Genomic DNA, 55,824 nt, shown 5'->3' with positions numbered 1-55,824 from the left:
CCGCCACCACCGCCAGGGTCAGCACCACGTCGGGCATCAGCTCCATATCGACGTCGACGCCGCGCAGACCGTCCTTCGGGCCCTCGATCTCGATGCGCTCGGCGTCCATGGTCAGGCGGCAACCCATCGCCTCCATGATGCGGGCAAAGCCGACGTCGCCCTGCTTGGAGCCGGAGCCGATGCCGGGCACGCTGACCTTCGAGCCGGTGATCGCGGCCGCACCCAGGACATACGACATGGCCGAGGCGTCGGGCTCAATCTCGATGCGTGACGGCTTCGGCTCCGCCGGCGTGATCCGCCAGGCCGCCGGGCCGGCCTCCTCCACCGGGATGCCGACCTGGTTCATGATCTGCGCGGTCATCTCGACGTAGGGCCGCGAGACCAGATGGCCCGGAACGCGCACGGTGATCGGCGCGCTGCCGGCGGGCCGGCGCCCGGCCAGCAGCATCAGCGAGCTGACGAACTGCGAGGAGACGCTGCCGTCGATCTCCCATTCGGTGCCGACGGGCTCGCCGCCGTGAATCCGGGCCGGTACGCAGCCCGGCGTCTGCAGGCACTCGGTCGCGATGCCCACACGCTCCAGCGCCTCCAGGATATGGCCCATCGGCCGCTCGCAAAGCCGCGGGATACCCGTCACGACGGTCGCGCCGTCGGCCTCCGCCGCAAAGCTCAGCAGAAAGCGCGCGGGCGTCCCGGCGCCGCCGATAAACAGCTCATGGTCCGGCGCGCCAAGCCGGCCCGCCCGGCGCGACAGACGGAAGCCGTCCGCCGTCTTCTCCGCCGTCAAGCCCTTGAAGCCGTCCAGGCACTTGGCCAGCAGCTCGGTATCCTCGGCGTGCAGCGCGTTGGTGACCTCGGTGGTGTCGGCCCGCTGCGCGGCCAGCAGCAGCGCCCGGTTGGTGAACGACTTGGAACCCGGCAACCGGGCGGAGAAGGCCGCGTCGCGCGTGGCTTTCAGCGGCGACAGCGAATAGACGTCTTCTGCGGGCATTATTCCGCCTTCTAACAATTCTGGTTTCATCGAATTGTAGCCGCCCGCTATTCCTTGGTCAAAGAATTTTCTACTATCACTTGTATACTGGAATGCGCTGAACCTGCCGGTAATCCACCGGATACCCTCGATATCAGGCGTTAAGCGGAAACGGGCGGGAACTGCGCCATGCCGCGCGGCCGCGGAAGCGAGAGCCGCCCTCAACCAGCGCGCTAATCAACCGTTACCGGAATACAAAACCCACGCACCCTCAGCTCGGGTGCGCCGAGAGGCTGTCGGCGTCGCGGTACTGCGCGAAGGTGCCGTGCCGCGCGCTTGCCATCAGCTTGGCGAAATCGGCGCCGGAAACCTCAAGCAGCGTCTCGTGGTCGCCGCCCTCGCAGTAGACGGTCGGCTCGCGCAACAGGCTGTCGTCGACCAGCACGTCCAGGCCGTAGGCCGCACCGAATGGCGGGACGGCGCCCAGATCGCAATCGGGGAACAGCCCCGCGATCTCGGCCTCCTCCGCCAGTCGCGCCGGCCGGTGCGTCTCGCGCCACAGACCGCCGAGGACGATGCTTCGCGAGGCCGGCAGCACGGCAAGGAAAAAGCCGTCATCGTCCTTGAGAACGACCGCCTTGGCGAAAGCGGTTTCCGGGACATGGGCGAAATGCGCCGCCTGGGCCGCGGTAGCACTGCGCGGGTGGCTGCGGGCAGCCGCCGAGACGCCGCTGTCGGAAAGGAAGCGCGCAATGGTTTGAGAGGCAGTCATGGCGGGCCTCACTGAACGCTCGGAGTGACGGCGTCATGGTATTCTTATAATACCACTTTCGCAACGGCGCGATAGCGGCTAACCGCTACTCCGCGCCGGCGATGCCGGGCTGAAGCCCCTTGCCTCGATGCAGGATCACGATGGCGAGCGCGATAGCCGGCAAACCGATGCCGGCGGCCACCAGGAAGAACTCCACATAGCCGTAAGAATCCACCACCACGCCGGAGAAGCCGCCCATGAACTTTCCGGGCAGGGTCATCAACGAGGAGAACAGCGCATACTGCGTAGCCGTGTAGGCGGTGGAGGTCAGCGACGAAAGGTAGGCCACGAACACCGCGCCGGCCAGCCCGCCCGAGAGGTTGTCCGCGCTGATGGTCACTGTCAGCAGCCGCAGGTCGGGTCCGGCATGCGCCATCCACGCGAACAGCAGGTTCGTCCCGGCCACAAGGACAGCGCCCAGGACCAGCGGCTTCAAAACGCCCATGCGCGCGACCAGCAGGCCGCCCAGGAAGGCGCCGGCAATCGACATGAAGAAACCGAAGACCTTGGTGACACTGGCAATCTCGGCCTTGGTGAAGCCGAGATCGATATAGAAGGGGTTCGCCATCACCCCCATGGTGATGTCCGACAGGCGATAGACGCCGACGAAAAGCAGGACCAGCAGCGCCGTACGGCCATAGCGGCGGAAGAAATCCAGGAACGGGCACACGACCGCGCTGTAGAGCCAACCCAGTGTCATCCTCGCCCTCGGAGAAAAGTTCCGGTTGCGTAATGACGCTGGAAGATCTTCCGCCGCAAGCCGCGCTCGATCCCGCGTCGTCTCCGGCTCGCGGATGAGCAGGACGGTCGCCATGCCCACGCCCATCAGCGCGGCCATGGTCGTATAGGCGCTCGACCAGGACACGAACTCGGCGATGTAGAGCGTGCCCGCGCCGCCGGTCAGCAGTGCGACGCGGTAACCCAGAATATAGGCCGCCGCCATCGCGCCCTGCACGCGCCGCTCCACCGCCTCGATGCGGTAGGCGTCGATGGCCACGTCCTGCGTGGCGGAGAAAAACGCGATGGCCACGGCCAGCACGGCGAGGTGGCCGACTTCCGCTGCCGGGTCGCTTGCCGCGATCCCCAGAAGGCCGGCGGCCACCCCGATTTGGCCCAGCAGCATCCACCCCCGCCGCCGGCCCAGCCAGCGGGTCAGGCCAGGAAGCGGCAGGCGGTCGATAACGGGCGCCCACACCACCTTGATGGAGAACATGATGCCGGCCCAGGAGAAGAAGCCAATGGTCGTGGCCGTGACCCCGGCCTCGCGCAGCCAGGCCGACAGTGTCGCAAAAATCAGCAGGAAAGGCAGGCCGGCCGAGAAGCCCAGGAACAGCATCCCGGCCACGCGCGGATGGGCATAAACGGCAAGCGCCTCGCGCCAGGAGCGGCGGGCGGAGATGCCGTTGTCATCCGGCATCGCGCAGCTTCTGCTCGCGCTTGCGGACGTGTGGGTCCAGGGTTTTCTTACGTAAGCGCAACGATTTCGGTGTCACCTCGACCAGCTCGTCGTCGCCGATGTAGCTCAGTGCCTCCTCCAGCGCGTAACGGCGTGGCGGGGTCAGGCGGATGGCGTCGTCCTTGCCGGCGGAACGCACGTTGGAAAGCTGTTTGGCCTTGAGGGCATTGACCTCCAGGTCGGCGGGGCGGTTGTGCTCGCCGATCACCATGCCCTCGTAGACCATGTCGCCCGGGTCGATGAAAAGAACCCCGCGATCCTCCAGGTTCCACAGGGCATAGGCCACCGCTTCGCCCTGGCCCTGGGCGATGATGGCGCCGTTGCGTCGCGCGGGAATCGGGCCCTTGTACGGCTCGTAGCTATCGAAGACGCGATGCATGACACCGGTGCCACGGGTATCCGTCAGGAACTCGCCATGATAGCCGATCAGGCCGCGCGCAGGGGCGCGGAACACGACGCGCTGCTTGTCGCCGCCGGACGGCTTCATGTCCACAAGCTCACCGCGGCGCTGGCTCACCTTCTCGACGACCACGCCGGCATAGTCCTCGTCGACGTCGATCTGCACAAGCTCCACCGGCTCCAGCGTCTGCCCCGTCGCCTCGTCCCGGCGGAACAGAACGCGCGGGCGGGAGATGGACAACTCGAAGCCCTCGCGGCGCATCGTCTCGATCAGGACGCCAAGCTGCAATTCGCCACGGCCGGCGACCTCGAAGGCGTCCTTGTCCTCGGTCTCGCGGATCTCCAGCGCCACGTTGCCCTCCGCCTCGCGCTCCAAGCGCGCGCGGATCAGGCGGCTCGTCACCTTGTCCCCCTCGCGCCCGGCAAGCGGCGAATCGTTGATGGAGAACGTCATGGCCAGGGTTGGCGGGTCGATCGGGCGCGCCGGGATCGGCTCGCTGACCTCGGGCGCGCAAATCGTGTCGGCGACCGTGGCGCCGTCCAGGCCGGCGATGGCGATGATGTCGCCGGCACGCGCCTCTTCCACCGGCACGCGCTGCAATCCGCGATAGGCCAGCAGCTTGGTAAGCCGCGCGGTGCCGCCCGCGCTGCTGCCATCGCGCTTCAACGCCTTCACCGGCATGTTGACCTTTGCGATACCGGAATGAATTCGTCCGGTCAGCACCCGGCCCAGATAGGGATCGGCGTCCAGCACCGTCGCCAGCATGGAGAAAGGCGCCTCCTCGTCCGCCTCGGCGGGCGGCACCTTGTTAAGGATCGCCTCGAATAGCGGCTCCATCGACGCCCGCGGACCGTCGGGGTCCGTATCCGCCCAGCCCTCCTTGGCCGAGGCGAACAGCGTCGGGAAGTCGAGCTGATCGTCGTCCGCATCCAGCGCGGCGAAAAGGTCGAACACCTCGGCCTGCACCTCCCACGGCCGGGCCTCGGGCTTGTCGGCCTTGTTCACGACGACGATGGGCCGCAGACCATGGGCCAGCGCCTTCATCAACACGAACTTGGTCTGGGGCATCGGCCCCTCGGCGGCGTCGACGAGAAGCAGGACGCCATCCACCATCGAGAGGATGCGCTCCACCTCGCCGCCGAAATCGGCGTGGCCGGGCGTGTCGACGATATTCACCCGGCTGTCGCCGCACATGATCGAAGTGCATTTCGCCAGGATGGTGATACCCCGCTCACGCTCGAGGTCGTTGCTGTCCATCGCCCGCTCGGCCACCTGCTGGTTGGCCCGGAACGTGCCGGACTGGCGCAGCAACTGGTCGACCAGCGTGGTCTTGCCATGGTCGACGTGAGCGATAATGGCGAGGTTGCGCGGGGTCACCCCCTGGCGTGCATAAGTCATCGAGCGGCTTCGGCTCCCAGTTTCTCGGCGATCAGTTCCTTCAGCTCCACCTCGGGCCGGGCGCCGACGTGGCTGATCACCTCGGCGGCGCAAAGGGCGCCGAGGCGGCCGCAGTCGTACAGCTTGTAACCCTGGGTGAACCCGAACAGGAAGCCGGCGGCGTAGGAATCGCCGGCCCCGGTCGTGTCCACGACCTTGCTGACGGGCGCGGCGTCGACGACGTGCACCTCGTCATTGGCAACGATGACGGACCCCTTCTCGCTACGGGTCAGCGCCGCGATCTCGCAATGGCCGCGAACTTGTTGCAGGGCCTTATCGAAGTCGTCCGTCTCGTAGAGCGAGGTGATCTCCGCCTCGTTGGCGAAGAGGATATCCACGTGGCCTTCCAGCAGATCCCGGAAGGATTCGCGGTGACGGTCGACGCAGAACGGGTCCGACAGCGACAGCGCCACGCGCTTGCCGGCTGCGTGCGCCGCGCGCGCAGCCTGGACGAACGCCTCCTTCGCCGGCGGTGCGTCCCAGAGGTAGCCTTCCAGATAGGTGACCTTGGCCTCGGCGATCAGACTTTCCTCGATGTCGGCCGGGCCGAATTCGGTCGAGGCGCCCAGGAAGGTCGCCATCGTGCGCTGCGCGTCCGGCGTCACGAAAATCAGGCAGCGCGCCGTCGGCAGTCCGCTTTCCGCCGACGGGCTGTCGAAGCGGGTGCCGACCGCGCGGATATCGTGGCGGAAGATGCCGCCGAGCTGGTCGTTGCGCACCTTGCCCAGGAAGGCGCCGCGGCCGCCCAGCGAGGCGATGCCGGCCATGGTGTTGGCGGCTGAACCGCCCGACATCTCGGTGCCCGGCCCCATCGCCTCGTAGAGGGCGTGTGCCTGCTCGGCGTCGATCAGGGTCATGGACCCCTTCGGAAGGCTGTGCTGATCCAGAAAGCCATCGTCAGCGTGGGCGATCACGTCGACAATGGCATTGCCGATACCCAGCACGTCGATATGCGACTCCGCCATGGCGGGTCTCCCCCTCGTCGTGGTTGGTGGTGATGGAGGTGCGGGCTGGCGCGAGTATACGCAGCTTGTGCGGCGCCGCAACCGGCGGAGCCGTCCGCGGGCTTGTGCGCCGGCGCTTTGGTCGCTAGACACTTGGAATGTTTTCCGCATTGTTCAAGGCATTCGCGCAACTTGGCGACCCGCGCCTGCGTGCCATCGTCTGGCGCGGCGCGGGCGTGGCGCTCGTCGCGTTGATCGCGCTCTGGGCGCTTTGCTGGTGGGGCATCGACCATGCCGGAACGGCGTTGGCCGGCCGGCTGGCCGAGGACGGCTTCTGGAACGACGCCATCGAGGTTCTGGTCGGCCTGGGCGGTTTCGCGGCCGTCATGGTTGCCAGCTTCCTGATGTTCCCGGCCGTGATGGGCCTTGCCCAGTCGTTGTTCCTGGAGGACGCCGCCGGGCGCGTCGAGGACCGCTATTACCGCGACCTGCCGCCGGCCGATGAGCAGCCGATCTGGGAAGGCGTGAAGGACGGGCTGAGCCTTGCGCTGGTGACGATCCTGGCCAACCTGGTCGTCCTGCCGATTTATTTGTTGTTACCGTTTTTTAACCTTGTCGTGTTCTATACTTTGAATGGATACCTTCTGGGGCGGGAGTACTTTGAGCTGGTGGCCGTGCGACGCATGACCCGTCCGGACGTGCAGCGCATTCGCCGCCGCTATGGCGGGCGGATCGCTGTGGCGGGTGTCCCGATCGCCATCTTGATGACAATTCCATTGGTCAATTTGTTCGCACCGGTGGTGGCGACGGCCTTCATGGTGCATGTTTTCGAGCGTGTGCGCCGGCAGGCGGGCGCACCGGCAACCCGGACGGCCTGAGGCGAACGTGGTCAGCGCTGTCCGGGCAAAGCAGAATTCGCAGCGAGGCAAGGGCGCATGACGATGTTTGGCAAACGCAAGCAGCAACAGGGCAAGCCGGAGTGGCAAGAGCCGACGGCCAGCACTCCGCCGCTGAAGGAAACCGCGGCGTCCGGCGATGACAAGCCGGCCAGCGACACGGCCAAAGCCCCATCCGCGCCAGCCAAGCCGACGCCAAGACCCGACCCTTCGGCCGTCCTGAACCGGCAGCCGGCGCCCCCGGTGCGCCCCGACCAGTTCCGCCGCAACGGCGGGCAACGCCAGCCGGGGCACGGCGTCCAGCCAGCCGAGAGCAAGCAACTCACCGTTGGCCGGGACATCGAGGTTTCGGGCGAGATCCGCTCCTGCGACCGCCTTGTCGTCGAGGGCAAGGTCGAAGCGGACCTGAGCGACAGCCGGGTTCTGGAAGTGGCGGCATCCGGTGCGTTCAAAGGCTCCGCCATCATCGACATCGCCGAGATCGCCGGTCGTTTCGACGGCGATCTGATCGTTCGCGAGCGCCTGTATCTCCGTTCCACCGGCCAGGTGAACGGCACGATCCGCTACCGCGGCCTGGAAATCGAGAGCGGCGGGCGCATCGGCGGGACGCTGGTCGAGCTTTCCGAGGAGGAAGCGCAGGGTGCCGGCGGCCGCGGCGAAGATGCACCCTCAACCGCCTCGCCCACCGTCAGCCAGCCAACCCCACTGCACCAGCCGCCAAAGGCCGGGGCCGGCACGTCGAGGGACTGAGTCCCGTTGACCGTCCGTCTTGCCGCCGCGCTCATGGTGTCTACGGTGATCGGGCTACAGGCGTGTTCGCCCAAGGGCCACGAGGGGGTCGAAGCACGCCTGAAAACGGGCAGCGAGCCACAGCGGCAAGCCTTGACCGCAGGTACGCCCGGTGTGGACAGTCAGGCTGGAGCGCCCGGTAAGAGCGATTCAACGGCCAAGCATCCGCGCGCCCCTGATACTCGCGAAGCGCGCCTGCCCAAGGCCCGCGATTCCAAGCCCGAACCCGCGGCACCCGATATCGACGCGGACCCCGACCAGTTCATCGGCGCCTCGCCGAGGGTGGTGGCGGCGCAGCTTGGCAGCCCCGCCCAGATCCGCCGGGAGCCGCCGGCCGAGATCTGGCAGTACCGGATGCCGGGGTGTGTCCTGGACCTGTTCGTCTACCCGGACCAAGACGGCAAGAGCGTAACCTATCTTGAAGCGCGCGACCTGACTGCACGGCCGGTTGCGGCGGAAGGCTGCCTGGAACGCCTGATGCGCGCCCGTCTGGCCAGCAAGACCGGCTGACGCGAAAGTCATCCATAGACAGCGCGAAGCGGCGCCCCGGTTTACTCCGCCGCCTTCCGGTTCGCTGCTCGCGGCGGGGCGGCGTTGGCCGTGGTCTTTTCGGTAAAACGGCAGATGTCCCGCACCACGCAGTTGGGGCAGTCCGGCTTGCGCGCCTTGCAGGTATAGCGTCCGTGCAGGATAAGCCAGTGGTGGGCGTGCAGCTTCCTGTTCTCCGGCACGACGGTTTCCAGCAGATCCTCGACGGCCCGCACGGTCTTCCCCGGGGCGAGCCCGGTGCGGTTGCAAACCCGGAAGATGTGCGTATCCACGGCAATCGTCGGCTCACCGTAAGCGACGTTAAGCACGACGTTGGCCGTCTTGCGGCCGACACCGGGCAGTTGCTCCAGCGCATGCCGGTCGCGCGGAACCTCACCGCCGTGATCGCGGACGAGAATCCGCGAAAGCTCCAGGACGTTCTTCGCCTTGGAATTGAACAAGCCGAGCGTCCGGATATGCTCCTTGATGCCCGCCTCGCCAAGTTCGAGCATCGCCCGGGGTGTGTCGGCGGTCTGGAACAGCGCCCGCGTCGCCTTGTTGACGCCGACATCGGTCGACTGCGCGGAGAGCACGACGGCGACGAGCAGCGTAAAGGGATTCGTGTACTGCAACTCGCTCTTCGGCTCCGGCAGGGCAGCCGCCAGACGGTCGAAGAAGGTTGCGATCTCGGCGGGTTTCAAAAGCGACTCGGCCATGATGCGGCGTAGTTTAGCGGCGCCGTTCGCCGAAGCAATGATTAGGCCGATCGCCTTTACCGGACGCACAACACTCCCATATCATAACGCGCCATGAACCACCCGCGCCATGAAGGCGTCGAGGCGCACGCGCACGACGGCGCCTATGCCATCGACGATCCGGTTCTCTTCGACGCGATCCTGACACCGCATCGCTCGCTGTCAGTGCGCGGCTTCGTCACGCTGATGTCGGCGGTGTGTGCGATCAGCTTCTTCGCGGGCTTCGGGTTTTTCCTGATGGGGGCTTGGCCAGTCGTCGGCTTCATGGGGCTGGACGTCCTGCTGATCTATGCCGCCTTCAAAATCAACTTCAGGGCCGCGCGGATGTACGAAACCGTGCGTCTGACACGCGACGATCTGCTGGTGGAGCGGATCAGCCCGCGCGGCGACAAGCAGCGATGGCAGTTTCAGCCGGCCTGGCTACAGGTGCTGATGGACGATCCGCCCAGGCACGAAAGCCAGATCACGCTGCGCTCGCACGGGCGGTCCATCACCATCGGCTCGTTTCTGACGGCGGAAGAGCGGCTGGATTTCGCGAAGGCCCTGGCACAGGCCCTGGATCGGGCGAAGAGCCCATCTCCCGCATAGCATGGGGGAAGCGTCGAGAGCCGGACTCTCTCAGGCGGCGCAGATGCGCGCGTCGCCGTAGTCGACGGCCGCAAGGTCGCGGATCGTCGGCGTCTCGCCGCACAGCGCGCAGGTGGGATCGCGCGGCGTCTTGATCTTCCGCACCTCGGCGGACAGCGCATCGTAAAGCACAAGCCGTCCGACCAGCCCATCGCCGATGCCAAGCAGCTCCTTGGCAACCTCGGTCGCCTGCAGCGTGCCCATCACCCCCGGCAGCATCGCCAAGACACCGACGTCCGCGCAGGACTGCTTAGGGTCCGCGGCGGGCTGCGGCCCGAAGACACAGCGATAGCACGGCCCCGCTTCATAGGCCTTGTAGGTCGATAGCTGCCCGTCGAAGCGCATGATCGCCGCCGATACCAGCGGCCGCCGGGCCAGATAGCAGGCGTCGTTCAACAGGTAACGCGTCGCGAAGTTGTCGGAACCGTCAGCCACGACATCATAGCGTTGGATCAACTCGATGAGGCCTGCGCGCGTTAACCGCCGGTCGTGCGTTTCGACCGTCACCTCGGGATTGATCGCGGCCATGCGGCGGCGCGCGCTTTCGACCTTGGGAAGTCCGACGGATTCGGTGTCGTGAATCACCTGCCGCTGTAGATTGGACAGGTCCACGCGGTCGTCGTCGATCACGCCGATCCGCCCGACGCCGGCAGCGGCGAGGTATGTCAGCAGCGGCGCGCCCAGCCCACCGGCGCCGACGACCAGCACGGCGGAACCAAGCAGTCGTTCCTGCCCTTCCTCGCCGATTTCCGGCAAGACCAGGTGGCGTGCGTAACGCTCGATCTGTTCGTCGGTAAGATCCATGATTCAGACGTAGGCCCGCTCGGGCCGCCTTTCCACCGCTACATGCCCTCGAACAGCGGCGTCGAGAGGTAGCGCTCCGCGCCGGAAGGCAGGATAGTGACGATCATCTTGCCGGCCATGTCGGCACGCTGGCCAAGCTCGATCGCGGCGGCAATCGCCGCGCCCGAGGAAATGCCGACGGTCAGGCCCTCCATGGCGGCCGCCTCGCGCGCCGTGGTGAAGGCGGTGTCGTTGCCAATGCGGATGACATCGTCGATCAGGGCGGAGTCCAGCGTCTCGGGTACGAAGCCGGCACCGATGCCCTGGATCTTGTGCGGGCCTGGCTGCCCGCCCGAAAGGATCGGGCTGTCCTCCGGCTCCACCGCGATCATCTGGAGCCCCGGCTTGCGCGGCTTCAGGACCGAGCCGACGCCGGTCAAGGTACCGCCGGTGCCAACGCCGGAGATGACGTAATCGACACCGCCGTCGGTGTCCTTCCAGATCTCCTCGGCCGTGGTGCGGCGGTGAATCTCCGGGTTTGCGGGGTTGCGGAACTGCTGCGGCATCACGGCCTTGGGCAGGTCGTTCAGCAACTGTTCGGCCTTGGACACCGCGCCGCGCATCCCGTGCGCGCCGTCGGTCAGCACCAGCTCGGCGCCCATCAAGCGCAGCATCTTGCGCCGTTCCACCGACATCGTTTCCGGCATCGTCAGGATCAGGCGATACCCCTTGGCCGCGCAGACGAAGGCAAGCGCGATGCCGGTGTTGCCCGAGGTCGGTTCCACGATGACGCTGTCCGGCCCCAGCTTGCCCTCGGCCTCCAGCGCCTCGATCATGGCGAGGCCAATGCGGTCCTTCACCGAGGACAGCGGGTTATAGAACTCGCACTTGCCAAGCAGATCCGCCTTGACGCCGTAGCGCTCGGCGAGGCGCGGCATCCGCACCAGCGGGGTCGCCCCAATCGTCTCCAGCACGGACTCGTATATCCGCCCCCGGAACTCGGACGGGCACTCACTGGGGCTCGACCCCTTTGCGCTGGCGGCTTGCGTCATCGCGGTTACTCCCAAGCACAGCTAATTCTACGGCGACGCTTTGGATTTAATCCGGCAAGCCCTTCCCGATCAAAGGAAATATGCCGGGAACGTCCAAAGGGGACTTGCCGCTTCCCTATATGGAGAAGTCCGGCACCTGTGCCGCCTCTGACTTGATCCCCTTGTTCCTTGCGCGCTCGCACAGTTCCTCGACCGTCATGCGGTCGAAGCGCTCCATCATCTCCTGCTGGATTTCCAGCCAGATCGGGCGGACAACCTGCTGGCCGATCTCGCTGCCCCCCGATTCGCTGGCCGGGTCGTTGGCGCCTTCCAGTTGCCGGACGATGCGGATGATCTCCCCGACGGTGATCCGCCGCCGTTCCCGCGCCAGACGATAGCCGCCGCGCGGCCCGCGCTGGCCGGCAAGGATGCCGTGGTGGACAAGCTGTTGCAGCACCTGCTCCAGATAACGGCGGGGGATGCCTTGCCGTCGCGAGATCTCGCTGGAACGCACCGGACCGGGCCCGGCGTTGTAGGCTATGTCGACCACCGCCTCGATGGCGAAGAGAAGCTTTTTTGACAATCGCAGCATCGGACTTCTTTCACTACTCCTTGCGGTTCGTTGCGACGGCCGCGTCCTGGACGCGGCCGTCTTGCGCGATCCCGGTGGAACCGAAGCCGCCGCTGCCGCGCGAACTCTCGTCAAGCCGAGCCGTGGGCCGCCAGTGCGCCCGCGTGTAAGGTGCAACGACAAGCTGTGCGATCCGGTCGCCGCGGCGCACGGTGAAGGTTTCCTCGCCCAGGTTGATGAGGATGACCCCGACTTCGCCGCGATAATCCGCGTCGATCGTGCCCGGCGCATTCAGGACACTGACGCCCGACTTCAGTGCCAGGCCCGAGCGCGGCCGGACCTGCGCCTCGTAGCCTTCGGGCAGTGCCAGGGCGATACCCGTGCCGACCAGCGCGCGGCGGCCCGGCGCCAGTTCAAGCGGCGCATCGACGGCGGCCAGGAGATCCACGCCGGCGCTGTGCGCGGTGGCATAGGCGGGCAGCGGCAAGTCCTCCGCATGGGGCAGCCGCGTTATCGGGACATCGACCTCGCCCGTGCTCATGCCGAGGAGGCCTCTGCCGCTGGCTGTATAAGATGGTCGGCGATCCGGCGGGCCAGGCGCTCGCCTACGTCCGCCTTGCTCATCCGGGGCCAGGTTTCCGGCTCGCTTGCGCCATCCACGATGAGGTGGACGGTATTCTCCGCGCCGCCGAAGGTGCCCGTGGCCGGCGAGACATCGTTCGCCACGATCCAGTCGCAGCCCTTGCGGGCGCGTTTCGCCCGGGCGTGGTCGATGACGTTCTCGGTCTCCGCCGCGAAGCCCACGACGAGTCGGGGGCGCAGGTTACCCACCTCGGACAATGTCGCCAGGATGTCGGGGTTCTGCGTGAACTCCAGCTTGAGGCCGTCGTGCCCCTCCCGCTTCATCTTCTGGTCGGCCGCACTGGCCACGCGCCAGTCGGCGACCGCGGCGGCGCACACCGCGGCATCCACCGGCAGCGCCGCCTGGCAGGCCGCCAGCATGTCGCGAGCGGACTCCACATGCCGGACGGTGACGCCCGGCGGGTCGGGCTGCTGTGTGGGACCGGTGACGAGCGTCGTCGCCGCGCCGAGCCGAGCCAGCGCGGCCGCGATGGCGTGCCCCTGCCGGCCGGACGAGCGGTTGGCGATGTAGCGCACCGGATCGATGGGCTCGTGCGTCGGACCGCTGGTGACAAGCGCCTTGCGTCCCGCCAGGGGCGCGTCGGCGCCGAAATAGCTTCCGATGGCAGCCAGGATTTCCGCCGGCTCCGCCATGCGGCCGAAGCCGTACTCGCCGCAGGCCATCGGCCCCTCGTTCGGCCCCACCACGTGCACGCCCCGGCGGCGCAGCGTGGCCAGGTTTTCCTGTGTCGCCGGATGTTCCCACATGCGCACGTTCATGGCCGGGGCGACCAGCACGTCCTTGTCGGTTGCCAGCAGCGCCGTGGTGGCGAGGTCGTCGGCCATGCCATGCGTTATCTTTGCCAGGATGTCCGCGCTGGCCGGCGCAACCACCAAAAGATCCGCGTCCCGCGAAAGCTGGATGTGCCCCATCTCGGACTCGTCGGTCAGCGAGAACAGCTCGCCGTAAACCTTGTCCTCGCTGAGGGCTTGCAGCGACAGCGGCGTGACGAACTCGGCCCCGGCACGTGTCAGGATGCAGCGTACGGCCGCGCCCTGTTCGCGCAGGCGGCGTATCAGCTCCAGGGCCTTATAGGCGGCAATGCCGCCCGACACGACCAGCAGTATGCGTTTGCCTGCCAGCATTAAACCCAGCGTCGCATTTCACGGTTAGGGACCGTAGATAACGTAAGGGCGCACGCGGAATGAGGCAAGTCTTGTGCACATTTTCACACGATTGCGACGGCAAGTGCCGCCGCGCCAAGCGCAAGCGCCGTGGCGGAGACGCCCAAGGCAAGCTTCAGCCAGCCGTTCGCGCGCCCGCCGCCTAAGGCCCGCGCCGCCCGGGCATCCAGGCGCAGGCCGCCGCTTTGCACATCCTCGACGATGGTCTCGATCCGCTCCAGCGTCTCCGGCAAGCGCCGGGCGATGTGCAGCAGGCTTTCGGCGCCCTCGCGCACCCGCGCCTCGGGGCCGCGATTCTCGCGCATCCACTCGGCGATCAGTGGCTGGGCCAGCGTCCAGGTGTTGAGTTCCGGGCGCAGCGAGCGGCTCACGCCCTCTGCCATCATCATGTTTTTCTGCAGCAGCAGAAGTTGCGGCTGCACCTCCATGTCGAACGATTCGCTGAGCTGGAAAAGCTGGCCCAGTAGCCGGGCGAAGGAGATCTCGTGCAGCGGCTTGCCGAAGATCGGCTCCGATACCGAACGCAAGGCCTGCGCGAACACCGGCAGCGGCGGCGTATCGGCGGTCGGCTTGGGCAGGTAGCCGGCCTCCACGTGAACCTCGGCAAGCTGCTGATAATCACGGTCCAGCAGCGCCAGCAGCATGTCCGCCAGGAAATAGCGCGTCTGCCGGTCCAGCCGCCCCATGATGCCGAAATCCACGGCGACGATGTTGCCCTGCGTGTCGACGAACATGTTGCCGGGGTGCTGGTCGCCGTGGAAGAAACCATCGCGGAACACCTGCTTGAAGAAGATGTTGGCCGCCTTTTCCAGCACCGCGTCGATATCGTGACCGGCCCGGATCAGCGCGTCGCGGTCGTCCATTGGGATGCCGCCGACGCGCCCGGCCGTCAGGACCCGGCGCGAGGTCCGCTGCCAGTCCACCGGCGGTACGTTGTAAGTGGTGTCGCCGGCGAAGTTCTCCGCCAGCTCGTCTGCCGCCGCGGCTTCCATCGAGAGGTTCATCTCGATCTTCACCTGTTCCTCGAACAGGCGGACGAGGGCGACCGGCTTCAAGCGGCGGAACCGCGCGCTGGCCCGTTCCGCCAGCTCGGCCAGCCAGTAGAACAGCGCAAGATCCCGCTCGAAAGCGGCCTCGACGCCGGGGCGCAGCACCTTGACCGCGACCTCCTCGCCCTCGGCGGTGACGGCCAGGTGCACCTGCGCGATGGACGCGGCGGACAGCGGAACTTCGTCGAAGCGGGCGAACAGGACCGCCATCGGCTGCCCCAGTTCGTCCTCCACGATACGCCGCGCTTCGGCGCTTTCGAACGGCGGCAGGTGGTCCTGCAACTCGGCCAGGTCATGCGCCACCTCCTCGCCGATCAGGTCGGCGCGGGTGGACATGAACTGGCCCAGCTTAATGAACGACGGCCCCAGGTCGGTCAGGGCGCGCGCCAGCTTCTGCCCGGGCCGGCCCTCTGCCCGGCGGCGCGACACCAGTCGAGCGAGCTGCACCACCGGCCTGGCGATGCCGGCAAGCTCCAGCGGGGCCAGCGCGTCGTGGCGGGCCAGGGCGCGGGCGATCGCCAGCAGGCGCAGGAAGGACCGGATCGTTCGCCACATCGCGCTAGAGGCGCCAGCCGGAATGCAGGGCGGCGATACCGCCCGAATAGTTGGTGTAGCCAACCTGCCCGAATCCGGCGTCGCGCATCAGCCCGGCCAGGTCCTCCTGCGGCGGGAAGCGGCGGATTGACTCCACGAGATACTGGTAGCTCTCGCGGTCGCGCGCGACCAGTTGACCCAGGCGCGGCAGGACAGCATACGAATAGACGTCGTAAAGCTCGGACAAGGCCGGCAGGACCACCTGGCTGAATTCCAGGCACAGGAAGCGGCCGCCGGGGCGCAGGACGCGGTATGCCTCACCCAGCGCCTTCTCGATATGGGTGACGTTGCGCAGACCGAAGGCGATGGTGAAGGCATCGACACTGCGGCTGGCGACCGGCAGGCTCTGCGCGTCGCCGCAGACCCAGGCCAGGCCGTCCACCAGGCCACGGTCGATGGACCGGTCGCGGCCGACGCGCAGCATGTCCTCGGTGATATCGCAGACGAAGACGTTCGCCCGGTGGTGTGTCCGGTCCAGGATGCGGAAGGCGATGTCCCCCGTGCCGCCGGCGACGTCGAGCACCGACATTCCCGGCCGCGGGCGAAGCGCGGCAATCATCCGATCCTTCCACAGACGATGCACGCCCGCCGACATCAGGTCGTTCATCAGATCATAGTTGCGCGCGACCGAGGTAAAGACCCCGCGCACCATGCCCGCCTTCTCGCCGGCGGGGATGTCGCGCTGCCCGAAGGAGGCGATGTCACCCGCGGAAAAGCGCCGTTGCTGACCGTCCTTGCTTCGCATGGCGGGGACAATAGCGCGGCCGCTTCCGGCAGGCCAGACGCGCGTCGGCCAATATCGCCATCCCCGTTCGACGGAAGAAGAAAATTCGATCCCCGGCCTTGGCAGAGAAGGACGGGACGAAGGGGGCGCACCGTGCGGCAGTCGGTGCGCATGCGGCACCCGAACGGCAGCAGGGTCGGCACGGAAGGCGGTCGTTATCGCACCGGCGTGTGCCGCGTCCGCCCCACCCCGGCGGCGTCGATCAGTTCCGCCTGGACATGCCAGCCTTCGTCGGCGTCGCTGTAGTCCCCGGGCACGGGGATGCGCGCCACGACGGCACGGATGTCGCGTTCCTCGGTCCGGAACCACGACCAGTTCGTCAGCGGCAGCGACAGCGAGATCGAGGGATCGACGCCACTTTCCGAGCCGCCGGTCGCGCCGACGCCGACGGCCGGGCGCTCGCTGGTTGCCGCGATGCCGCGGACGGTGCGGCGGCTCTCTGGCTCGAAGGTGCGTCCATCGGGGGCGACGAGGCGGATGTCGCCGACCTGGGTGCTAGGGGTGAGGTCGCTGACGCGAACCTCGATGGTGGCGTAGTCCACCCGCATCGCGCGCACGCTGGGGTAGGGCGGCGGCTCCGCCCGGCCGCCGCAGCCCGCGAGGGTGCCCGCGACGAGGGTGACGACAAGCATGAGAATGACTGCGCGCATGTGCATCAGATAAGCGTCGCCGCCGCGCCGTGACAGGGTGCGCCTAAATCGAATCGGCATTCGGCGAAGGCGGGCTGTTCAAGTTCCGCCCCGCCGCGTGCCATCATATGCGAAAATCCGGTTGGTAACGGGTTGCACGAAAGCGACAGGACCGCGATCTAACAGCGTCATGGATACAGGCCTCCTCGAACCGCCGACACAGCATCAGTTGCGCACCCCGCACGCGGTGCTCGACAGGGCGGCGCTGCAAGCCGAACTGGCCGGTCTCGACCTGGAGTCGCAGCCGGATCACGCGCGACGGACGGTCGTGCTCGACATCCTGAAACGCCACCTGAAGGCCGGGCGCGCGGAGATCCGCCGGCGCTTCTACGACGAAGGGGTCTCCGGCGCCTCCGTCATGCGCGCCACCTGCTATCTGGTGGACGAGCTGCTGCGCGTGCTGCACGACCATGCGTCGTTCCGGCTGTACCCGCTGGCCAACCCCTCGATGGGAGAGCGGCTGTCCCTTGTCGCCGTCGGCGGCTATGGCCGGGGCGAACTGGCGCCGCATTCCGACATCGACCTGCTGTTCCTGCTGCCCTACAAGATGACGCCCCGCAGCGAGCAGGTGGTGGAGGAGATGCTGTATTTCCTCTGGGACCTGGGCTTCAAGGTGGGCCACGCCACCCGTTCGGTCGACGACTGCCTGCGTCAGGCGAAGGCCGACATCACCATCCGCACCAACCTTCTCGAAGCCCGCTGGATCTGGGGCGACCACGCGCTCTATCAGGAACTGCGCGAACGCTACGAAAGCGAGGTGCAGGCCGACACGGCCGCGCAGTTCATCGAGGCGAAGCTGCACGAACGCGACGAGCGCCACAAGCGCCTGGGCGATTCCCGCTATCAGCTCGAACCGAACATCAAGGAGGGCAAGGGCGGCCTGCGCGACCTCTCCACGCTGTTCTGGATCGCCAAGTACGTCTACCGCGTGGACGACGCCGCGCGGCTGGTCGACCTGGGCGTCTTCGCGCAGGACGAGGCCAAGCGCTTTGAGAAGGCGCAGAACTTCCTGTGGACGCTGCGCTGCCACCTGCATTTCCAGACCGGGAGGTCGGAAGAGCGCCTGACCTTCGACATGCAAAAGCAGATCGCCGGGCTGATGGGCTATCACGACCACGCCGGCAGCTCGGCGGTCGAGCGGTTCATGAAGCACTACTACCTGGTCGCCAAGGACGTCGGCGAGCTGACCCGCATCGTCTGCGCCCAGCTTGAGGCGGAGCACCGGCGGCGCGCCCGCTTCCGCCTGCCGACGCTGAAGCGCCGCCGCTCGGTCGAGGGCTTCAAGGTGGAGGGCGACCGCCTCAGCGTTTCCGGGCCGGAGGTGTTCTGCGAGCAGCCGATCAAGCTGTTGAAGATCTTCGCCACCGCGCAGAAGCACGACCTCGACATCCACCCCCGCGCCCTGCGCTGGATCGCCCAGAGCCTGCGCTGCATCGACCGCAAGCTGCGCGCCGACCCGAAGGCGAACGCGCTTTTCATGGAAATGCTGACCTCGCCCAAGGATCCAGAGACGACGCTGCGCCGGATGAACGAGGCCGGCGTGCTGGGCCGCTTCCTGCCCGACTTCGGGCGGATCGTTGCGCAAATGCAATATAATATGTACCACCACTACACGGTGGACGAGCACACCATCTTCGCCATCGGCGTCCTACACCGGATCGAGCAGGGGCTGATGGCCGAGGAGACGCCGATCTCCTCGGAAGCGATCCATAAGGTCCACTCCCGCCGGGCGCTCTACCTCGCAGTGCTGCTGCACGACATCGGCAAGGGCCGGGCGGGCAACCACAGCGAGGTGGGCGAGCAGATCGCCCTCAAGCTCGGTCCGCGCCTCGGCCTCAGCGACGAGGAGGTGGAGACGACGGCCTGGCTGGTGCGCCACCATCTCGACATGTCCGCTGTTGCCTTCAAGCGCGACCTGGAAGAGCCCAAGACGATCCAGGACTTTGCCGCCAACATGCAGTCGATGGAGCGGCTGCGCCTGCTGTTGTGCCTGACGGTGGCGGACATCCGCGCCGTGGGCCCCGGCACCTGGAACGACTGGAAGGCGGCGCTGCTGCGCGACCTCTACTGGCACACCGAGGAGGAACTGGCCGGCGGCTTCCACGCCGAGGCGCGCGACCTGCGGGTGAAGCGGGCGAAACAGGCGCTGGCGGAACGCCTCGCCGACTGGACGCCGCAGGAGCTGGAAGCGCACATGGCGCGCGGTTACCCCTCCTACTGGCTGGGGTGGGATACCGACACGCACGAGCGCCACGCCCGCATCATCCGCCGGGCGGAATGCGAGGATCGGCCGCTGACGGTGGAAACGCGCGTGGATACCTATCGCGGCGTCGCCGAGATCATCGTCTACACGGCCGACCATGCCGGCCTGTTCAGCCGCATCGCCGGCGCGCTGGCGGTAGCGGGGGCGAGCATCAGCGCGGCGCGTATCTTCACGCTGAAGAACGGCATGGCGCTCGATACCTTCTGGGTCCGCGATGCCCAGGGCGGGCCATTCGACCGGCCCGACCGGCTGGCGCGCGTCAGCTCGGTGATCGAGCGCGTGCTGGCCGGCCGCCTGAACCCGATGCACGAGCTGGCCAAGCGGCGCAGCGGCCTACCCAGCCGCTATACGGTGTTCAAGGTGCCGCCGCGCGTCCTGATCGACAACAAGATCTCCGACCGCCACACGGTGATCGAGGTCAACGGCCGCGACCGCCCCGGCCTACTGTACGAGCTGACGCGCGCGCTGTCGCGGCTCAACGTCATGATCCACGGCGCCAAGATCTCGACCTTCGGGGAGCGTGTCGTCGACGTCTTCTATGTTCAGGCCGTTCTCGGCGGTAAGGTCGAGGGTGAAGCCAAGATCCGCCGCATCCGACAGCGTCTGGCCGAGGTGCTGACGGACCCCGAATGCCGCCCTGCGAAACCGCCCAAGGCAGTCACCGAACCCGTGGCCGAAACCAAGGCGGCGACCGGACGGAAGACCGTGGCAGCCAAGCATGCGAAGGCGGATTCGAAAAACGATACGATATCGGAATGATATAGGCCATGGACGTCACCCTGATCCAGGTTCCCTACGATTCCGGTCACCGCGAGGTGCGCATGGGGCGTGGGCCGGGGCATCTGGTTAGCCTTGGCGCCGCCCAGGCGGTGGAAGCAGCCACCGGCGGCAATGTCGCGATGGAGCGGGTGGAGGCGGATACCGCGTTCACGACCGAAATTGGCACTGCCTTCGAACTCGCCCACAAGCTGACGGGCGAGATCGCGCGGGCGCGGCGTAACGGGACGTTTCCGCTGGTTCTTGCCGGGAATTGCATGTCTTCGGTCGGCACGATCACAGGATTGACGGACGTGCCGCGCCTGGGAATCGTCTGGCTTGACGCGCACGGCGATCTGAACACGCCGGAGACCAGCCCGACCGGCTTCCTGGACGGCATGGCGCTGGCTGTCTGCACCGGGCGCTGCTGGGGCACCTTGGCGGGCAGCCTGCCGGGTTTCGAGGCTGTCCCGGATGAGCGTATCCTACACGTGGGCGCCCGCGCCCTGGACCCGGCCGAAGACACCCTGTTTCGGGAGGGCGACTTCCTGTCGGTTTCCGGCGACGCGCTTCGGAATGGCGGCGCGGGCGTGCTTGAAGATCCGCTGGAGGCATTGGCCGCGCGCGCCGATGCCGTCTATCTGCACCTCGACATGGACGTCCACGACGCCAGGACGGTCCGCGCCAATCCCTTTGCCGAACCGGGCGGGCCCTCACCGCAACAGGTGCGCCGCTTAATCGATGCGATAGCGCAACGAATTCCGGTCGCCGGAGCGGCCGTGACGGCCTATGCCCCTGACTACGACCGCGATGGCGCCGCCGGGCAGGCGGCGTTGGAGTTGCTTCAGACTGTCGCCTCGGCGGTCGCCGTCCGGCACTAGACCGGCTTGTGCCCTGTCTTTCTCACGCAGCGAACACAGGGCCACCGTTCACGAGCACCCGCATAGCCACCACTCTGAATAGCGGCAAACAGCGAAAGTGGTGGATATGCCAAGTTCGAACGGAGGTCCAACGATGACCGACGGTACCTGGATCCGGGCCTGCCTGGCAGGCGCGAGTGTCGGCACGCTTGCCCTTGCCATGGCGGTGACGCCTGTAACCTTCAACGCCGACGACCTGAACCTCACGGCGCAGACCGCCGCGGCCCGCGGCGCGGGCGGAGGCGGCGCTGGTGGGGGTGCTGGCGGCGGAGCCGGAGGTGCTGGCGGTGGCGCCGGGGGTGCTGGCGGTGGCGCCGGAGGTGCTGGCGGCGGCGCCGGGGCTGGAGGTGCTGGTGCCGGGGGCGGCTCCGGCGGAGCAGACGGAGGTCCGGGCGCCAGCGGCGGTCAGGGTCCCGGCGGTGGTCACGGCCCGGATGGAGCGCCAGGCGCTAGCGGAAGCGCAGGCAATGGCGCGGCACCCGGCGCCAGCGGCGATGCGCCGGGCGTGGCGGGAACGGCGTCCGCGCCGGGCCTGAGCGGCACGCCGGGCAACCCCGGCAGTGCACCCGGTGTCGGAGCCGCCGCTGCTCCCGGCAATGCCGCGGCGGCGGGTGTGGCGCTCGGACCGCCCGCGAAAGCCTCGCAGGGTGCCATCGCCTCCCACCTCGGCAGCTTGAATGCGGTAAACGCGGCCGAACCGGCGTTGGAGAATGCCGCGGACGAGTCGGTCGTCGGCCAGATCGCCGATTACCAGACAGCGATCGAGGAAGGCCGGATCGAGGACGCGGCCTTGGCGATCAACGCGGCAGCGAACAAGGACGTGGACCTGACGACCGTCCAAACCGTCAACGAGCGGCTTGGCATCGCCGTATCGCCCGAGGTTGAGGCCGCCGTCGCCGAAACCGCGGCTGCCCAAGCCACCGAAGGCTCCGAGACCGACAGCACGGACAGCGACACGGAGGCGGAGAACGAGGATAGCGAAGCCACGGATACTGACAGCTAAGCTGGTGAAGACCGCCGCCCTGCCAGCGCGGCTCGTCCTCGCGGGCTGGTTGGCGGCGGCCTTTATCGGCGTATGCAGCCCTACCCCGGCGGCGGCCACGGACATCGCCGGGTGGCGCGGCACTCACTGGGGGATGACGGCGGACGGCCTTCGCCGGATGTTCGGGGACGAGTTGACCGAGCTTCCGGCCCGACGGGTTTACAAGAACGCTTACGCCGAATTGGCGCTTTTGCGAACCGATTTCCTTGGCGTCACCTTCGATGTCTACTTCCAGATGAACGCGGAAACCGACCGGCTACAGCAGGTCCTCCTCGAAACGGGCCGCCGGAGGGCCGGACCCCAAGACTTCAGCGACTTGCTGCGGCGTCTCAGAAATAATTACGATAATGAAACAAAATTGTGCCTGGATCGCCTGAGCGATGGTTCGCCTGCCGGCGGCGAGGCTGTCTGGCGGCTGCCCTCGACAACCGTGCATGCGGTCTTCATGGAGTTCTACACGCGGGGCATGGCCTTCGATGACCCGAACCGCGACCGGGACCCGCTGGTGCCCCACTACAAGACCCGGCGCAACAATCCGCGGTTCCTGCCCCGCCGCATCGTCCTGCGCTACCACCCCACCGCGCGCACCGACCTGATGGGCGAACGCTGCCGGCCGGCCGATTAGTTTCTCGCGTACCAGCCGTTTTGCCGTCCGCGCCCACACAACTGAGCCTTTCCAAATCTCGCCGCATTGAGATACACACTGGCGGCCATGGCGCTTGTAAGGGGACTCGCGACGGTCGGCGGCTACACCGGGATCAGCCGGATCCTGGGGTTCCTGCGCGACATCCTGATCGCGGCGACGATCGGCACGGGGCCGATCGCCGACGCGTTCTTCATCGCGTTCCGGTTTCCGAACTTCTTCCGGCGCGTGTTCGGCGAAGGGGCGTTCAACGCCGCCTTCGTCCCGCTGTTCTCGCGGCGGCTGGAGGAAGATGGGGCCGAGGTCGCACGGCGGTTCGCGGAAGAGGTCATGGCCGTCCTGCTGACGGCGCTGCTGGCGCTGACCTTTGCCGCCGTCCTGGCGATGCCCTGGCTGATGCATGTCCTGGCACCCGGCTTCGCCGACGATCCGGAGAAGTTCGAGCTGACGATCCTGCTGACGCGCCTGACGTTCCCCTACCTGCTGTTCATGGCGCTGGTCGCGCTTTTGGGCGGCGTGCTGAACTCGCTGTACCGCTTTGCCGCGGCGGCGGCGGCGCCGATCCTGCTGAACATCTTCTTCATCGCCTCGCTGGCCCTCGTCATCCCGTTCACCAGCGCACCGGGAGAGGTGTTGGCCTGGACCGTGATGTTCGCGGGCATCGCGCAGTCGCTGATGCTGATCTGGGCCTGCCGTCGCAATGGCATCACGCTGCGCTTTCCCCTGCCCCGGCTGACGCCGGGCGTGCGCCGCACGATGCGCCTCATGGGGCCGGGCATCGCTTCCGCCGGCGCGCTCCAGCTCAATCTGGTGGTAGGCACCATCATCGCCTCGTTGCAGGACGGGGCGGTCAGCTACCTCTACTACGCCGACCGGATTTATCAGCTTCCGCTGGGCCTGATCGGTATCGCGCTGGGCGTCGTGCTGTTGCCCGAGCTTTCGCGCAAGCTGCGCGCTGGCCAGGACGCCGCCGCCATGAACAGCCTTAATCGCGGCATCGAGCTGGCCTTCCTGCTGACCCTTCCGGCGGCGGTGGCGCTCATGATCATTCCCTGGCCCATCATCAGCGTGCTGTTCCAGCGCGGCGCGTTCGATGCCGAGGCATCGCTGGCGACGGGCTGGGCGCTTGCGGCCTTCGCGACGGGCCTGCCCGCCTATGTCCTGGTCAAGCTGCTGCAGCCGGCCTTCTTCGCCCGCGAGGACACGGTGAGCCCGCTGAAGTCGGCCGTGGCGGGCGTCGCCGTGAATATCCCCCTGTCGATTGGCCTGTTCTTCGCCATCGGCCATGTCGGCATCGCGTTGGCAACGGCTATCGCGGCCTGGGTCAACGGCGGCCTGCTGGCGATCTGGCTGATCCGCGCCGGCCATCTGGAGTTCGACGCGCGCGCCCGGCAGCGCCTGCCGCGCATACTGGCGGCAAGTGTGCTGATGGGCGTCGCGCTGGCCTTTGGCTACTGGGGGCTTTCCGGATGGCTGGCCGACGGCCCCGTGCGCGCCGCCATTGCCTTGGCGGCCCTGGTCGGCGGCGGCGGCGCGGTATACGGCGCATTGGCCCTTCTCCTGGGCGCGGCGTCCACCGGAGAGGTTCTGGCCGTCCTGCGGCGCCGGAGGGCGGCAGAGACCGGATAGGTCGCCGCGGGTTGCGCAGCCAAAGCCTTGACCGCTTCCGCGCGAGCGGCCATAACCCGGCCCGTCCTGCCCGACGTCCATGCCGTTGCAACGCCCGCGGAGCGAGGGATGAAGCGTATTTTCTCCGGCGTCCAGCCGACCGGACATCTGCACCTTGGCAACTATCTCGGCGCGATCCGGAACTTCGTCGCGCTGCAGCACGATTACGACGCGATCTACTGCGTCGTCGATCTGCACGCCATCACGGTCTGGCAGGATCCCGCGCAGCTTGCCGATCACACGCGGCAGGTGACGGCCGCCTACTTGGCCGCGGGTATCGATCCGAAGAAGTGCATCATCTTCAACCAGTCCCGCGTCTCCGCCCACTCGGAACTGGCGTGGATCTTCAACTGCGTCGCGCGCCTGGGATGGCTGAACCGGATGACGCAGTTCAAGGAGAAGGCGGGCAAGCACCGCGAGCAGGCCTCGGCCGGGCTTTACGTCTATCCGACCCTGATGGCCGCCGACATCCTGGCCTACAAGGCCACGCACGTGCCGGTGGGCGAAGACCAGAAGCAGCACCTGGAGTTCGCCCGCAACGTCGCGCAGAAGTTCAACTTCGACTATCACCGCGAGGTGTTTCCGATCCCCGAGCCGCTGATCCTGGGCGCGGCGGCGCGCGTGATGAGCCTGCGCGACGGCTCAAAGAAGATGAGCAAGTCCGAGCCTTCGGACATGACGCGCATCAATATGACGGACGATGCGGACACGATCGCGAACAAGATCAAGCGCGCCACCACCGACCCGGACACCCTGCCCGGACCGGACGTGCTCGACGACGCGGGCGACCTGCCCGACGAGACGCGCAGGGAACGCCCGGCCTGCTACAACCTTCTGGGCATCTATGCCGCGCTTTCGGACATGTCCTGGCGGGAGGTGCTGCAGCAGTTCGAGGGGCAGGGTTTCGCCACCTTCAAGACGACCCTGACCGAGCTGGCGGTCGAGAAGCTCGCCCCCATCGGCAACGAGATGAACCGCCTGACGGCCGATCCGGCGGAGATCGACTCGATCCTGCGAGAAGGTGCGGACCGTGCGGCGGCGATTGCCGTGCCGGTTCTGGACGAGGCGCTGGACGCGGTCGGCTTTCTCCGCAACTAGGGCGTCCGCGTAATTCACGGCGGACGCCGGGTATTTCCTTTGCTTGCGGGACGACAAGGCATTACAGTCCGGATTTGAGCCGTCACGGACTTGGCGGTTCATGAATTAGCACGTCCGGGCGCGTCTGGCGCCCCGCAACCCAATCCGTCGCGGTCCGAACGACCCGTAATGCAGATTTACCTGCCGATCGCCGAGCTGTCGCTGGATGTTTTCCTGCTGCTCGGACTAGGTGGTCTGATCGGTTTTCTCTCCGGGGTCTTCGGTGTCGGCGGCGGGTTCCTGATGACGCCGCTGCTGATCTTCATCGGCGTACCGCCGCCCGTCGCCGTGGCGACGCAGGCCAACAACGTCGTCGCATCGTCGATCTCAGGCGTCCTGGGGCACTTCCGGCGCGGCAACGTCGACGTGAAAATGGGCATTGTACTGCTGGTTGGCGGCCTCATCGGCTCCACCGCTGGTGTCAGCCTGTTCAAGCTGCTGCGCGACCTGGGCCAGATCGACCTGGTCATCAACTTGTCCTACGTGCTGTTCCTGGGTGTCATCGGCCTTTTGATGACGTGGGAGGGCATTCGCGCCCTGGTGCGCCGACGCCGCCACACGCCGAGGCGGAAGCTGCATCAGCACACCTGGGTGCACGGCTGGCCGCTGAAGATGCGGTTCCGCAAGTCGCGGCTCTATATTTCCGCCCTGCTGCCGCTCGGCCTGGGATTCGCCATCGGCGTGCTCTCGGCGATCATGGGCGTGGGCGGCGGCTTCATCCTGGTGCCGGCGATGATATACCTGCTGGGGATGCCGACGGCCGTGGTGATCGGCACCTCCCTGTTCCAGATCATCTTCGTCGCCGCCAACGTGACGCTGCTGCAGGCGATCCAGAACCAGACGGTCGATATAGTCCTGGCGTTGCTGCTGCTGCTGGGCGGCGTGATCGGCGCGCAGTACGGCAGCCGCGTCGCCTCCCGCCTGCCGGGGGATACGCTGCGTATCCTGCTTGGCGTGATCGTCCTCGTCACCTGCGGACGGTTGCTGTTCGAACTCGTCAGCGTCCCGGTCGATCTCTATTCCATCGGGGTGACGAAATGACGCCGGGCCGCCGACTGTTGCATGCATTCCTGCTTGCCGCGGCTCTCTGCCTTGCGGGCGGGCAGGCGCGCGCCGCGGAGCTTGTCGCCGATCTGTCGAACCATCTGGTGGCGATCACGACGGGGTTCGCCGGCACCGACGTGCTGCTGTTCGGGGCAGTGGAACAACCGGGCGAGGTCGTGGTGATCGTGCGCGGCCCGAACGTGCCGATCCGGATGCACCGGAAGTCGCGGATCGCGGGCATCTGGATGAACACCGCGACGATGTCCTTCGATTCAGCACCCAGTTTCTATGCCGTCAACGCAAGCGCGCCGCTGGACAAAGTTGCCCGCCCGGCCGTGCGCGAGCGTCACGCGATGGGGCTGGAAAACCTCGATATCCCGCTGCCGCGCGCGAAGGCCTCGCCCAACATCGCTCAGGAATGGCGCGATGCTCTCGTTCGGGCGAAGGCTCGCAAGGGTCACTATGCCCGCGCGGTGGGCAGCGTCACCTTCCTCGGCGCCCGGCTTTTCCGCTCGAACGTGTTCTTCCCGGCGAACGTGCCGACCGGAAGCTACACCGTGGAGGTCTACCTGCTGCGCGAGGGGCAAGTCGTCAGTGCCCAAACCACACCGCTGATCGTCAGCAAGGTCGGCGTGGAGGCGGAACTGTTTGATTTCGCGTACGAATACTCTGCAACTTATGGCGCCGTTGCGATTCTCATCGCCCTGGTGGCAGGATGGTTGGCCCATACCCTGTTCCGGAAGGCGTGACCTCCCCTATATGAGCGAAGCCGAACGAGAACCCGCCGACAACGGCGAACCGCCACGAAAGACCAACCGCGTTTTCCTCGTCATCGTCGACGAAACCGAGGAAATGCTGGTCGCCCTGCGTTTCGCCTGCGGGCGGGCTAGGCATACCGGGGGCCGTGTCGCGCTGCTTTACGTGATGGAGCCGAACGACTTCCAGCACTGGATGGGCGTCGGCGACCTGATGCGGGAGGAAGCGCGCACCAACGCTGAGAAGCTGCTGCAGCGCCATGCCGCCCGCGTGCAGGAGTGGTCTGGCGCAATGCCGATCCTCTACCTGCGGGAGGGCTCGCAGCGCGACGCGTTGTTGGACCTGATCGAGGAGGAGCCCGAGATTTCCATCCTCGTCCTCGGTGCGCACCCGGGCCAGGGCGGTCCCGGCCCGCTGGTCTCGGCACTGACCGGCAAGCTGATGGACAAGCTGCGGATTCCGATTACCGTCGTTCCCGGCAATCTCTCGCAAGAGGACGTGGACGCGATTTCGTGAGGATTGCAGCCTAGCCATACGCGGAAATGTTTCGGATTTGAAACAAATTCCGCTGGCAGCCCGACCGCCACCTCTTAACCCGTTGAATAAAAGAAAAAATTTTTGCTGCTCCAGCTTGCCGGCCGTCTCCGCCCGCAGGCATCCTGCTTGCAATTTTGCTCCGGTTCACCCAACCTCAATTTAAACAATGGGCATCGGGGTGCGCGTCAGGCGCGTCGTCAGAAGGCCCGAACCAACGAATGGGCGTCCTTCAAGGGGCGCTACGGGGCAGTTTGTCCGCCCACGCAGACACTCCTCGAGGGGGAGCGTGGCAGATGCAGAACGTTATCGCCCTTGTGGCCGGCGAGCGCCACGAGAGGCCAAAGGTATTGGTATCCCTGCTCGCCGCCGGCGCACTTGCGGCCATGGTCCTTGCAGGCGGGCCGGGCTATTGGCCGGAGCCCAAGGAGGCGCCGAGCGTCGCCAAGCTGATCCGTGTGGAGAAGGTGGCGCTGCGCGAGCGGCTGCCTCGGCGGGACATCTATGGCCGCTATCGCCCGACGGCGGCGATGGTGCGCATCCCCGACAGCGCAGCGCGGGTGAACGCCTATTTCGCGGCGATGAACTACCACCTGCCGCACATCCGTGAAGGCGGCGACAAGGTTCCCCGCGTCTACCTCAGCGAACTTCCCTCCGGCATCAAGGCGCTGGCGCCGGCGAAGCACCGGAAGGCGCTTTTCATCCGCACCGTGCTGCCGCTGGTATTAAAGGCGAACGAAGACATCATGGCCACGCGCCGGCGCATCCTGGTGCTGGGGGAAACGCGTGAACGGCACGGCAAGCTGTCGGACAGCGACCGGGAGTGGTTGCTGGGTGTGGCGGCGCGCTATCAGGGTCATGTCGAGACGCTGGACGATATCGACATGGACGACCTCTTGCGCCGTGTCGACGTTGTGCCGCCCAGCCTTGCCGTCACCCAGTCCATTCTCGAAAGCGGCTGGGGCACGTCGCGGTTCGCGCGCAAGGGCAATGCCCTTTTCGGGCAGCGTACGTGGAACGACGATGCGCCGGGCCTGAAGCCGCAGGAGGCCGATGGCTTCAAGGTCCGCGCCTTCGAAACACTCGGCGCCTCGGTCCGGGCCTACGTGCATAACCTGAACACCTCAAAGGCATACAAGGCGTTACGTGCCAGACGGGCCAGGATGCGCGCGCGCGGCGAGGTCATCGACGGCTTCCACCTGGCGGGCACGCTGCAGCACTATTCCGAGGAAGGGTGGGACTACGTCGACAAGCTACGCGGCCTGATGGCGCACAACGGCTTGCGTGCCCTCGACCGTTCGGGGCTGCGTCCCTCCATCATCGCCCAACGAGTCGTGCCGGACCCGGCGGCGCGCAAGATCCGCGTCGCGCTGCAAGGCGTCGAATAGGCTACTCCCCGACGACGTAGAACTGCCGGCCGAACCAGCGCCAGCGCCCGTCCGGCCCTGGCATGGTGCAGTTGACGCGGGCTCGTCCATTCGGCAGCGGCTCTTTCAGGCGCACCTCGACCCGCTTGCCGATCGTCTTCGCCTCGACCCGGCCCTGGCCACTGGCGAAGCAGTTGAGGCCGTCGACGCTGTCCACGGCATCCAGCACCGTGAAGCCATAGAGCGGCGGATTCCCGTCGGGGCCCAGCACGTTCTCCCGCGGCGTGACGTCGGCCACGGGAAGCGGCAGGGCGTTGACCGCCAGACGGAAGCGCTCCATCCCGCCATAGTGCTCGTTCAGCGCGAAGCGCGGCAGGGTGAAGCGGTCGCCGGTGCCCGCAATGGCCCCGGAATGCTGGCCGAAAGCCGCCGCGAAGCCCGCCGCCTTCACGATGTCCCTGACCTCGGTCGAATACTCGCCGTAGGGATAGGCGAATAACGCGGGCGCGCGACCCAGCTCTTCACGGAAACGCTGCTGGCTTGCGCGCACTTCCTCCCGGTTGCTTTCCGCGGAGTTGTCGGCCATGTGCGCGTGGCTGTGGGTATGGTTGCCGATCGTGACCAGTTCCGAGCGCTGCAACTCGCGAAGCTGGTCCCAGCTCATGTAATCGCCGAGGCCACGGTCCAGCGGTTTCGTGGCGGCGAAGAGGGTGAAGGGAAGGCCCGCCTCCTTCAGGCGCGGCCATGCCTCGCGGTACACCGACATGTAGGCGTCGTCGATGGATATCCCGACCGCACGTTCCGGCAGCGGCTTGTCATGGCGCAGCTTCTCGACGATCTCGGCCAGCGGCAGGACCGTGTATTTTTCCTTCCGCAGTTCGCGGATGTGCGCCTCGAACTGCTCCAGCGCGATGTTCGTGCTGGGAAAGCGGTCGTCGCCGAAGCGATGATACATGATGACGACGGCGCCATTGTCCGCCGCGGGTGCCGCCAGCGCCGGCACGGGAACCGCCCAGCAGGCGAACGCCAGCATAAGCGCGGCCGCCCTAACCGCGACACGATTCATGGAGAGCAAACCCGACCCCTTTACTTTGGTTGCGCGAGCGGCGCGGCGACACGCCCCCTTTCCGCCTCGCCCTGCGACCGCGCAGCGGCATAGCGTAGCCGCTCGCCCGGCAATGCCTCAAGGGGACTTGCCGCGAACCGCCTTGCAGGCCACAGTCCCGCCAGCACGCAGGTGACGACAAGGACCGCAAGGGGGTAGCAAGGCGTCATGGAAAAGATGCTGTCGGATGAAGGCATGGACCTCATCTTCCGCGAAGCGCGGACCCACAGGTACTGGCAGGACAAGCCCGTCAGCGACGTTCTGCTGCAAGCCATCTGGGATCTGGCGAAGATGGGGCCGACAAGCGCCAACTGCAGCCCGATGCGCGTGGTCTTCGTAACCTCGCCGGAAGCGAAGGAGAAGCTGAAGCCGGCGCTGATGGAGGGTAACGTCGAGAAGACGATGACGGCGCCGGCCACTGCCATCGTCGCCTACGACCTGGAGTTCCACGAAAAGCTGCCGGAGCTTTACAGCCAGGCCGACGCGCGCTCCTGGTTCGCCGGCAAGCCGAAGTTCATCGAGACGACGGCCTTCCGCAACGGCAGCCTGCAGGGCGCCTACCTCATCATTGCCGCGCGGGCCTTGGGACTGGACTGCGGGCCGATGTCCGGCTTCGACAACGCCAAGGTCGACGAGGCGTTCTTTCCGAAAGGAAAGTGGAAATCCAACTTCCTGTGCAACATCGGCTACGGCGAGCCGGACAAGCTGCCGCCGCGCGACAAGCGGCTGTCGTTCGACGAGGCGTGCCGGATCGTCTAAACCGAGGTGACGGCGGCCCTTGCCATCATCGGTTCCGGCAGAGCCTTATCGGAGATCAGCGGCAGGCGCCGCGCATTGAAAAGCTGGTAATGCCACCACTCGTTCCTGAAGTTGTCCCAGCCGGCTGCGGTCATGATACCCAGCAGGACAGCGCGGTTGCGCTGCGCGACTTCGGGGATGTCGGTGCGGGCATGGTGCGCCTGCGGCGTGAAGGCATCGAAGCCGGTGCCCATCTCCAACTCGCGGCCGGCGGCATCGATCAGCGTCAGGTCCACCGCCGCGCCGCGCGAATGGGGCGAGCCGCGGCGCGGATCGGCCACGAACTCGTCCGAGGGATAGCAGTGCCACAGCCGCCACTGCGCTTCCGTCGGCCGGAAGGCGTCGAACAGCTTGAAGCGATAGCCCAGCGGCCGCGCCAGCTCTATCGCGCGGCGCAGCAACCCGGCCGCCTCCTCGTGCAGATAAGCGGCGGCGCGGCCGTAGATCGGCGCGCCGGTAACGTTGTCGGGCGTGGCATAACGCAGGTCGAGCACCACATCGTAGTCTGGCGGCGCAATCGGCACGAGCGGCATCGGACCTCCTTCAAGCGAATCGTATTCGAACGGGTACATACCTTGACCTACCACGTCACGAATCCCGGCCATAGGGCACGAAGGGCCTGACCATGGCCGAAGAGCGCACATTGCTTGCCTTCGATGCCGCCGGCGGCGGCTGCTCGGCGGCTGTCCGCGTCCGCGGCGCCACGGTGGCGAGCCGCAGCGAGGCGATGCGCCGGGGTCAGGCCGAACGGCTGGTGCCGATGCTGCAGGAGGTCATGGCCGAGGCCGGAATCTCATACGCTGGCCTCGACGCCGTTGCCGTCACGGTGGGGCCCGGCGGCTTCACGGGGGTGCGCATCGGTCTGGCGACGGCGCGCGGGCTGGCGCTCGCACGCAACCTGCCGATCATCGGCGTGACCGGCTTCGAGGCCTTCGCCGCCGCGGTTCCCCCTCACGGGAATGACGATCGCGCGCTTCTGGTCGCCATCGACGGCAAGCGCAGCGACATCTATGCCCAGGCCTTCGCACCCGATGGCGCGGCCCTGTCGGAACCGGCCGCGCTGCTGCCGGAAGCCCTCGATGGCTGGCTGCCGCCGGGACCGCTGCTGCTGGCGGGGGACGGCGCGGGCCAAGCCCAGCCGGCGCTGCGGGCGGCGGGCCGCGATACGGTTCTCGCCGATGCCCCCGCGCGAATCGATGCCGCCGTCGTGGCGCGGATTGCCGCTTCGCGCCCGCTTCCACAGGTGCAGACGCCGCCGCGTCCGCTCTACCTCAGACCGCCTGACGTGACGCCGCCTCGCGGTGCCGAGGCGGCACGCTGATGCGAAAGCCCAGCAGCGATGCGCGGATCCTGACGGCGGGAGCCCTCGACGCCCCGGTGATCGCCGCTCTCCAGAACGACGTCTTCAGGGACGAGCCCTGGCCGGCTTCCGACATCGCGAACCTTGTCCAGGGCCCCGGCGCCCTGGCCCTTCTGGCGGCCGGCAGGGCCTACGGAGAGGTCATGCCGGTCGGCTACCTCCTGGCACGCCTTGCCGCCGACGAGGCCGAGATCCTGTCGCTCGGCGTGCTTGCCGACGCCCGCCGCCAGGGGCTGGGCGCCCGGTTGCTGGCGGAATTCCTTGCCAAGGCGCAGACGCGCGGCGCCGGCCGCGCCTACCTGGAAGTGGCCGCCGACAACGCCGCCGCCATCGCACTGTACCGGGATGCCGGATTCGAAGAGGTGGGCCGGCGCGCGGGCTACTACACAAGCCGGGGGCCGGCGCCCGTGGACGCGCTCGTGCTTTCCCGCGACCTGTCATTCGCCTAGCGGGGCCCGCAACGGCGAAATTCCCGAGCAGCTCTCACCTGTCGCGAACGTTATAAGTTTTTATTGAGTGTTAACCTTGTTGTGACGCATATCGCGAACAAATTGCCAAGAAACGTATCTTTTTTGTTGCCCGGGTTTCCCGATATTTTTATATACGGCGCAGATAGCCACCAACATTGGGAAAGTCCATGTCGGAGCAAGCGAAGTCCAACGAAATTCTGAATCTCACGACCAACATCGTCTCTGCGCACGTGTCAAACAACTCCGTGGCCGTGAACGACCTGCCGAAGCTGATTCGCGATGTCTATCAGTCGCTGAGTCAGGTTGAACAGGGCGGTCAGGCGCAGCAGGAGCGTCCAACACCCGCGGTGCCGATCAAGAAATCTGTGACGCCCGACTACATTGTCTGTCTTGAGGATGGCAAGAAGCTCAAGATGCTTAAGCGCCATCTGAAGACGGCGTACGACATGACGCCCGACGAGTACCGCGAGAAGTGGGGCCTGCCCGCGGACTATCCCATGGTGGCGCCCAACTACGCCAAGCAGCGCAGCCGGCTGGCCAAGGAGATCGGTCTGGGCACCCGCGCGCGCAAGGGCGACTGACAGCACGTTCCCCGTGCCCGTTTTTTGCGGAAAAACCGCGCCGTCCGTCATAGGCGGACGGCGCGTTTTCCGTTACACTCCGCCCGACCGGCGACGCGGGGCGGCGAGGCCGGCGCTCGGTGTCAGATCCGCTAACTCTGTAAGCTCGCCCGCCGCACGACGGGAGACGGCACGTATGGAGGCAAGGCAGCACGGAAGCGAGACCCGTCCGATGGACGCCGTCTCGGGCAACCTGCACATCCGCCTGGCGGAGAGCGAGGCCGAGGTTTTCGCCTCCGAGCGTCTGCGCTACCAGGTCTTCGTCGAGGAGATGAAGGCCAAGCCGACGCCCGAACAGCAGGCGGCGGGGCGGGAATTCGACCTTTACGACGACTACGCCGACCACCTTCTGGTGTTCGACCGCAACCTGGGTGACGGCCCGGAGGCGGTGATCGGCACCTACCGCCTGATGCGCCGCGACCAGGCCGGTCGGGCCGGCCAGTTCTACACGGCCGACGAATACGACATCGGCGCCCTTCTCGCCTATGACGGCGAGATCATGGAGCTGGGGCGTTCATGCGTCGCGAGCGGCTATCGCACCGGCAGCACGATGCAGATCCTCTGGCGCGGCATTGCGGAGTACGTGCTGCACTTCGACGTCAAGGTCATGTTCGGTTGCGGGTCGATGCACGGCACCGACCCCGATTCGCTGGCCGAGCAGCTTGCCTACCTGCATCACTATCACCTGGCGCCGCCGGCCCTGCGCCCGGTCGCGCTGGAATCGCGGTACGTCGACATGAACCGCCTGCCGCCGGACGGCTTTCATCCGCGCCGGGCGCTGGCAAAGCTGCCGCCGCTCCTCAAGGGTTATCTGCGCCTTGGCGGTTTTGTGGGCGATGGCGCGGTCGTGGACCACGAATTCAACACCACCGACGTCTGCGTGGTGGTGAAGACCGAACTCGTGACCGAGCGATATGTCCGCCACCTGACCCGCGAGGACCAGCCGGGACGGCCGGAAGGCTAGCGCGATACCATGGCTCAGGTTTCCTTCGCCTCTCCAAGCCGTGCGTTCGCCCGGTTGTTGCAGTATGTCGCCTTCACGCTGTGCCTGATCCCGGTGCAGGCGGTCTGCCTGCTGATCCGCGCACCGCTGGCGAAGACGCTGCCGCAATGGTACCACCGGCAATGCGCCCGCCTGCTGGGACTATCGATTGAGACGCACGGCGCGCCGACGGGGAACAAGCCGGCGCTGTTCGCCTGCAACCACGTCTCCTATCTCGACATCACCGTCCTGGGCGCGCTTTTGCCGGCGTCCTTCGTCGCCAAGGCGGAAGTCGCGAGATGGCCTTTCTTCGGCCTGCTGGCAAAGTTGCAGCGGACCGTCTTTGTCGAGCGCAACGCACGGCGCGCGGTGGACCAGCGCGACGAGATGACCCGTCGCCTGGAGGCGGGCGACCGCCTGATCCTGTTTCCCGAGGGCACCAGCAGCGACGGCAACCGCGTGCTGCCGTTCAAGAGCGCGCTGTTCTCCGTTGCCGAGAAGCGGCCGCACGGAGAGCCGCTGACGGTGCAGCCCGTCTCCATCGCCTATACGAAGCTGGACGGTCTGGCGATGGGCCGTTACCTGCGCCCGTTCGTGGCTTGGTATGGCGATATGGATCTGGCCTCCCATATCTGGACGGCGACCGGACTGGGAACGATCGGCGTCGAGGTCACTTTCCACGAGCCGGTGACTATCGACCGCTTCAATTCCCGCAAGGCGCTGGGCGATCATTGCCAGTGCGAGGTGGCGCGCGGTGTGTCCGAGGCTTTGGCCGGGCGCAGCGTGCATCAGGAGGACGCGCACCGCCCGGCGGCGTGACGCGACGAATGCGATGAGCCCCCGCGCGTGCGATTCGCACGAGGAGCGGGACAATGATAGTTTGAAACCCGAAACGTGGTTTAATACGGCACAGCGAACGGACACGACGACGGCCTTGAAGAAGAAGCTCTACATCAAGACCTACGGCTGCCAGATGAACATGTACGATTCCGCCCGCATGGCGGACGTGCTGGCGCCGCTCGGCTACGCACCGTCGGATTCGCCCGAGGGTGCGGACATGATCATCCTGAACACCTGCCACATCCGCGAGAAGGCCGCCGAGAAGGTCTATTCCGAGCTGGGACGGCTGCGCGAGGTGCAGGCCGGCAAGGCCGAAACCGGCGGCCGGACTCTTATCGCCGTGGCGGGCTGCGTGGCGCAGGCGGAGGGCGAGGAGATGCTTCGCCGGGCGCCGCAGGTGGACCTGGTGGTCGGACCGCAGACCTATCACCGCCTGCCCGAACTGGTCGCACGCGCCGAGCGTGCCGGGCCGGGGCGCGGCATCCTGGATACCGATTTCCCGGAAGAGGACAAGTTCGACCGCCTGCCGGAGGAGTCCCGGCCGCAGGGCCCCGCCGCGTTCCTGTCGATCCAGGAGGGCTGCGACAAGTTCTGCACCTTCTGTGTCGTCCCTTACACGCGCGGCGCCGAGTACTCCCGCCCGGCGGCCGATGTCCTGGCCGAGGCGCGCCGGCTGGTGGCGCAGGGCACGCGCGAGATCACGCTGCTGGGCCAGAACGTCAACGCCTACCACGGCGAGGTGCCCGACGGGCGCGGCGACTGGGGACTGGGACGGCTGACGCGCGAGTTGGCTGAGATCGACGGGCTGGCGCGCATCCGCTACACGACGTCCCACCCGCGCGATGTCGACGACGAGCTGATCGCCGCGCACCGCGACGTCGATGCGTTGATGCCGTTCCTGCACCTGCCCGTGCAGTCGGGCTCGGACCGCATCCTGGAGGCAATGAACCGCCGCCATACCGCCGATACCTATCGCCGGATCGTGGATCGCCTGCGCGAGGCGCAGCCGAATCTCGCCATGGCCTCGGATTTCATCGTCGGCTTCCCCGGCGAGAGCGACGCGGACTTCGGCGAAACGTTGCGGCTGGTCGCCGACATCGGCTTTGCCCAGGCCTATTCCTTCAAGTACAGCCCGCGCCCGGGCACGCCGGCCTCGACGGTGGAGACGCAGGTGCCCGAGGAGGTGAAGAAAGAACGTCTGGCGGGCTTGCAGCAGCTTCTGGGCGAGCAGCAGCTTGCCTTCAATCATCGCACGGTCGGCCGCCGCCTGCCGGTTCTTCTGGACCGGCACGGCAAGAAGCCCGGCCAGCTTATCGGCCGCAGCCCCTATATGCAGTCGGTCCACGTCGATGCGCCGGCCCGTCTTCTCGGCCGGATCGTCGACGTCGACATCACCGAAGCCCTTCCGAACAGCTTGCACGGACGGGTCGCCACCGCCATCTGCGAGTCCGGAGCCGATTCGGCCATGGACAACCAGCACGTGGAGAGAGCCGCCATTTGAACCAGGTGTCGCATTACGGCGACCAGCAGCCGACGCTGTTGCAGTTCGACGACAACAGCCTGCTACCGCTGCTATTCGGTGAACACGATCAGCACCTCGCCAGGATCGAGCAGGATCTGTCGGTGTCCATCGCCACGCGCGGCAATCAGGTCGCGATTTCCGGTCCGCCGATGGCGGCCGAGGCCGCGCGCGATGCCCTGAACGCGCTTTACGAGCGATTGAAAAAGGGTATGCAGGTGGACAGCCACGAGGTCGATGCCGCGCTGCGCATGACCCGCGCGCCGGCGGAAACCGGCCACGAGGGCGCGCGCGCCGTGCACGCCGAGGACCTGGCGATCCGCACGCGCCGGCGCCACATATCCCCGCGGTCCCCGCGTCAGGCCGCCTACATCCAAGCGCTTCGCGATCACGAGCTGGTGTTCGGGCTGGGGCCGGCGGGCACCGGCAAGACCTATCTGGCCGTCGCCGTGGCGGTCGAGATGCTGATGAAGGGCCGGGTCGACCGCATCATTCTCTCGCGCCCGGCGGTGGAAGCCGGGGAGCGGCTGGGTTTCCTGCCCGGCGACCTGCGCGAGAAGGTGGACCCCTATCTGCGGCCGTTGCAGGATGCGCTATACGAAATGCTGCCGGGCGAGCAGATCATGAAGAACCTGTCCTCGGGCGAGATCGAGGTCGCGCCCCTGGCCTTCATGCGCGGGCGCACGCTGGCGAACTCGTTCGTCATCCTGGACGAGGCGCAGAACACGACGCCGGTGCAGATGAAGATGTTCCTGACCCGGCTGGGCGAGAACGGCCGCATGGCCGTCACCGGCGACCTGTCGCAAGTGGACCTGCCCAAGGGCGAGTTGTCCGGCCTGCGCGATGCCTGTGAGCTGCTGGCCGGGATGGAGGGCGTCTCCATGGTCCGTTTCACGGATAGTGACGTGGTGCGCCATCATCTGGTCACCAGGATCGTGCGGGCCTACGACGGCCGGGAAGCCAAGCGGCGCAAGGACGGCCACCATGACGGATAACTGGCAATTGCGACGAGGCCGCTGCCGGAAATGGCGGCATAACCGACGAAGCCGATGAGCGACGAACCACCAAGTACCCCCTTCCTTTGTGACCTGACGCACCTGGCCGGCGACTGGGAAACGAGCCTGCCGGGCGCATCCGACATCGCGGTGGCCGCCGTGGAAGCGGCCTATCCGTCGGTCCCGGCGGACCGGCGGCCGGCAGGACCGGCCGAGGTCAGTCTCGTGCTGGCCGACAACGCCACCGTGCGGGACCTCAACGCAACCTATCGCGGACAGGACAAGCCCACGAATGTGCTGTCCTTCGCGGCGCTGGAGGGCGAAACGGCGGAAGTGCCGGGCGCGCCCGCCGTGCTGGGCGACATCGTCCTGGCGCTGGAGACCGTTCTGGGCGAGGCCGAGGAGCAGGGCAAGCAGCCGGCCGACCACCTGCGCCACCTCTGCGTGCATGGGCTTCTGCACCTGCTGGGCTATGACCACCAGGACGACCGGGAAGCGGCCGAGATGGAGGGCCTGGAGGTCCGCGTCCTGGCCGGCATGGGCGTGGCCGACCCCTACGGCGGCGAGCGCGCCGCGGGAGACGCGGCATGAGCGAGGGATGGTCGACGCCGCGCACCGCCAACACGGCCGTGCGGGCCAACGGGAACGGCAAGGACAAGGCCACGAACGGTCGCCGTGGGGGTAACGGCCGGAACGGCGGCCTGGGCCACGCGCTGGCCAGCCTGATGAAGAGCCTGTGGAAACAAAAGGACTCCGACTCCTCGCTGCGCGAAACCATCGAGGAGATCATCGAGGAGAGCGAGCGCGAGGATCAGGAAGCCAGCCCCATCGGCACGCACGAGCGGGTGATGCTGGCGAACATCCTGCACCTGCGCCACCTGACCGCCTACGACGTCATGGTTCCCCGCGCCGATATCCGCGCCGTGCACGTGGACTCCAGCCTGGACGACCTGATCGCGGTGATGAGCCGCGGCGGCCATTCCCGCCTGCCCGTCTACCGCGAAAGCCTGGACGACGTGGTCGGGCTGGTGCACATCAAGGACGTGCTGGCGCACGCCAAGAGCAAGCGCGGCTTCACGTTGACGCGGATCACGCGCGAGGTGCTGTTCGTCGCGCCCTCCATGCCGGTGCTCGACCTCTTGCTGGAGATGCGGCTGTCGCGCGTGCACATGGCGCTGGTCGTGGACGAGTTCGGCGGCATCGACGGCCTGATCACCATCGAGGACCTTGTCGAGGAGATCGTCGGCGAGATCGAGGACGAGCACGACGTCGCGGAAAGCCCGAAGATCGTCGACCGGCCCGACGGCTCCCTCGTCGCCGACGCCCGGCTGCCGGTGGAAGAGTTCGAGGAGCGGGCCGGTGGCGTGCTGACCGACGAGGAGCGCGAGGAGGACATCGACACGCTGGGCGGCCTCGTCTTCTATCTGGCCGGGCGGGTCCCGGGCCGCGGCGAGCTGATCGTGCACGAGAGCGGCATCAGCTTCGAGGTGATGGAGGCCGACCCCCGGCGGGTGAAGCGCCTGCGCATCCGCAACCTGCCGCCCGCGCCGGCGGATTCCGACGCCGATGACTGAAGCCGCGGTTCCGCGCGGTTCCGACGCGCATCTGCAACGGATCGCCGAACGCCTCGCCGGGCTGGTCGGCTGGCGCCGGCTCGCGCTGGCGTGCGTGCTGGGCGCGCTCTCGGCCGCGGCCTTGCCGCCGGTTTACGCCGTACCGGTGCTGATACCCGCGTTCGCCGGACTGCTGTGGCAGCTTGAGGGCGTTCGTTCGCGTCGCGGCGCCTTCGTGCTCGGCTGGGCCTTTGGCCTGGGGCATTTTGCCGCCGGGCTGTACTGGGTCGGCATCGCCTTCTTCGTCGATGCGCCGACGTTCGGCTGGATGATGCCCTTCGCCGTGGCCGGGCTGGCCGGTGGCCTGGCGATTTTCACGGGGGTCGTGACGCTCGCGGCCTGGGCCGTGCCGTGGGGTGGCGTTTCACGTATCCTGGTCTTCGCCGCGGCGTGGAGTATCGCGGCGTGGGTGCGCGGACACATCCTTACCGGCTTTCCCTGGAACCTACTCGGCACGGCATGGAGCTTTTCCGATGCCGTCGTCCAGTCGACCGCCCTGTTCGGCATCTGGGCGCTTAGCCTGCTGACCGTTTTCGCCGCGACGGCACCTGCGGCGCTGGGGTTTTCCGGCAGCGTCTGGCGGCGCTGGGGGCCGGCGGCGGTGGCGGCCTTGCTTTTCGCAGGCCTGGCGACCGGCGGGATGCTCCGCCTCGCCAACGCGCCCGCCCCCGGCGACAACGACGTGCCGGGCGTGCGCCTGCGTCTGGTGCAAGCGAACGTGCCGCAGCAGATCAAATGGCAGCGCGACCAGCGCCTGGAAAACCTGAAGCGTCACCTGCGGATGAGCCGCAAGCCCGGCGATGGCATCACCCATATCATCTGGCCCGAGACGGCGGTGCCGTACTTCCTGTCGCGTCAGGGCGAGCTGGCGGAAATTCTGGGAAGCGTGGCCCCGCGTGGCGGCGCGCTGCTGACCGGCCTGCCGCGCATCGAGGAGGCGGGCGCGGCGGATGGCACCGGTGGGACCAACGGTAGGCGCGCTCTCTACAACTCGCTTTTCGCCATCGAACCGGAAGGCGGCGTGGCCGCCCTCTACGACAAGTTCCACCTCGTCCCGTTCGGCGAGTACGTACCATTCAGCGAATGGCTGCCGGTCGAGAAGCTGACGGCGGGGCGGACCGATTTCTCGGCAGGCCCCGGTCCGCGTACGCTGCGCGCGCCCGGCGTACCGCCGTTCTCCCCGCTGATCTGCTACGAGGCGATCTTTCCCGGCAACGTCCTGAATCCGAACGACCGTCCCTCATGGCTGCTCAACGTCACCAACGACGCCTGGTTCGGCAACAGCACCGGGCCATACCAGCACCTGGCCAGCGCGCGCCTGCGGGCCGTAGAGGAAGGCCTGCCGCTGGTCCGCGTCGCCAATACCGGTATCTCCGCCGTCATCGATGCTTACGGACGCATGCGCGGACGGCTCGATCTCCTGACGCAAGGCACGCTCGATACGCCCTTGCCTCGCGCGCTGGATCGCCTTACACCATACGCGCGCTATGGCGACGTTGTATTCGCCGGTCTGGTTTTCCTCACCCTGGCCGTCGCGGCCGCAGCAAGACGTCGCACGTAACACGCGTCGCAATGCACCAATGACGTGCGTCTATTTTCGTGTGTCCTGACCCATGTCAGTCAATCCGTTGATGTGCGCAAATTCCGTAAACGAAGAAAATCACTTCCGTTACGGGAATCGGGGCTTGACCACATATTGTCGTATGCCTACAAGGAAGGTGCTCAACGAATGCGCGCACAACGCGGAGTGGAGATTCGGCAATGAACGGCGAAGACCAGCCCACCTACGGACGCGGCTCCGGCCGCCCAAATCCCATTGACGTTCACGTGGGAAGCCGGGTGCGTCTGCGCCGGACGCTTCTCGGCCTCAGTCAGGAAAAGCTTGGCGAGGCGATCGGGCTGACCTTCCAGCAGGTGCAGAAGTACGAGCGCGGTGCCAACCGAATCGGCGCCAGCCGGCTGTACGATCTGGCCCGTGTGCTGGATGTGCCCGTTTCCTTCTTCTTCGAGGAGATGGCGCCGGAGACGAAGCAAAGCTCGCCCGCCCAGGTCCGCGGCCTTCGCGAAGAGCCCGACCCCTACGAGCCGGACCCCATGGCCAAGCGTGAAACGCTTGAGCTTGTGCGTGCCTACTACCGGATTACCGAGCCGCAGGTTCGCAAGCGCCTGTTCGAGTTGACGAAGGCGTTGGGCGCCGCGTCCGTCGAGGAGGACGAAGCCGCCTGAGGCTTGCGGCGCACTTCCCGCTTCGCGCCGGGAGCAGAGGCTTGACGCGGTGCGTGCCGCCGCGCAGAGTGCCGGCCGTTCGCCAACGGTCGGCACTTTTCATGCGCCTTCCGGCCGCGCGAAGGTTCGTCGTTCTATCCACACAGCGGAGGCAGGCGTGCGCCGCGGAAGCTATCTGTTCACGAGCGAGTCCGTTTCAGAAGGGCACCCGGACAAGGTCTGCGACCGGATTTCGGATGCCGTCGTCGATACCTTCCTTTCGCACGGACCCGATTCGCGCGTGGCGGTCGAGACGTTGTGCACCACCAACCGCATCGTCCTGGCGGGCGAGACGCGCGGGCCGGCCAAAGTGACGGCGGAACTGCTGGAGGATGTGGCGCGCCACTGCGTGCGCGACATCGGGTACGAGCAGAACGGCTTCCACTGGCGCGACGCGTTGGTGGAGAACTATATCCACGAGCAGTCGGCCGACATTGCCAAGGGCGTGGATCCGGCGGGCAACAAGGACGAAGGCGCGGGCGACCAGGGCATCATGTTCGGCTTCGCCTGCGACGAAACGCCGGAGTACATGCCGGCGCCGCTCTACTACGCGCACAACATTCTGAAGTCGCTGGCCGAAGCGCGGCATTCCGGCGCCGAGCCGGAGCTGATGCCGGATGCGAAAAGCCAGGTCACGCTCGAGTACGTCGAGGGCAAGCCGGTGCGCACGACGTCGATCGTCGTCTCCACCCAGCACACGGAAAAGGTGGACACGGACACCATCCGCGAGCTGGTGCGCCCGCACGTCGTCAACGTGCTGCCCGAGGGCTGGATGTGCCCGGAGGACGAGTTCTTCGTGAACCCGACCGGCCGCTTCGTGATCGGCGGGCCCGACGGCGACTGCGGGCTGACCGGGCGCAAGATCATCGTCGATACATATGGCGGTGCCGCCCCGCACGGCGGCGGTGCGTTCTCGGGCAAGGATCCAACCAAGGTCGACCGCTCCGCCGCCTACGCGGCGCGCTATCTGGCGAAGAACGTCGTGGCCGCCGGCCTCGCCGCCAAGTGCACGATCCAGCTTTCCTACGCCATCGGTATCTCACGGCCGCTTTCCGTCTATGTCGATACCCACGGCACCGGCCAAGTGGACGAGGACAAGCTGGGCCTGACGCTGCGGGAGCTGATGGACCTCTCCCCGCGCGGCATCCGCGAACACCTGCACTTGAGCCGGCCGATCTACGCCCGCACGGCGGCGTACGGTCACTTCGGCCGGACGCCGGACCCCGACGGCGGCTTCTCGTGGGAGCGGCTGGACCTGGTGGACGACCTGAAGCGCGCCTTCGGCGCCGCCTGATCCGGGACCTCTCCGCCATGCCCCGCGAAAGCAGGGACCGCAGCCATACGGACCGCGGCCACCGCCGGCTTCACGGCCGGCGCAAGGGGCACAAGCTGCGCCCCGCCCAGCAGCGCGCCGTCACGGAACTGCTTCCCCAGCTTCGGGTGACGCTGCCGGCGGAGGGCGAAACGCTGGACCCGCCCGGTCTGTTCGAGACGCCGCCGCGCGCCATCTGGCTGGAAATCGGCTTCGGCGGCGGCGAGCATCTGGCCTGGCAGGCTGCGCACAACCCCGATGTCGGCTTCATCGGCGTCGAGGTCTTCCAGGACGGCATCGCGAAGCTGCTGCGGCGGGTGGAGGACGACGGCCTGCGGAACGTGCGCATCTTCCATGGCGACGGCCGCGACTTTATCGAGGCCCTGCCAGAAGCCTCGGTGGACCGTGCGTTCATCCTGTTTCCGGACCCCTGGCCGAAGGCGCGCCATCACAAGCGCCGCTTCATCCAGCAAGACCAACTCGACGCCCTGGCGCGGGTGTTGGTCGATGGGGGCGAACTGCGCCTCGCGACCGACGACCCCGGCTACCAGCGCTGGATGACCATCGAATTGACCCGCCATCCCGCTTTCGAATGGACGGCGCGTCGCGCGGCGGATTGGCGCGAGCGGGGCGCGGACTGGCCCGCCACCCGGTACGAGATGAAGGCGCTGGGCCAGGCGCGCAGTCCGATTTACCTGAAATACCGCCGCCGCCCCCGCTGAGAAAATCATTGCGGAAGCCGGGGGTTGGCACTTGCGAGCGTGCCAACGGGTCGCTACATTACTGAGCGTCTATAGTTCGGTGCGGTTGGCCGGGTTAAGGCCGCACCGGGCCACCGGAAAGGTGGGCCAAACGGCCCACTTTTTTGTTATGGGCCGCCGTTACGCCAGAGGGAGCGCGATTTGCCGAGCCGTCCGCAAGCGGACACGCTGAACCGAGGCAAGACCAGCACGGGCAAGGCCGCCGAGATCGAGGCCATGCTCGCGCCCACGCTGGAAGCGATGGGCTATCGGGTCGTGCGCGTCCTGCTATCCGGCGGACGGCAGGATCAGCGCCTGCAGATCATGGCGGAACCCAGTGACGGCTCGGCCATGGACGTCGACGGCTGCGCCGAGGTGAGCCGCGCGTCGGAAGCGATCCTCGATGTGGAGGACCCGATTCCGGGCCAGTACACGCTGGAGGTATCCTCGCCCGGCATCGACCGGCCGCTGACCCGGCTGGAGGACTTCGAGCGCTGGGCCGGGTTCGAGGCGAAGGTGGAGCTGACGGCGCCCCACGACGGCCGCCGACGCTTCAAGGGCCGCCTGCTGGGCATCGAGGGCGATGAGATTCGCCTCGAGGTCGACGGCCAGGAACTGGGCATTCCCTTTGCCGAAGTGGACAAGGCAAAGCTGATGCTGACCGACGAGCTGATCGCGGCCGTTCAGGCAGTGGACGACGGCCCGCAAGGCTGAGGCGGAACGACGTATCGGAACAAACGAGACCGAACAGAGCGGAAACAACGACGATGGATACGGCAACGGCGTTCAAGACCGAGCTGGTGCAGGTGGCCGACGCGGTCGCCCGTGAGAAGGGCATCGAGCGCGAGGAAGTCCTGCACGCGATGGAATCGGCCATCAGCAAGGCCGGTCGCGCCAAGTACGGCCACGAACACGACATTCGCGCGGAGATCGACCGGCGCACCGGCGAGATCAGGCTGCGTCGCTATCGCGAGGTGGTCGAGGAGATCGAGGACGAGCACACGCAGATCCTGTTGAAGGATGCGCAGGTGCAGGACCCCGACATCGAGGTCGGCCAGTTCGTCGTGGAGGAACTGCCGCCGATCGACCTTGGGCGGATTGCCGCGCAGACGGCCAAGCAGGTGATCGTCCAGCAGGTTCGCGATGCCGAACGGGCCCGGCAGTACGAGGAATACAAGGACCGCGTCGGCGAGGTGGTCAACGGCATCGTCAAGCGCAACGAGTTCGGCAACATCCATATCGATCTGGGCCGGGCCGAGGCGGTGATGCGTCGCGACGAATCGCTGCCGCGCGAGACATACCGTGTCGGCGACCGCATCCGCGCCTATATATATGACGTGCGCCAGGAACAGCGCGGGCCGCAGATCTTCCTGTCGCGCAGTCATCCGCAGTTCATGGCGCAGCTCTTCAAGCAGGAAGTGCCGGAGATCTACGACGGCATCATCGAGATCAAGTCGGTGGCGCGCGATCCCGGCAGCCGCGCGAAGATCGCCGTGATCTCCCACGACAGCTCGATCGATCCGGTCGGGGCCTGCGTGGGCATGCGCGGAAGCCGCGTCCAGGCGGTCGTCGGCGAATTGCAGGGCGAGAAGATCGACATCATCCCCTGGTCGCCGGACCCGGCCACCTTCGTCGTGAACGCCCTGGCCCCGGCCGAGGTGAGCAAGGTGGTTCTGGACGAAGAGCAGGGCCGCATCGAGGTCGTGGTGCCGGACGATCAGTTGTCCCTGGCCATCGGCCGCCGCGGCCAGAACGTCCGCCTGGCCTCGCAGCTTACGGGCTGGGACATCGACATCCTGACGGAGGATGAGGAGTCGCGCCGGCGCAGCGAGGAGTTCCGCCAGCGCTCGCAGATGTTCATCGACGCGCTGGACGTCGACGACGTGATCGCGCACCTCTTGGTGGCCGAGGGCTTCACCGCCGTCGACCAGGTTGCCTACGTCCCGGTCGAGGACCTCACCGAGATCGAGGGCTTCGACGAGGAAGTGGCCGAGGAGCTACGCGAGCGTGCCCGCGCCTACCTGGAAGAGCAGGACCAGGAACTGACGGAGAAGCGCCGCGACCTGGGCGTCAGCGACGAACTCGCCGGTATAGAGGGCATGACCACGGCGATGCTGGTGAAGCTGGGCGAAAAGGGAATCAAAACCCTGGACGACCTGGGCGACCTGGCGAGCGACGAGTTGATCGAGATGCTGGGCGAAGACGCGCCCGGACAGGCCGAGGCGGACCAGATCATCATGGCCGCCCGCGCCCACTGGTTCGGCGACGAGGACGCCGCGGAATCCGGGCAGGCAAGCGGTGGCGGCGCCACGTCCGGGGAGGGCTGAGACAACGGCGGCGGAGGCTTTCATGGCCGAAGCGGCGGGTGCCGAAGCGACCAACGGTCCGCGGCGCCGCTGCATCGCCAGCGGTGAGGTGCACGACAAGACCCGATTGCTGCGCTTTGTCGTTGGGCCGGACGGCGTGATCGTGCCGGACCCTGGCGGCGATTTGCCCGGTCGCGGAATATGGTGCCTGCCGCGCCGCGATATGATAGAAAAGGCGCGCCGGCGCGGGTCGTTCGCACGCGCGGCGCGCTCCAAGGTTGAGGTTCCCAAGGATCTCGCCGATCAAGTGGAGCGCCTGCTGCACCAGCGCTGCCTGAACCGTATCGGCTTGGCGCGGCGTGCCGGAGAGGCCACCGGCGGATTCGCGAAGGTGCGCGGCCTGTTGGAGAAAGGGGTGGCGGGCGTGCTGCTGCAAGCGCACGATGCCGCGCCCGACGGCCGCGACAAGCTGCGGCGGCTGGGTCGGGCCGTTCGACCGGACCTGCCGATCGTCGCAGCGTTCAGCGCCGACGATCTGGGACGGATGCTGGGGCGTGGGCCAACCGTCCATGCCGCGGTCCGCGACGGCCGCCATAGCGAGGGCCTGCTGCGCGAATGGACGCGCCTGGCGGGCCTGATCGGCGACGACGAAACAACCACTGAGCGCAAGAACCGAGCGCTGGAGCGAGATGACGACGAGCAATAATGACGGCGATGGCAAGAAGCTGAAGCTGAAGCGGCCCGGCAAGCTCGAACTGAGCAAGACGGTCGAGCAGGGCCAGGTCCGCCAGAGTTTCAGCCACGGGCGCACCAAGCAGGTTGCGGTCGAGGTCAAGCGCAAGCGTACCTATCAGCGCAACGAAGGCGGCCGCATGACCGAGGTCAAGGGCGGCGCGGCCGAGGCTGAGCCGGCGCAGGGCGAGGAGCAGCAGACGCAGAGCTTCGCGCAGCAGCCCGAGACCGAGACGCAGACGCTGGAGCGCGGAACCACGCGCAGCGGCCGGCAGCTCACCGAAGGCGAGCGCCAGGCGCGCTTGCGCGCGCTGGAGACCGCGCGCCGCGACGAGGAAGAGCGCAAGCGCCGCCAGGCCGAGGAGGAAGAGCGTCGGCGGGTCGAGGCCGAGGAAGAGGCCAAACGCAAGGCCGAGGAAGAAGCTCGCCGCAAGGCCGAGGAAGAAGCCCAGCGTCAGCTTGAGGCCGAGGAAGAGGCACGCCGCAAGGAGAAGGAAGCCAAGGAGGCCGAGAAGCAGGGCGAGGTTGGAAAGGCCAAGGAGGCGGAATCTCCGGCCGAGCAGCCTGCTGAGACGCCACCCGCGGCGGAGAAGGCGGCTCCCGCGGCCGAAACCACGGAGGCCAAGAAGACACCTGGCAAGGGGCGCGGCGTCGACCAGGAGGTCGAGGAAGAGCTAGGCGGCCGGGTCAAGCGTAGCAAGCCGGGCGGAGTCAAGGCGCCGACGCCGGCCAAGCGCACGCCGACCGCCGGCGAGCGCCGCCGCGGCAAGCTGACGATCAGCCAGGCGCTGGAAGGCGAGGAGGGCGACCGCGCCCGCTCCCTGGCGGCCGTCCGCCGCCAGCGCGAGCGCGAGAAGCAGCGCCGCAAGGGCCAGCAGACACCGCAGAAGGTGGTGCGCGAGGTGGTCATTCCCGACGCCATCACGGTCGGGGAGCTGGCTCAGCGCATGGCTGTACGCGGTGCCGAGGTGGTCAAGTCGCTGATGAAGATCGGCACGATGGCCACCATTAATCAGACCATCGACGCCGAGACCGCCGAACTGATCGTCGAGGAGTTCGGGCACAAGGCCAAGCGCGTGTCGGAAAGCGATGTCGAGGAGGGCCTTAAAGGCGGCCCGGACCGGGAGGAAGAACTGCAGCCACGCGCACCCGTCGTCACCGTCATGGGCCACGTCGACCACGGCAAAACCTCACTGCTGGACGCGCTGCGGAAAACGGACGTCGTCGGCGGCGAGGCCGGCGGCATCACGCAGCACATCGGCGCCTATCAGGTGAAGCTGCCCAGCGACAACCGCATCACCTTCATCGACACGCCGGGTCACGCGGCCTTTACGGAAATGCGTTCGCGCGGGGCCACGGTAACGGACATCGTGATCCTGGTGGTCGCGGCCGACGACAGCGTGATGAACCAGACGGTGGAGGCGATCAATCACGCCAAGGCCGCCGGGGTTCCGATCATCGTGGCCATCAACAAGTGCGACAAGCCGGATGCCAATCCCGACCGCGTACGCCAGGAGCTGCTGAACTACGGCGTGATCGTCGAGGAGATGGGCGGCGAGGACCTGGCCGTCGAGGTTTCGGCGATCAACCGCGAGGGGCTCGACAAGCTGGAAGAGGCCATCCTGCTCCAGGCCGAGATTCTGGAACTCAAGGCCAACCCGGACCGTCCGGGCGAGGGCTCGGTCATCGAGGCCAAGCTGGAGAAGGGCCGCGGCCCTGTCGCCACCGTGCTGGTTCAGCGCGGCACGCTGCGCCAGGGCGACATCTTCGTCGCCGGCAGCGAGTGGGGCCGCGTACGCGCCTTGATCAACGACCGCGGCGAGCAGGTGAAGGAAGCCGGCCCGTCCGAACCCGTCGAGGTGCTGGGCCTGCAGGGCACGCCGAAGGCAGGCGACGAGTTCGTCGTCGTCGAGAACGAGCAGCGCGCCCGCGAGATCAGCGAGTTCCGCCAGGAACAGCGGCGCCAGAAGGAGATTGCCGCCTCCGGCCGCGGATCCCTCGAACAGATGCTCTCCCGGATCAAGGAGGGCGAGGTCAAGGAGATGCCCCTCGTCGTCAAGGCCGACGTACAGGGCTCGCTGGAGGCGATCATCGGTGCCCTAGAGAAGATGGGCAACGAGGAAGTGCGCGCCCGCGTGCTGCACGCCGGCGTCGGAGGGATCAGCGAATCGGACGTGACGCTGGCCGGTGCGTCGGATGCGATCATCGTCGCCTTCAACGTGCGCGCCAACGCCAAGGCCCGCGAGGTCGCCAAGCGCGACGGCGTCGACATCCGGTACTATTCGGTGATCTACAACGTCGTCGACGACGTGAAGGCAGCGCTCGAGGGCATGCTCTCGCCAGTGGCGCAGGAGAACTTCATCGGCTACGCCGAGATCCGGCAGGTGTTCAGCATCTCCAAGGTCGGCAAGGTGGCCGGCTGCCGCGTCACCGAAGGCGTGGTCAAGCGGGGCGCCGGCGTGCGCTTGCTGCGCGACAACGTCGTGGTCTACGAGGGCCACCTGAAGACGCTGAAGCGCTTCAAGGACGAGGTGAAGGAAGTCAAGGAAGGCTACGAGTGCGGCATCGCCCTGGAAAACTTCAACGACATCCGTGAGGGCGACGTTCTCGAGTGTTACGAGACGCAGGAGGTCAGCCGGGTGCTCTCATAGGCACCCGGCGGCGCCCCGTGCCCGCCAAAGCCCTGGGATAAAGTCGGACAACGATGACGCGACGCCGGGCGAAAGCCCCCAGCCAGCGTCAGCTCCGCGTGGGCGAGGAACTGCGCCACGCACTATCGCGCATTCTGGCCCGTGGCGGCCTCCGCGATCCGGAGCTGACGGAGGCGAACATCACCGTGACCGAGGTCCGGATGAGCCCGGATCTGAAGAACGCAACGGCGTTCGTCGTCCCCTTCGGCGGGGGCGACCCGAAAGCCATGGTGGCGGCCCTGCGCCGCGCCGCGCCATTTTTCCGCGCACAGTTGGGCCGCGAGGTGGAGCTGCGCTACACGCCGCAGGTCCGCTTCGAGGCCGACACCTCCTTCGACGAGGCGGAGCGGATCGAGGCGCTCTTGAGCACGCCCCGCGTGCGCCACGACCTGGAAAACGCGCCCAGCGACGAGAATCCGGACGCAGACGCAAACGACGATGAGCAATAAGCGTAAGAAGAACCGTATCAACGGCTGGATCGCACTCGACAAGCCGCTGGGAATTACTTCGACCCAGGCGGTGAACCGGGTCAAGGCGGTACTCAACCCGCAGAAAATCGGCCACGGCGGCACACTCGACCCGCTGGCCAGCGGCGTTCTGCCGATAGCATTGGGCGAGGCGACGAAGACCGTGGCCTACATGATGGAGGCGACGAAGACCTATCGCTTCACGCTGCGCTGGGGTCAGGCGACCGAAACGGACGACGCCGAGGGGGCCGTCACCGAAACCAGCGACCGACGGCCCACGCAGGGCGAGATCGAGGCCGCGCTACCCGGATTCCTGGGTGTGATCGAGCAGATGCCGCCAGCGTATTCGGCCATCAAGGTCAACGGCCAGCGTGCCTATGATATCGCCCGCGGCGGCGGCACGCCGGAGCTGCAGGCGCGGCCGGTGCGTATCGACACGCTGGAATTGCTTTCGATCGACGACGACGACCACGCTTCTTTCACCTGCACCTGCGGCAAGGGTTTTTACATCCGCGCCCTGGCCCGCGACCTGGGCGCGGCGCTGGGCGTGCCCGCGCACCTCGCGGCACTGCGGCGCACGCGGGTCGGCGGGTTCGGTGAAGACGACATGATTTCCCTGGAAACGCTAGAGTCTCTGGGGCATAGTGCCGGCGCGTCAGAGTACGTGCTTCCGGTCGAGACCGCGCTGGACGACATCCCGGCGCTGGCCTTGACCGACACCGAGGCGAACCGTTTGCGCAGCGGTCAAAGCGTATCGCTGCTCAAGCGCTCGAATCTCGAGCGACTGCGTGACCTGGAAAACGGCGACGTGGTCTGCGCCATGACCGGCGGCCGCGCCGTCGCGCTTGCGCGTTTCGAGAGCGGGGACATTCGCCCGGTGCGGGTATTGAACCTCTAAAGCGAAAAGGACCGCACGATGTCGATTACAACCGATCGCAAGCACGAGCTTGTGAAGGAATATGGGGCGAGCGAGACCGACACCGGCTCGCCGGTCGTTCAGGTCGCGATTCTCACCGAGCGGATCAAGAACCTGACCGAACACCTGCAGCAGCACAAGAAGGATTTCCATTCCCGCCGCGGCCTTCTGGTCATGGTGGGTCAGCGCCGGCGGCTGCTTGACTACATCAAGCGTAACGACCGCCAACGCTACGACGACACGATCAAGAGCCTGGGCCTGCGTCGCTAAAGGCGGGCTGGACCGGCCATTTTGACGATGACGGATCGGCACTGCTTCGCGGCGCCCTTCAGGGAAGGGGCCGCGAGGCGGTGCAATTGCCGATTCGACGATATGTATGACGGGTACGTGCGGCAACGGCCGGCGCACGTACCTGAGGCGGGGGCCGGGCCGACGCAAGGAGCGCGGAAGCGCGCAGGCGCTCCTTACGCGGGTCCGGCCAGCCAACCGGCCAAGGAAAGCTGGAAAAGGACTGAAGACTGATGTTTGACATCCATCGCAAGGAAATCGACTGGGGCGGACGCCCCCTGATCCTGGAGACCGGGCACATCGCCCGTCAGGCCGACGGCGCCGTCATGGCGCGTTACGGCGACACGGTGGTGCTTTGCACGGCCGTGGGCGACAAGCGGCCGAAGCCGGGACTCGATTTCTTCCCCCTTACGGTGAACTACCAGGAAAAGACGGCCGCCGCGGGTAAGATTCCGGGCGGCTTTTTCAAGCGCGAAGGGCGTCCCACCGAGAAGGAGACGCTGACCTCGCGCCTGATCGACCGGCCGATCCGCCCGCTGTTCGCCAAGAACTACAAGAACGAAACCCAGGTCATCTGCACCGTTCTCAGCCATGACCTGGAGAACGACCCGGACGTGGTCGCGATGATCGGCGCATCCGCTGCGCTCACGATCTCGGGCATGCCGTTCATGGGCCCGATCGGCGCCTGCCGCGTCGGCTACAAGGACGGCGAGTACATCCTGAACCCGCGCCAGCCGGACCTGCCGGAGGGCGACCTCGACCTTGTGGTCGCCGGCACCCACGAAGGCGTGATGATGGTCGAGTCGGAGGCCAGCGAGCTTAGCGAGGAAACGATGCTGGGCGCCGTCAACTTCGGCCACCAGCAGTACCAGAAGGTGATCGAGGCGATCATCGCCCTGGCCGAGGAATGCGCCAAGGAACCCTGGGACGTCGCCGGGGATCCCGAGGAGAAGGCCACCGTCTACGACAAGCTCTCCAAGGCCTACAGCGAGCGCCTGCGCGAGGCTTACACCATCGTCGACAAGAAGCAGCGCCAGGAGCAGCTTTCGCTGATCCGTCAGGAAGCGCTGGATTCGCTGGCCGAGGACGAGCAGGAACTCGCGGTCGCGCCGGGCGTCATCAAGGGTCTCGAACGCGAGATCGTGCGTGGCAACATCCTGAAGACCGGCGGCCGCATCGACGGCCGCGCCACCGCCGATATCCGCCAGATCCAGGCGGAGGTCGGCGTGCTGCCCCGCACGCACGGCTCGGCGGTGTTCACCCGTGGCGAGACGCAGGCCCTGGTCACCACCACGCTGGGCACCGGCCAGGACGAGCAGATCGTTGACGCGCTGGAGGGCGAGTACCGGCAGCACTTCATGCTGCACTACAACTTCCCCCCCTACTCCGTCGGCGAAACCGGCCGCATGCTGTCTCCGGGCCGGCGCGAGATCGGCCACGGCAAGCTGGCCTGGCGGGCGCTCAATCCGCTGCTGCCGGCAAAGGAAGACTTCCCTTACACGATCCGCGTCCTTTCAGAGGTCACGGAGTCGAACGGCTCCTCGTCGATGGCGACGGTTTGCGGTTCGTCCCTTGCCATGATGGATGCGGGCGTTCCCCTGCCCCGGCCCGTCGCGGGCATCGCCATGGGCCTCATCAAGGAGGGCGAGGCGTACTCGGTCCTCTCCGACATCATGGGCGACGAGGACCATCTCGGCGACATGGATTTCAAGGTGGCAGGCACCGACAAGGGCGTCACCTCGCTGCAGATGGATATCAAGATCACCTCGGTGACCGCGGAAATCATGCAGATCGCCCTGGATCAGGCCCGCGACGGCCGCCTGCACATCCTTGAGGAGATGAACCGGGCGATCACCCAGGCCCGCGAGGGTGTCTCGGAGCGTGCCCCGCAGATCACCGTGATGAACGTCCCGAAGGACAAGATCCGCGACATCATCGGCACCGGCGGCAAGGTAATCCGCGAGATCTGCGAGGAAACCGGCGCCAAGATCGATATCGAGGACGACGGCACGGTGAAGGTAGCGGCCGTCGACCAGAAGGCGGCGAACGCCGCGATCGAGTGGATCCGCGGTATCGTCGCCGAGCCGGAGGTCGGTGCGATCTACACTGGCAAGGTCGTCAAGATCGTGGACTTCGGCGCGTTCGTGAACTTCATGGGCAACCGGGACGGCCTCGTGCACATCTCCGAGTTGGCGCCCGAGCGCGTGAAAAGCGTCAATGACGTCGTCAGCGAGGGCGATATCGTCAAGGTGAAGTGCATCGGCCTCGACGACCGCGGCAAGGTCAAGCTGTCGATGAAGGCCGTCGATCAGGAAACCGGCGAGGAAATCCAGAAGGCCGGCTGATCCGGTCCAATACGACCTGGAATGCGGCAAGGGCGACCCGTGCGGTCGCCCTTTTCGTTATTGAGGAAGAGGATGGTCGTCCGCCACAGTAATCGACCGACACGGCAAGGAAAGACCGGGAAATGATGATCCGCCGCTTCGAACTTCCGAGTTTCATGGGTCATCGCGGCGCCGCCGCGCTGGCGCCGGAAAACACCCTGCCCGGGCTCGATGCCGCAGCCAATGCCGGCTGCGGCTGGGTCGAGGTGGACGTTATGCTAAGCAAGGACGGTGTGCCGGTGCTGCACCACGACCATTCCCTGCGCCGGACAGCGGGTGACGACCGGCAGCTCAGCAAACTGACAGCCGAAGAGTTGGGACGACTCGATGTCGGTGCGCATTTTGGGTCGGCCTTCGCCGGCACGCCGATACCGACACTGGCGGAAGCCTTGGCCCGGATGGCGGAACTGGGACTGACGCCCAATCTGGAACTCAAGCCGGCGTCCGGCACGGAGAAAAAGACGACCGAAGCGGCGATCGAGGTTCTTCGCGCGTCCTGGCCGGACAATCTTCCGACGCCGATGCTATCGTCCTTTCGCCGGGAGTGCCTTGAAACCGCGTTACGGCGCCAGCCCGATTACCTGCGCGCGCTGATCGCCGAGCACGTACCGGACGACTGGCACCGCCTACTGGATACCCTGGATTGCGTCGCATTGAACGTCAGCAAGAACCACCTGACCGTGCATCGCGCCGAGGCGATTCGCGGTGCCGGGTACGGCCTGGGGATCTATACCGTGAATGACCCCGTCGACGCGCAGAAGTTCCGCCGCTGGGGCGCCGATTGCATCATCACCGACGCGCCTGACAGGATCGCCGAGGCGCTGTCGCGGCCGTTGCCGCCGCTGGGCTCCGATCGCAGCGTCACTTAGCGCCGTTGCCGTTCCCGTTGTCCCGCTTGCTGTTCACCCGCGAGGGGTGGGGCAGACCGATGGAATGGTAGCCGGCATCCACGTGATGCACCTCGCCGGTGACACCCGCCGACAGGTCGCTGAGGAAGTAAAGGCCCGCGGATCCCACCTCGTCCAGTTCGACGTTACGGTGCAGCGGTGCCTGCTCCGCGCTCCATCGGAAGACGAACCGCGCATCGGCAATCGCGGATCCGGCCAGCGTGCGCATCGGCCCGGCCGATAGCGCGTTGACGCGGATGCCTTCGGGGCCGAGGTCGGCGGCCAGGTAACGTACCGACGCCTCCAGCGCCGCCTTGGCCACGCCCATGACGTTGTAGTTCGGCGTCACCCGCTCCGCCCCAAGGTAGGTCAACGTCAACAGCGAGCCGCCGTCCGTCATCAGCTTCATCGCGCGCTGTGCGACCGCGGTAAAGGAGTACGTCGAGATCGACATCGTGTGGCGGAAGTTGTCACGAGTCGCATCGACGTAGCGGCCCTTGAGCTGGCTCTTGTCGGAATAGGCAAGGGCATGCAGCACGAAGTCCAGCTTGCCCCACTTCTCGCCGATTTCCCCGAAAACGCGATCCAGGTCCGAATCGTTGGCAACATCGCAGTCCAGCACGATCTCGCTGCCGAGCGATTCGGCAAGCGGCTGGACCCGCCGCCCGAACGACTCACCCTGATACGTAAACGCCAATTCCGCGCCATGCTGGGCGGCCGCCCTGGCGATGCCCCAGGCGATCGATTTGTCGTTGGCGACACCCATGATCAGGCCGCGGCGGCCCGCAAGCAATCCTCGCGTCGAGGTCATCCTCGGCTATGTCCTTCCCGTGGTCCCAGGCTCCACACCCTGCCCCACCAGAGCCCCCGCAAGCGGCGTTCCCTTGCCGGCCAGCCCGGCTGAGGGTTCAATCCTCGAACTGCCGGAACGCCAACGAGCAGTTCGTCCCGCCGAAACCGAAGCTGTTCGATAGAACGCAGGTCAGCCCGGCGTTATCTCGCCGCTCGGTCAGAATCGGCATACCCTCCGCCTCGGGGTCGAGTTCATCGATGTTGGCCGAAGCGGCAAGGAAATCGTTCTCCAGCATCAGCAGCGAATAGATCGCTTCCTGTACGCCCGCCGCGCCCTGGGCGTGCCCGGTCAGCGACTTCGTCGAGGAGATGTAGGGCACATCATCGCCGAACACCTCTTTCACCGCCCGTAGCTCGATCATGTCGCCCACCGGGGTCGAAGTGCCGTGGGCGTTGATATAGTCCACCCGCGTGTTGCCGAGACCGTGCAGCGCCAGCTTCATGCAGCGCACCGCGCCCTCGCCGGACGGCGCTACCATGTCGTCGCCGTCGGAGGTGGCGCCATACCCGATGATCTCGCCGTAGATCTTGGCGCCGCGTGCCTTCGCGTGCTGCAGTTCCTCCAGTACCACGACGCCGCCGCCGCCGGAAATGACGAAGCCGTCGCGGTCCTTGTCGTAGGCCCGCGAAGCC

General features: G+C 66.9%; 56 protein-coding genes (2 of these 56 only partly in view). 38 read left to right on the top strand and 18 right to left on the bottom strand.

Translation table 11 applies throughout. From position 1 onward, the window contains the following. The 5 genes from aroA to DRB17_RS02720 form a co-directional block, all read right to left on the bottom strand. Positions 1 to 991 carry the 5' portion of a 3-phosphoshikimate 1-carboxyvinyltransferase gene (gene aroA, locus DRB17_RS02740; protein WP_161958672.1) on the bottom strand. 338 nt of this gene lie to the left of the window's left edge, so 991 of the gene's 1,329 nt are visible here — the first part of the coding sequence; its start codon is at positions 989 to 991; the stop codon falls past the left edge of the window. Between the two features lie 250 nt (positions 992 to 1,241). After that, positions 1,242 to 1,742: an aminoacyl-tRNA deacylase gene (locus DRB17_RS02735; protein WP_114580633.1), complete on the bottom strand. Its 501-nt coding sequence runs from the start codon at positions 1,740 to 1,742 to the stop codon at positions 1,242 to 1,244. 85 nt (positions 1,743 to 1,827) lie between these two features. Further along, positions 1,828 to 3,198 carry an AmpG family muropeptide MFS transporter gene (locus DRB17_RS02730; RefSeq protein WP_114580632.1) on the bottom strand — a complete coding sequence of 457 codons (1,371 nt, stop codon included), beginning with the start codon at positions 3,196 to 3,198 and terminating at the stop codon, positions 1,828 to 1,830. Continuing rightward, positions 3,188 to 5,014, bottom strand: coding sequence for a translational GTPase TypA (gene typA, locus DRB17_RS02725; protein ID WP_114580844.1), 1,827 nt, complete (start codon positions 5,012 to 5,014; stop codon positions 3,188 to 3,190). The genes DRB17_RS02730 and typA overlap by 11 nt, the downstream gene beginning before the upstream one ends. Positions 5,015 to 5,031: 17 nt before the next feature. Then, positions 5,032 to 6,039 (bottom strand): adenosine kinase, encoded by a 1,008-nt coding sequence (locus tag DRB17_RS02720; RefSeq protein ID WP_114580631.1) that lies wholly within the window; start codon positions 6,037 to 6,039, stop codon positions 5,032 to 5,034. Positions 6,040 to 6,176: 137 nt separating this feature from the next. Between DRB17_RS02720 and DRB17_RS02715 the strand changes: the two genes are divergently transcribed. Genes DRB17_RS02715 through DRB17_RS02705 form a run of 3 tightly spaced genes read left to right on the top strand, consistent with a single transcriptional unit; the run spans position 6,177 to position 8,213 of the window. After that, positions 6,177 to 6,896: an EI24 domain-containing protein gene (locus DRB17_RS02715; protein ID WP_114580630.1), complete on the top strand. Its 720-nt coding sequence runs from the start codon at positions 6,177 to 6,179 to the stop codon at positions 6,894 to 6,896. 57 nt (positions 6,897 to 6,953) lie between these two features. Beyond that, positions 6,954 to 7,664, top strand: coding sequence for a bactofilin family protein (locus DRB17_RS02710; protein ID WP_114580629.1), 711 nt, complete (start codon positions 6,954 to 6,956; stop codon positions 7,662 to 7,664). A 6-nt stretch (positions 7,665 to 7,670) separates the two neighbouring features. Next, entirely contained in the window at positions 7,671 to 8,213 is a 543-nt protein-coding gene (locus tag DRB17_RS02705; protein WP_114580628.1) for a hypothetical protein, read from the top strand. 41 nt (positions 8,214 to 8,254) lie between these two features. On the opposite strand, the gene nth is transcribed toward DRB17_RS02705, so the two are convergent. Beyond that, the gene (gene nth, locus DRB17_RS02700; RefSeq protein ID WP_114580627.1) at positions 8,255 to 8,947 is read right to left on the bottom strand and encodes an endonuclease III; all 693 of its coding nucleotides are present in this window, start codon (positions 8,945 to 8,947) and stop codon (positions 8,255 to 8,257) included. A 93-nt stretch (positions 8,948 to 9,040) separates the two neighbouring features. On the opposite strand from nth, the gene DRB17_RS02695 reads away from it, so the two are divergent. Then, complete coding sequence (locus tag DRB17_RS02695; RefSeq protein ID WP_114580626.1) at positions 9,041 to 9,574, top strand: DUF2244 domain-containing protein; 534 nt, start codon at positions 9,041 to 9,043, stop codon at positions 9,572 to 9,574. A 30-nt stretch (positions 9,575 to 9,604) separates the two neighbouring features. On the opposite strand, the gene DRB17_RS02690 is transcribed toward DRB17_RS02695, so the two are convergent. The 8 genes from DRB17_RS02690 to DRB17_RS02655 all read right to left on the bottom strand — a co-directional run bounded on the left by DRB17_RS02690 (position 9,605) and on the right by DRB17_RS02655 (position 16,887). Next, on the bottom strand, positions 9,605 to 10,417 hold the full coding sequence (locus DRB17_RS02690; protein WP_114580625.1) for a HesA/MoeB/ThiF family protein: 813 nt from the start codon (positions 10,415 to 10,417) through the stop codon (positions 9,605 to 9,607). 38 nt (positions 10,418 to 10,455) lie between these two features. Then, entirely contained in the window at positions 10,456 to 11,448 is a 993-nt protein-coding gene (gene cysK / locus DRB17_RS02685; RefSeq protein ID WP_114580624.1) for a cysteine synthase A, read from the bottom strand. Between the two features lie 115 nt (positions 11,449 to 11,563). Next, positions 11,564 to 12,019, bottom strand: coding sequence for an RrF2 family transcriptional regulator (locus tag DRB17_RS02680; protein WP_114580623.1), 456 nt, complete (start codon positions 12,017 to 12,019; stop codon positions 11,564 to 11,566). A 13-nt stretch (positions 12,020 to 12,032) separates the two neighbouring features. Further along, on the bottom strand, positions 12,033 to 12,539 hold the full coding sequence (gene dut, locus DRB17_RS02675) for a dUTP diphosphatase (protein WP_114580622.1): 507 nt from the start codon (positions 12,537 to 12,539) through the stop codon (positions 12,033 to 12,035). Then, complete coding sequence (gene coaBC / locus DRB17_RS02670) at positions 12,536 to 13,765, bottom strand: bifunctional phosphopantothenoylcysteine decarboxylase/phosphopantothenate--cysteine ligase CoaBC (protein WP_114580621.1); 1,230 nt, start codon at positions 13,763 to 13,765, stop codon at positions 12,536 to 12,538. Before coaBC ends, dut begins: the two co-directional genes overlap by 4 nt. 83 nt (positions 13,766 to 13,848) lie before the next feature. Then, a complete protein-coding gene (gene ubiB / locus DRB17_RS02665) occupies positions 13,849 to 15,408 on the bottom strand; it encodes a 2-polyprenylphenol 6-hydroxylase (RefSeq protein ID WP_114580620.1) in 1,560 nt (519 codons plus the stop codon). 4 nt (positions 15,409 to 15,412) lie between these two features. Beyond that, positions 15,413 to 16,192: a bifunctional demethylmenaquinone methyltransferase/2-methoxy-6-polyprenyl-1,4-benzoquinol methylase UbiE gene (gene ubiE / locus DRB17_RS02660; protein ID WP_114580619.1), complete on the bottom strand. Its 780-nt coding sequence runs from the start codon at positions 16,190 to 16,192 to the stop codon at positions 15,413 to 15,415. A 194-nt stretch (positions 16,193 to 16,386) separates the two neighbouring features. After that, positions 16,387 to 16,887: a hypothetical protein gene (locus DRB17_RS02655; protein ID WP_147274780.1), complete on the bottom strand. Its 501-nt coding sequence runs from the start codon at positions 16,885 to 16,887 to the stop codon at positions 16,387 to 16,389. A gap of 163 nt (positions 16,888 to 17,050) precedes the next feature. Between DRB17_RS02655 and DRB17_RS02650 the strand changes: the two genes are divergently transcribed. The 11 genes from DRB17_RS02650 to DRB17_RS02600 all read left to right on the top strand — a co-directional run bounded on the left by DRB17_RS02650 (position 17,051) and on the right by DRB17_RS02600 (position 29,071). Then, the gene (locus tag DRB17_RS02650) at positions 17,051 to 19,942 is read left to right on the top strand and encodes a [protein-PII] uridylyltransferase (RefSeq protein WP_114580617.1); all 2,892 of its coding nucleotides are present in this window, start codon (positions 17,051 to 17,053) and stop codon (positions 19,940 to 19,942) included. Between the two features lie 8 nt (positions 19,943 to 19,950). Next, entirely contained in the window at positions 19,951 to 20,820 is an 870-nt protein-coding gene (locus DRB17_RS02645) for an arginase family protein (RefSeq protein WP_114580616.1), read from the top strand. 290 nt (positions 20,821 to 21,110) lie between these two features. Further along, positions 21,111 to 21,395: a hypothetical protein gene (locus DRB17_RS20455; protein ID WP_193725719.1), complete on the top strand. Its 285-nt coding sequence runs from the start codon at positions 21,111 to 21,113 to the stop codon at positions 21,393 to 21,395. Further along, positions 21,365 to 21,862 carry a hypothetical protein gene (locus tag DRB17_RS20400; protein WP_114580614.1) on the top strand — a complete coding sequence of 166 codons (498 nt, stop codon included), beginning with the start codon at positions 21,365 to 21,367 and terminating at the stop codon, positions 21,860 to 21,862. The genes DRB17_RS20455 and DRB17_RS20400 overlap by 31 nt, the downstream gene beginning before the upstream one ends. Positions 21,863 to 21,866: 4 nt before the next feature. After that, complete coding sequence (locus DRB17_RS02630) at positions 21,867 to 22,526, top strand: hypothetical protein (protein WP_114580613.1); 660 nt, start codon at positions 21,867 to 21,869, stop codon at positions 22,524 to 22,526. Positions 22,527 to 22,613: 87 nt separating this feature from the next. Then, positions 22,614 to 24,173 carry a murein biosynthesis integral membrane protein MurJ gene (gene murJ / locus DRB17_RS02625; RefSeq protein ID WP_114580612.1) on the top strand — a complete coding sequence of 520 codons (1,560 nt, stop codon included), beginning with the start codon at positions 22,614 to 22,616 and terminating at the stop codon, positions 24,171 to 24,173. Between the two features lie 108 nt (positions 24,174 to 24,281). Beyond that, positions 24,282 to 25,310 carry a tryptophan--tRNA ligase gene (gene trpS, locus DRB17_RS02620; RefSeq protein WP_114580611.1) on the top strand — a complete coding sequence of 343 codons (1,029 nt, stop codon included), beginning with the start codon at positions 24,282 to 24,284 and terminating at the stop codon, positions 25,308 to 25,310. A gap of 168 nt (positions 25,311 to 25,478) precedes the next feature. Further along, on the top strand, positions 25,479 to 26,390 hold the full coding sequence (locus tag DRB17_RS02615) for a sulfite exporter TauE/SafE family protein (RefSeq protein WP_114580610.1): 912 nt from the start codon (positions 25,479 to 25,481) through the stop codon (positions 26,388 to 26,390). Then, a complete protein-coding gene (locus DRB17_RS02610; protein WP_114580609.1) occupies positions 26,387 to 27,142 on the top strand; it encodes a TIGR02186 family protein in 756 nt (251 codons plus the stop codon). The genes DRB17_RS02615 and DRB17_RS02610 overlap by 4 nt, the downstream gene beginning before the upstream one ends. A 10-nt stretch (positions 27,143 to 27,152) precedes the next feature. Continuing rightward, positions 27,153 to 27,665 carry a universal stress protein gene (locus DRB17_RS02605; protein ID WP_114580608.1) on the top strand — a complete coding sequence of 171 codons (513 nt, stop codon included), beginning with the start codon at positions 27,153 to 27,155 and terminating at the stop codon, positions 27,663 to 27,665. A 314-nt stretch (positions 27,666 to 27,979) separates the two neighbouring features. Then, positions 27,980 to 29,071, top strand: coding sequence for a glucosaminidase domain-containing protein (locus DRB17_RS02600; protein WP_161958671.1), 1,092 nt, complete (start codon positions 27,980 to 27,982; stop codon positions 29,069 to 29,071). A gap of 1 nt (position 29,072) precedes the next feature. Here the strand turns inward: DRB17_RS02600 and DRB17_RS02595 are convergent, their stop codons facing one another. Next, positions 29,073 to 30,083 carry a polysaccharide deacetylase family protein gene (locus tag DRB17_RS02595; protein WP_241503720.1) on the bottom strand — a complete coding sequence of 337 codons (1,011 nt, stop codon included), beginning with the start codon at positions 30,081 to 30,083 and terminating at the stop codon, positions 29,073 to 29,075. Positions 30,084 to 30,323: 240 nt separating this feature from the next. Between DRB17_RS02595 and DRB17_RS02590 the strand changes: the two genes are divergently transcribed. Then, entirely contained in the window at positions 30,324 to 30,914 is a 591-nt protein-coding gene (locus DRB17_RS02590; RefSeq protein WP_114580605.1) for a malonic semialdehyde reductase, read from the top strand. Here the strand turns inward: DRB17_RS02590 and ddpX are convergent. Continuing rightward, complete coding sequence (ddpX, locus tag DRB17_RS02585) at positions 30,911 to 31,486, bottom strand: D-alanyl-D-alanine dipeptidase (RefSeq protein WP_114580843.1); 576 nt, start codon at positions 31,484 to 31,486, stop codon at positions 30,911 to 30,913. The genes DRB17_RS02590 and ddpX overlap by 4 nt on opposite strands. Positions 31,487 to 31,578: 92 nt before the next feature. Here ddpX and tsaB point away from each other — a divergent pair, with 92 nt between their 5' ends. The 22 genes from tsaB (at position 31,579) to DRB17_RS02475 (ending at position 54,321) form a co-directional block, all read left to right on the top strand. Next, the gene (gene tsaB, locus DRB17_RS02580) at positions 31,579 to 32,274 is read left to right on the top strand and encodes a tRNA (adenosine(37)-N6)-threonylcarbamoyltransferase complex dimerization subunit type 1 TsaB (protein WP_114580604.1); all 696 of its coding nucleotides are present in this window, start codon (positions 31,579 to 31,581) and stop codon (positions 32,272 to 32,274) included. Continuing rightward, a complete protein-coding gene (locus DRB17_RS02575; RefSeq protein ID WP_114580603.1) occupies positions 32,274 to 32,762 on the top strand; it encodes a GNAT family N-acetyltransferase in 489 nt (162 codons plus the stop codon). Before tsaB ends, DRB17_RS02575 begins: the two co-directional genes overlap by 1 nt. 188 nt (positions 32,763 to 32,950) lie before the next feature. Then, a complete protein-coding gene (locus DRB17_RS02570; RefSeq protein ID WP_114580602.1) occupies positions 32,951 to 33,364 on the top strand; it encodes a Ros/MucR family transcriptional regulator in 414 nt (137 codons plus the stop codon). 175 nt (positions 33,365 to 33,539) lie between these two features. Continuing rightward, complete coding sequence (locus DRB17_RS02565; protein ID WP_114580601.1) at positions 33,540 to 34,367, top strand: GNAT family N-acetyltransferase; 828 nt, start codon at positions 33,540 to 33,542, stop codon at positions 34,365 to 34,367. A gap of 9 nt (positions 34,368 to 34,376) precedes the next feature. Continuing rightward, entirely contained in the window at positions 34,377 to 35,204 is an 828-nt protein-coding gene (locus DRB17_RS02560) for a lysophospholipid acyltransferase family protein (RefSeq protein ID WP_114580600.1), read from the top strand. A gap of 115 nt (positions 35,205 to 35,319) precedes the next feature. Beyond that, positions 35,320 to 36,726 (top strand): tRNA (N6-isopentenyl adenosine(37)-C2)-methylthiotransferase MiaB, encoded by a 1,407-nt coding sequence (gene miaB, locus DRB17_RS02555; protein WP_206607767.1) that lies wholly within the window; start codon positions 35,320 to 35,322, stop codon positions 36,724 to 36,726. Next, positions 36,723 to 37,739, top strand: a complete 1,017-nt coding sequence (locus DRB17_RS02550) for a PhoH family protein (RefSeq protein ID WP_193725718.1) — start codon at positions 36,723 to 36,725, stop codon at positions 37,737 to 37,739. Before miaB ends, DRB17_RS02550 begins: the two co-directional genes overlap by 4 nt. A gap of 54 nt (positions 37,740 to 37,793) precedes the next feature. Next, entirely contained in the window at positions 37,794 to 38,330 is a 537-nt protein-coding gene (gene ybeY, locus DRB17_RS02545; RefSeq protein ID WP_114580598.1) for an rRNA maturation RNase YbeY, read from the top strand. Further along, entirely contained in the window at positions 38,327 to 39,313 is a 987-nt protein-coding gene (locus DRB17_RS02540; RefSeq protein WP_421778319.1) for a hemolysin family protein, read from the top strand. Before ybeY ends, DRB17_RS02540 begins: the two co-directional genes overlap by 4 nt. After that, the gene (lnt, locus tag DRB17_RS02535; RefSeq protein WP_114580597.1) at positions 39,306 to 40,913 is read left to right on the top strand and encodes an apolipoprotein N-acyltransferase; all 1,608 of its coding nucleotides are present in this window, start codon (positions 39,306 to 39,308) and stop codon (positions 40,911 to 40,913) included. Before DRB17_RS02540 ends, lnt begins: the two co-directional genes overlap by 8 nt. 200 nt (positions 40,914 to 41,113) lie before the next feature. Further along, entirely contained in the window at positions 41,114 to 41,578 is a 465-nt protein-coding gene (locus DRB17_RS02530; RefSeq protein ID WP_114580596.1) for a helix-turn-helix domain-containing protein, read from the top strand. A gap of 157 nt (positions 41,579 to 41,735) precedes the next feature. Beyond that, entirely contained in the window at positions 41,736 to 42,911 is a 1,176-nt protein-coding gene (gene metK / locus DRB17_RS02525) for a methionine adenosyltransferase (RefSeq protein WP_114580595.1), read from the top strand. Positions 42,912 to 42,928: 17 nt separating this feature from the next. After that, the gene (trmB, locus tag DRB17_RS02520; RefSeq protein WP_114580594.1) at positions 42,929 to 43,651 is read left to right on the top strand and encodes a tRNA (guanosine(46)-N7)-methyltransferase TrmB; all 723 of its coding nucleotides are present in this window, start codon (positions 42,929 to 42,931) and stop codon (positions 43,649 to 43,651) included. A gap of 180 nt (positions 43,652 to 43,831) precedes the next feature. Next, positions 43,832 to 44,383: a ribosome maturation factor RimP gene (rimP, locus tag DRB17_RS02515; protein ID WP_277738558.1), complete on the top strand. Its 552-nt coding sequence runs from the start codon at positions 43,832 to 43,834 to the stop codon at positions 44,381 to 44,383. Between the two features lie 53 nt (positions 44,384 to 44,436). Then, positions 44,437 to 45,996 carry a transcription termination factor NusA gene (gene nusA / locus DRB17_RS02510; protein WP_114580593.1) on the top strand — a complete coding sequence of 520 codons (1,560 nt, stop codon included), beginning with the start codon at positions 44,437 to 44,439 and terminating at the stop codon, positions 45,994 to 45,996. Positions 45,997 to 46,018: 22 nt separating this feature from the next. Beyond that, positions 46,019 to 46,681, top strand: a complete 663-nt coding sequence (locus DRB17_RS02505; protein WP_114580592.1) for an RNA-binding protein — start codon at positions 46,019 to 46,021, stop codon at positions 46,679 to 46,681. Then, the gene (gene infB / locus DRB17_RS02500) at positions 46,665 to 49,358 is read left to right on the top strand and encodes a translation initiation factor IF-2 (protein WP_114580591.1); all 2,694 of its coding nucleotides are present in this window, start codon (positions 46,665 to 46,667) and stop codon (positions 49,356 to 49,358) included. The genes DRB17_RS02505 and infB overlap by 17 nt, the downstream gene beginning before the upstream one ends. A 53-nt stretch (positions 49,359 to 49,411) precedes the next feature. Next, the gene (gene rbfA / locus DRB17_RS02495) at positions 49,412 to 49,846 is read left to right on the top strand and encodes a 30S ribosome-binding factor RbfA (protein ID WP_114580590.1); all 435 of its coding nucleotides are present in this window, start codon (positions 49,412 to 49,414) and stop codon (positions 49,844 to 49,846) included. After that, entirely contained in the window at positions 49,836 to 50,762 is a 927-nt protein-coding gene (gene truB / locus DRB17_RS02490) for a tRNA pseudouridine(55) synthase TruB (RefSeq protein ID WP_114580589.1), read from the top strand. The genes rbfA and truB overlap by 11 nt, the downstream gene beginning before the upstream one ends. An 18-nt stretch (positions 50,763 to 50,780) precedes the next feature. After that, a complete protein-coding gene (rpsO, locus tag DRB17_RS02485; protein ID WP_114580588.1) occupies positions 50,781 to 51,050 on the top strand; it encodes a 30S ribosomal protein S15 in 270 nt (89 codons plus the stop codon). 251 nt (positions 51,051 to 51,301) lie between these two features. Further along, complete coding sequence (gene pnp / locus DRB17_RS02480) at positions 51,302 to 53,413, top strand: polyribonucleotide nucleotidyltransferase (RefSeq protein WP_114580587.1); 2,112 nt, start codon at positions 51,302 to 51,304, stop codon at positions 53,411 to 53,413. 122 nt (positions 53,414 to 53,535) lie between these two features. Continuing rightward, on the top strand, positions 53,536 to 54,321 hold the full coding sequence (locus tag DRB17_RS02475) for a glycerophosphodiester phosphodiesterase family protein (RefSeq protein WP_114580586.1): 786 nt from the start codon (positions 53,536 to 53,538) through the stop codon (positions 54,319 to 54,321). Here DRB17_RS02475 and DRB17_RS02470 read toward each other — a convergent pair. Further along, positions 54,314 to 55,150, bottom strand: coding sequence for an enoyl-ACP reductase FabI (locus DRB17_RS02470; RefSeq protein WP_114580585.1), 837 nt, complete (start codon positions 55,148 to 55,150; stop codon positions 54,314 to 54,316). The two genes, DRB17_RS02475 and DRB17_RS02470, sit on opposite strands and share 8 nt — an antisense overlap. Before the next feature lie 97 nt (positions 55,151 to 55,247). Next, a protein-coding gene (fabB, locus tag DRB17_RS02465; RefSeq protein ID WP_114580584.1) for a beta-ketoacyl-ACP synthase I crosses the window boundary here: on the bottom strand, positions 55,248 to 55,824 show its final stretch. 644 nt of this gene lie beyond the right edge of the window; 577 of the gene's 1,221 nt are visible here — the last part of the coding sequence; the start codon falls outside the window, past its right edge; it ends in the stop codon at positions 55,248 to 55,250.

Source organism: Ferruginivarius sediminum, from assembly GCF_003344765.1.
Classification (GTDB): domain Bacteria; phylum Pseudomonadota; class Alphaproteobacteria; order Kiloniellales; family Rhodovibrionaceae; genus Ferruginivarius; species Ferruginivarius sediminum.
The sequence above is the reverse complement of the archived record's forward strand: the minus strand, read 5'-3'. Positions and strand labels throughout refer to the sequence as shown.

What these genes read in the sequence shown, in the direction of transcription:
- ddpX (WP_114580843.1), bottom strand. Translation starts at nt 31,486, where the DNA reads ATGCCGCTCGTGCCGATTGCGCCGCCAGACTACGATGTGGTGCTCGAC.
- DRB17_RS02530 (WP_114580596.1), top strand. Translation starts at nt 41,114, where the DNA reads ATGAACGGCGAAGACCAGCCCACCTACGGACGCGGCTCCGGCCGCCCA.
- DRB17_RS02720 (WP_114580631.1), bottom strand. Translation starts at nt 6,039, where the DNA reads ATGGCGGAGTCGCATATCGACGTGCTGGGTATCGGCAATGCCATTGTC.
- lnt (WP_114580597.1), top strand. Translation starts at nt 39,306, where the DNA reads ATGACTGAAGCCGCGGTTCCGCGCGGTTCCGACGCGCATCTGCAACGG.
- DRB17_RS02730 (WP_114580632.1), bottom strand. Translation starts at nt 3,198, where the DNA reads ATGCCGGATGACAACGGCATCTCCGCCCGCCGCTCCTGGCGCGAGGCG.
- DRB17_RS02595 (WP_241503720.1), bottom strand. Translation starts at nt 30,083, where the DNA reads ATGCTGGCGTTCGCCTGCTGGGCGGTTCCCGTGCCGGCGCTGGCGGCA.
- murJ (WP_114580612.1), top strand. Translation starts at nt 22,614, where the DNA reads ATGGCGCTTGTAAGGGGACTCGCGACGGTCGGCGGCTACACCGGGATC.
- DRB17_RS02560 (WP_114580600.1), top strand. Translation starts at nt 34,377, where the DNA reads ATGGCTCAGGTTTCCTTCGCCTCTCCAAGCCGTGCGTTCGCCCGGTTG.
- DRB17_RS02655 (WP_147274780.1), bottom strand. Translation starts at nt 16,887, where the DNA reads ATGCACATGCGCGCAGTCATTCTCATGCTTGTCGTCACCCTCGTCGCG.
- DRB17_RS02575 (WP_114580603.1), top strand. Translation starts at nt 32,274, where the DNA reads ATGCGAAAGCCCAGCAGCGATGCGCGGATCCTGACGGCGGGAGCCCTC.
- DRB17_RS02695 (WP_114580626.1), top strand. Translation starts at nt 9,041, where the DNA reads ATGAACCACCCGCGCCATGAAGGCGTCGAGGCGCACGCGCACGACGGC.
- truB (WP_114580589.1), top strand. Translation starts at nt 49,836, where the DNA reads ATGAGCAATAAGCGTAAGAAGAACCGTATCAACGGCTGGATCGCACTC.
- rbfA (WP_114580590.1), top strand. Translation starts at nt 49,412, where the DNA reads ATGACGCGACGCCGGGCGAAAGCCCCCAGCCAGCGTCAGCTCCGCGTG.
- trmB (WP_114580594.1), top strand. Translation starts at nt 42,929, where the DNA reads ATGCCCCGCGAAAGCAGGGACCGCAGCCATACGGACCGCGGCCACCGC.
- DRB17_RS02735 (WP_114580633.1), bottom strand. Translation starts at nt 1,742, where the DNA reads ATGACTGCCTCTCAAACCATTGCGCGCTTCCTTTCCGACAGCGGCGTC.
- DRB17_RS02505 (WP_114580592.1), top strand. Translation starts at nt 46,019, where the DNA reads ATGGCCGAAGCGGCGGGTGCCGAAGCGACCAACGGTCCGCGGCGCCGC.
- ybeY (WP_114580598.1), top strand. Translation starts at nt 37,794, where the DNA reads ATGAGCGACGAACCACCAAGTACCCCCTTCCTTTGTGACCTGACGCAC.
- nusA (WP_114580593.1), top strand. Translation starts at nt 44,437, where the DNA reads ATGGATACGGCAACGGCGTTCAAGACCGAGCTGGTGCAGGTGGCCGAC.
- rpsO (WP_114580588.1), top strand. Translation starts at nt 50,781, where the DNA reads ATGTCGATTACAACCGATCGCAAGCACGAGCTTGTGAAGGAATATGGG.
- DRB17_RS02470 (WP_114580585.1), bottom strand. Translation starts at nt 55,150, where the DNA reads ATGACCTCGACGCGAGGATTGCTTGCGGGCCGCCGCGGCCTGATCATG.
- DRB17_RS02710 (WP_114580629.1), top strand. Translation starts at nt 6,954, where the DNA reads ATGACGATGTTTGGCAAACGCAAGCAGCAACAGGGCAAGCCGGAGTGG.
- infB (WP_114580591.1), top strand. Translation starts at nt 46,665, where the DNA reads ATGACGACGAGCAATAATGACGGCGATGGCAAGAAGCTGAAGCTGAAG.
- DRB17_RS02540 (WP_421778319.1), top strand. Translation starts at nt 38,327, where the DNA reads ATGAGCGAGGGATGGTCGACGCCGCGCACCGCCAACACGGCCGTGCGG.
- trpS (WP_114580611.1), top strand. Translation starts at nt 24,282, where the DNA reads ATGAAGCGTATTTTCTCCGGCGTCCAGCCGACCGGACATCTGCACCTT.
- dut (WP_114580622.1), bottom strand. Translation starts at nt 12,539, where the DNA reads ATGAGCACGGGCGAGGTCGATGTCCCGATAACGCGGCTGCCCCATGCG.
- DRB17_RS02645 (WP_114580616.1), top strand. Translation starts at nt 19,951, where the DNA reads ATGGACGTCACCCTGATCCAGGTTCCCTACGATTCCGGTCACCGCGAG.
- DRB17_RS02475 (WP_114580586.1), top strand. Translation starts at nt 53,536, where the DNA reads ATGATGATCCGCCGCTTCGAACTTCCGAGTTTCATGGGTCATCGCGGC.
- tsaB (WP_114580604.1), top strand. Translation starts at nt 31,579, where the DNA reads ATGGCCGAAGAGCGCACATTGCTTGCCTTCGATGCCGCCGGCGGCGGC.
- DRB17_RS02605 (WP_114580608.1), top strand. Translation starts at nt 27,153, where the DNA reads ATGAGCGAAGCCGAACGAGAACCCGCCGACAACGGCGAACCGCCACGA.
- DRB17_RS02715 (WP_114580630.1), top strand. Translation starts at nt 6,177, where the DNA reads ATGTTTTCCGCATTGTTCAAGGCATTCGCGCAACTTGGCGACCCGCGC.
- ubiE (WP_114580619.1), bottom strand. Translation starts at nt 16,192, where the DNA reads ATGCGAAGCAAGGACGGTCAGCAACGGCGCTTTTCCGCGGGTGACATC.
- DRB17_RS02650 (WP_114580617.1), top strand. Translation starts at nt 17,051, where the DNA reads ATGGATACAGGCCTCCTCGAACCGCCGACACAGCATCAGTTGCGCACC.
- DRB17_RS02690 (WP_114580625.1), bottom strand. Translation starts at nt 10,417, where the DNA reads ATGGATCTTACCGACGAACAGATCGAGCGTTACGCACGCCACCTGGTC.
- cysK (WP_114580624.1), bottom strand. Translation starts at nt 11,448, where the DNA reads ATGACGCAAGCCGCCAGCGCAAAGGGGTCGAGCCCCAGTGAGTGCCCG.
- pnp (WP_114580587.1), top strand. Translation starts at nt 51,302, where the DNA reads ATGTTTGACATCCATCGCAAGGAAATCGACTGGGGCGGACGCCCCCTG.
- DRB17_RS02570 (WP_114580602.1), top strand. Translation starts at nt 32,951, where the DNA reads ATGTCGGAGCAAGCGAAGTCCAACGAAATTCTGAATCTCACGACCAAC.
- DRB17_RS02610 (WP_114580609.1), top strand. Translation starts at nt 26,387, where the DNA reads ATGACGCCGGGCCGCCGACTGTTGCATGCATTCCTGCTTGCCGCGGCT.
- ubiB (WP_114580620.1), bottom strand. Translation starts at nt 15,408, where the DNA reads ATGTGGCGAACGATCCGGTCCTTCCTGCGCCTGCTGGCGATCGCCCGC.
- DRB17_RS02600 (WP_161958671.1), top strand. Translation starts at nt 27,980, where the DNA reads ATGCAGAACGTTATCGCCCTTGTGGCCGGCGAGCGCCACGAGAGGCCA.
- DRB17_RS02680 (WP_114580623.1), bottom strand. Translation starts at nt 12,019, where the DNA reads ATGCTGCGATTGTCAAAAAAGCTTCTCTTCGCCATCGAGGCGGTGGTC.
- DRB17_RS02615 (WP_114580610.1), top strand. Translation starts at nt 25,479, where the DNA reads ATGCAGATTTACCTGCCGATCGCCGAGCTGTCGCTGGATGTTTTCCTG.
- DRB17_RS02565 (WP_114580601.1), top strand. Translation starts at nt 33,540, where the DNA reads ATGGAGGCAAGGCAGCACGGAAGCGAGACCCGTCCGATGGACGCCGTC.
- DRB17_RS02590 (WP_114580605.1), top strand. Translation starts at nt 30,324, where the DNA reads ATGGAAAAGATGCTGTCGGATGAAGGCATGGACCTCATCTTCCGCGAA.
- nth (WP_114580627.1), bottom strand. Translation starts at nt 8,947, where the DNA reads ATGGCCGAGTCGCTTTTGAAACCCGCCGAGATCGCAACCTTCTTCGAC.
- coaBC (WP_114580621.1), bottom strand. Translation starts at nt 13,765, where the DNA reads ATGCTGGCAGGCAAACGCATACTGCTGGTCGTGTCGGGCGGCATTGCC.